This is a genomic window from Micrococcus sp. CS26, from assembly GCF_055522295.1.
This window is the reverse complement of record NZ_JBVFVY010000011.1, coordinates 1-55,136: the sequence shown is the minus strand read 5'-3', so window position 1 is coordinate 55,136 and position 55,136 is coordinate 1. Positions and strand designations below refer to the sequence as shown.

Below are 55,136 nucleotides of genomic sequence, written 5' to 3'. Positions count from 1 at the left end.
CGGCAGCGCCTATCTGGCCTGGATCAGCCGCCCCCGGCGTCGCCCCCGCTGAGGGCCGTGGGCGGGGTCAGTCGTCGGGATCATGCCCGCACCAGACCGGCCGCGGTGCAGGCCGTCTCGAAGTCGTCGAGGCCGAACGCCTGGATCGGGCTGACGACGCCGGCCTCGCGGGCCTGTCCTGCGGCGAGCTGCCGGGCGCCCCAGGCCATGAGGTCCCCGGTCAACGTGTAGGCGTTGGGGCCGCTCAGGTGGACGTCCGCCACGATGCGGCCGGCCGCGTCGCGCGCGATCGCCCCGACCCGGGAGCCCGTGCGGGCCCGGTCTGCGGCGTCGGGGCCACCCGGGTCGCCGGCCAGGGGCCGCAGCAGGGCCTGCACGCCGCGGGCGACGCCGGGGAGCCACCCCACCGCACCGAGGGCGGCGGCGCCGATCTGCGTGGGCCGGGCCGGGAACCAGCCGTTGAAGACCTCGACCTCGTCCAGGCCGGGCTGCATCCGCGGCAGGAACAGGGACTCCGTGCCGCCGAACAGCACGCCGCGGCGGTCCTGCCCGTCGACCCGGAAGACGGCCGACCGGCTGGCCGGGCCCGTGGTCGCCAGCCGCCCGCCGCGCCACGTGATCGTCCGCTCGGTGAGGGCGCCCACCATCGTCTGGCGCGTCCCGTGGCTGAGGTCGACGCGCGGGTCCAGCTCGCCGTCGGCGAAGTAGCCGATCTGCAGAGACCGTGCGCGTCCACCGGCCTCCGCCAGCGCGAGCCCGCCCGCGAGCATGCCCGGCGCGTAGTCGAAGCCGAGGGCGGGCAGCAGGGTGGCGCCCGTGCGTCGGGCGGTGGCGTCCAGGTCCGCCTTGAGGTCCTTCACGAAGCCGACCTCACCGGTGGAGTCCACGTAGTGCGCGCCCCGCTCCGCGGCGGCGCGGGCGACCGGTCGGCCGTAGCGTTCGAAGGGGCCGACCGTGGAGACCAGCACATCGCCCTCCGTGACCAGGGCCCTCAGCGAGGCGGGGTCCCCGGCGTCGGCGACGGCGACCTCCAGCCCGTCGTGCCGCCTCGCCGCGTGCTGGAGCGAGTCCCCGTTCCGGCCCGCCAGCACGGGCCGTGCGCCCTGGGCCACGAGGGCGTCCACGACGAGGGATCCGGCGTAGCCCGTCGCGCCGAGCACGATGATGCGGGGGGCGTCGGGGCGGTCGAGGTGCAGGGGAGAATCCGTCATGGCCCCACGCTAGGCCGCGCACGCGGAGACCTCACGGGCTCGGCGACGCCGATCCGCGTGGACCCCGTCTCGCGCTCCTGGACCGGCGGACCCGGACATGGCGAGCCTGGTCCGGCATGCGCCTGCAGGGGCAGACTCGGAGGATGACCCGCACCCCGCCCGCCGTCGCCTCGCCCGCTCACTCCGCCTCGCCCGCCGCCGAGACCGGCGGCGAGAGCCTGCTGACCGTCCTGATCGCCCTCGGCGTGAACGCGGTGATCGCCGTCGTCAAGTCGATCGTGGGCGCGGTCACCGGCTCAGCCGCGATGGTGGCGGAGGCCGCGCACTCCTGGGCCGACGCCGGCAATGAGGTCTTCCTGCTGCTGGCGGAGCGTCGGGCCGGCCGAGCCCCCGACGCGCGGCACCCGCTGGGCTACGGGCGCGCGGCCTACGTGTGGTCGATGGTCGCGGCCTTCGGCCTGTTCGCGGTGGGCTCGGCGGTCTCGGTCTGGCACGGGATCACGGCCTGGTCCGCCCCCGAGGAGGAGGCGGAGTACACGATCGCGTACATCGTGCTCGCCGTCGCGTTCGTGCTCGAGGGCATCTCGTTCCTGAACGCGCACCGGCGCGTCCGCCGCGACGCGGAGCGGCGGCACATCAGCGATGCCACGTTCCTGCGCCAGACCTCGGACCCCACCCTGCGCGCCGTGTGGGTGGAGGACGCCTCGGCCCTGATCGGCCTGGCCATCGCGGCCGCCGCCCTCGCCCTGCACCAGCTCACCGGGGACCCCCGGTGGGACGCCGCCGGCTCGATCCTCGTGGGCGTGCTGCTCGGGGTCGTCGCGATCTTCCTGCTCTCGCGGAACATGGCGTTCCTCGTCGGCGAGGTCGCCGACCCGGTGATCCGGACCCGGGTGCTGCGCTGGCTGCTGGAGCGGCCCGAGGTGCTCTCCGTGAGCTACCTGCACCTCGAGTACGTCGGCCCGGAGAAGCTCTTCGTCGTCGGGGCCGTGGACCTGGCCGGGGACGAGCGGGAGAGCGAGGCCGCGGTCCTGCTCCAGCGCGTGGAGGACGCCCTCCTCGAGCACCCGCGCGTGGCCGCCGTCGTGCTCTCCCTGTCCAACCCCGCCCACGCGCCCCTGGACCCGGAATCGCAGAACGCGCGCGCCTGAGCCCGCGCGGCCGGCATCGTACAGTGGCCTCTCGTGACCCAGACCACCCCCGCCCCGCCGCCCGCTCCGTCCCTCGACCGCCTCCGCGAGGCGGCCCCGTACCTGTCCCGGTGGCTGGCCACCCAGGTGGAGACGCGGCACGTGCCCGGCGCCCAGGTGGCCGTGCGGCTCGGCGACGAGCTGGTGCTCTCCGCCGCGTTCGGGGTGGCCGACGAGGCCACCGGGGCGGAGCTGACCACCGGCCACCTGTTCCGCGTGGCCAGCCATTCCAAGACCTTCACGGCCGTCGCCGTGCTGCGCCTGGTCGCCACCGGTCGTCTGCGCCTGGACGACACCGTGGCCGAACGACTGCCCGACTGTGCCGACACCCCGCTGGCCCGGGTCACCGTCCGCGAGCTGCTCTCGCACACCTCCGGCGCCATCCGCGACGGGGTGGACGCGGACCACTGGCAGCTCGACGGCCCCTTCCCGGACGCCGACGCCCTGCGCGCGATCGTCCGGGACCACGGCGCCACCTACGCCCCGCAGGAGCGCTTCAAGTATTCGAACATCGGGTACGGCCTGCTCGGGGCGATCATCGAGGCAGTCACGGGCCGCGGCTACGCCGAGCACGTCACGGAGGACATCCTCGTCCCGCTCGGCCTCACCGACACCCGCCCCGAGATCGACGACGACGCGGCGGGCCGGGCCGTCGTCGGCCACACCCGGGCCCACGGCCGTGGGCGTCGGGTGAGCGTGGCACCGACCGCCACCGGCGCGCTGGCCGCGGCCACCGGCTTCGTCTCCACGGCGGAGGAGCTCAGCCGCTTCTTCTCCGCTCTCGCACTGGATCGGCGTGAGCTGCTGGACGAGCACGCGCTGCGCCTGATGCACCGGGCCGAGGCCTCCTTCCCGCGGGGGGGCCGGGACGGGCACCTACGGGCTCGGCCTGATCGGGATCAGCGTGGGCGGACGACGGCTCGTGGGCCACTCCGGCGGCTTCCCCGGGCAGATCACCCGGACCCTGGTGGACCCGGTGACCGGTCTGACCGTCAGCGTGCTCACCAACGCCGTGGACGGTCCGGCGGACGCGCTCGCGGTGGGCCTCGTCGAGCTCATCGACCTGCTCGCCCAGGACGCCGCCGACGGGCAGGCGCTGCCCACCGGTGTCACGACCGACGACCTCGACCGGCTGACCGGCCGCTACGTCTCCCTGTGGGGCGAGACGGACGTGGTTCGCGCCGGCGAGCGCCTCGTGCTGATCGACCCCGGCACGCCCGGCCCCCGGGACAGGATGCACGAGCTGCGAGCGCTGGACGCCACCACGTTCCTGCCCGAGGACGAGGATGGCTTCGGCGCGTCGGGGGAGCGCATCCCGTTCGACCTCGGCGACGACGGCCGGGTGGTGAGGATGCGCGTGTCCGGGGTGAGCAGCTGGCCCGAAGAGGACTACCTCGCCCGGCGTGGCGACGCGTGGGGTCACCGCTCGGCCGCCGGCCGTGGGGTGACCGGGCGGGACTGAGCCGCCGCCTGCGGGCGGGCGGCCTCAGTCGAGGCCGGGGCGGCGGCGCGTGCGCTTCACCTCGGAGCGACGGTGTTTGGCCTCCAGGCGGCGCCGCCGAGAGCCGCGCGTCGGCTTGGTAGCCCGCCGCGGCGTCGGCGGGGCCAGGGCCTCGCGCAGCAGCGCCGCGAGCCGCTCGCGGGCGGCCACCCGGTTGCGCCGCTGGGCCCGGTGCTCCGCCACGCTGACGGTGAGCACCGTGCCGGCCAGCCGGGGCGCCAGCCGTGCGAGGACGCGGGCGCGCTGGACGTCGTCGAGGGCGGAGGTGGCCGCCAGGTCCAGACTGAGCTGGACCCGCGAGTCCGCCGTGTTCACGCCTTGACCGCCCGGGCCGGAGGCGTGGGAGAAGCGCTCGACGAGTTCGCCCGCGGGGATGACCAGCCCGCGGGGTGCGCCGGGGCCGGGGGTGACGCGCACGTCGCCGGGGCGGGGCTCAGCCACGGGGCGCCGCCGTCCGTGGTCCGCGCAGGTCCGCGAGTGCGACGAGGAGCGCGAGCGCCATGCACCCCGCCACCAGGGTGAAGGCGGCCATGAACGCCCCGTCCCAGTCGGCACCGGAGGCGACGCCCAGGAACACCCCCACGATCACGGCGGTGCCGACGGCCGTGCCGACGCGCTGGCCGGTCTGCAGGACGCCGCCGGCCGTGCCGGAGTGCCGCGGCGGGACCTCGGCCAGGCTGAGGGTCTGGTTGGGGGAGACCACCAGCCCCTGCCCGGCACCCAAGATGGCGAGGGTGAGCAGCAGCCACCACGGACTCAGGCCGAACTCCCGGTTGGCCCACGCCACCCCGATGGAGCCCACGACGGCGAGCAGCGCCAGCGCGATGCCGAGGACGACGATCTTCCGGCCCGTGCGCAGCACCACGCGCCCGGCCACGGTGGACATCACGCTCGACATGACCGCCGAAGGCAGGCCGATGAGCGCGGCGTGCAGCGCCGGGTAGCCCAGCCCGTTCTGCATGAACATGGCGATCACGACGAACATGCTGGTCGAGCCGGTGAAGTAGATGGCGATCAGCAGGGCGCCGCACGCGAAGCTGCGGGTCTGGAACAGGCGCAGGTCCACCATCGGGGCGCGGCCCCGTCGGGCGTAGCGGGCCTCCCAGCGTGTCCAGAGGGCGGTCAGGCCGATGCCGACGGGCACGAGCACGAACCGCCACGGCCCGAGCTCACGGTCCAGGAACGGGAGCATGACGGCCACGAGGGCGCCCGCCAGCAGGACGACGCCGACCGGGTCCAGGTCCGGACGCCCCGTCCGCACGGGGGCGGTGCGCGGCAGCCACTGGCGGGCCACGACCAGGGCGCCGAGGGCGATGGGCACGTTCACCAGGAAGGTCGCGCGCCAGCCGAGGTCGCCGCCGAGCCACGCGATGAGCCCGCCGCTGAGCAGCGGCCCCACCGCCACGGACACCCCGACGACGGCGCCGAGCGCCCCGAACGCCCGGGCGCGGGAGGCGCCGGAGAATTCGCCCTGGATGAAGCCGGTGACCTGCGGGTTGAGCAGGCCCGCGCCCACGCCCATGACCAGGCGCGCGAGCACGAGCAGGACGCCCGTGGGCGCCAGGCCGGACAGGAGCGCACCGAGCGCGAACACGCCGAGGCCCACCATGAACAGCCGGCGGCGGCCGAAGAGGTCACCCGCCCGGCCCGCCGGCACGAGCACCATGCCGAACACGAGGGTGTAGCCGGAGATGGCCCACTGCAGCTCCGCGTCGCTGGCGTCCAGGCCCCGCTGCAGGGCGGGCAGGGCCACGTTGATGCTGGACACGGCCAGCAGGGACATGAAGATCGGGATGAGGAGCACCGCGAGGATGCGCTGCTGGTGCGGGGTGAAGACCGAGGACGCGGCGCCGTCGGACGGACGCGGGGCGACGGGCAATGCGGTCTCCTTCTCGGGGGTGTCTCGGGCGCTCTCCAGGATCGGCCCTCGTCCCGCATCGTGCCAGGTCCCAGGGTCCTCGGCCCGGTGCGGCGCACGGGGGCCATGACCGCGGCCGACGCGCTGCCGCCCCTCACTTCGCGTCCGCGTATGACCCCACGCTGGAGACGGTGAGCGGGAAGTCCACGGGGGCGGGACCGAACAGCAGGCGGCCGGCGGCGCTCGCGGACTCCGCCACGACTGTCCGCACGGCCTCGGCCTCCGCGGCCGGGCCGTGCAAGACGACCTCGTCGTGGACGAAGAACACGAGTTCCGTGTGCATGCCGGCCGAGCGCAGTCGACGGCGGATCTCGCCCATCCAGCACAGCGCCCACTCGGCTGCGGTGCCCTGCACCACGAAGTTCCGGGTGAAGCGGCCCTGGGAGCGTCGCCGTCGCCGGGCCGCGGACTCGGCGGCCTGGGTGCCGACGTCGGACACGGACTCCTGCCACTTCCGCCCCGGTGCGGGGGACCAGCGGCCCAGCCACGTGGACACCTGGCCGCCTCCCTCGCCGACGGAGGCCGCCCGCTCGAGCAGGCCGATCGCCCGCGGGTAGAGCCGGCGCAGGTGCGGCATGAGCGCCGCGGAGTCGCCCGTCGTCGAGCCGTACATCGCACCCAGCAGGGCGACCTTCGCGCGACCGCGGTCGGCCAGCGCGGTGCCGGCCGCCCGGCCCTGCTCCGCCACCTCCCGGTACAGGTCGGGCGTGGTCCCGGCACGGGCCAGCGCCTCGTCGGCGGCCATCGCGGCGAGGATGCGCGGCTCCACCTGGGAGGCGTCGGCCACGGTCAGCGTCCACCCGGGGTCCGCGCGGACGGCGTCGCGCACCCCGGCCGGGATCTGCATGGCCCCACCGCCGTGGGCGGCCCACCGCCCGGTCACCACGCCGCCGACCAGGTAGGCGGCGTGGAACCGGCCGTCGTCGCCGATCCACTGGTCCAGCCAGTGCCAGCCGTTGGCCGTCCACAGCCGGGCCAGGGCCTTGTACTCCAGCAGCGGCGCGAGCAGCGCGGCCCGCGCCTCGCGTTCCGCGCCGCCGGCGTCGATCCAGTGCTTCAGGTCCCACTGCCGCGTGGACTCCACGGCCACGCCTGCCGTCTGCAGCGCCCGCAGCAGGCTGGGCTGCGAGTCGGGGCTCAGCCCGGGGGAGCCCAGGACGTCGGCGATGCGTTCGGCCAGGGCCTGCAGGCGGGCGGGACGCTCGCCCTGTGCAGGCCGGGGGCCGAGCTGCTCGGTGAGGAGCGCCTCGTGCACGCCCCTGTCCCACGGCAGACCCGCCGCCCGGATCTCCGCGGCCACGAGTGCGCCCTGCGACTCCGCCGCCGCGAGCAGCCGCAGCCGGTGCGGGTGGGCCGAGCCCTCGACGGCGGCCCGCTGCGCGGCCAGCTCGGCCGCGAGCACGGTGACGTCCGGAGCAGGGCCGGTCTCGTCCGGCAGGTCGAAGAAGGACTCCTGACCGGCGGGCACCCGCGCGGGGCGCTCGGGCTCCGTGGGGTCGGCGACCTCGAGCTGCGCCACGGGCGTGTAACGCACCCCGCTGCCCGGCGCCGTCGCCGCGTGCCGCAGGATCCGCTGGACGAGGGCCAAATCCCAGCACCGATCCACCCGCACTCCCGCCGCCAGCCAGGCGGCGTACTCCGTCCCGACGTCGGCGAGCACCCAGCGGACCGTGCTCGGGTCCACGCCAAGGCGGGCGGGCAGACCGGCCACGAGCCCGGCCACGGACCCGGCGGGGCAGGATCCCAGGGGAGTGGCGTCGTCCCCGTCCACGGCCCACCAGGCGCCGGGGCTGCCGACGGAGGCGGGGGCGGGGCCCAGGACGACGAACATGGTCCTCATTCTGCCCCGCCGCCTCACCGTGGGCGGGGCGAGGGGCTGTGCGACTTGCACGCTCGCCGAGCGAAGAACACACTGTGCGGACGCACCGGCGCGCAGCGGGCCGTCGGGCGCCACCCAGAGAGGACCCACCATGACAGCGACCCGGTCCGGCGGCGCCGCGACGTCTCGCCTCAACGCCAAGGTGGTCGGCATCTCGGTCGCCGCCGCGCTCGGCGGTTTCCTGTTCGGCTTCGACACCTCTGTCATCAACGGCGCCGTGGACGCCCTCGCCGGGGAGTTCGGCCTCGGCGCCGGTCTCACGGGTTTCGCCGTCTCCTCGGCGCTGATCGGCTGCGCACTCGGCGCCTGGTTCGCCGGGCCGATCGCCAACCGCCGCGGCCGCGTGCCCGTGATGGTGATCGCCGCGATGCTGTTCCTGGTCTCTGCCATCGGCTCGGGTCTGGCGTTCGGCGTGGTCGACCTGATCGTCTGGCGCATGGTCGGCGGCCTGGGCGTGGGCGCCGCGTCCGTGATCGCTCCGGCGTACATCGCGGAGGTCAGCCCGGCCCATGTGCGCGGTCGCCTCGGCTCGCTCCAGCAGCTGGCGATCGTCCTGGGCATCTTCGCCGCGCTCCTCACGGGCGCGCTCTTCGCGACGATGGCCGGGGGAGCGGCGCAGCCGTTCTGGCTCGGCGTCGACGCCTGGCGCTGGATGTTCCTGGCCGAGGCCGTCCCGGCGGTGCTGTACGGCCTGTTCGCCCTGAAGCTGCCGGAGTCCCCGCGCTACCTGGTCGCCCGCGGCCGCACGGACGAGGCGGCCGAGGTCCTGCACGAGTTCACCGGTGTGGACCGGGTGAACCTGATGATCGAGGACATCCGGCGCTCGCTGGACTCGGAGCGCCGCGAGTCGCTGGCGGACCTGCGTGGACCGGCGGCGGGCCTGCAGCCGATCGTGTGGATCGGCATCCTGCTCTCCGTCTTCCAGCAGGCCGTGGGCATCAACGTGATCTTCTACTACTCCACCACCCTGTGGCGTTCGGTGGGCTTCGGGGAGTCGGACGCCCTCACGGTCACCGTGATCACCTCGGTCACGAACATCGCCGTCACCCTCATCGCGATCGCCCTGGTGGACCGCGTCGGCCGTCGCCCCATGCTGATCGCCGGCTCCGCCGGCATGACGGTCAGCCTCGGCCTGATGGCACTGGCCTTCTCCTTCGCGCAGACCGGCGGCGCCGAGTCCGTCTCCCTGCCGCAGCCGTGGTCCACGGTGGCGCTGGTGGCCGCGAACGCCTTCGTGGTGTTCTTCGGCGCCACCTGGGGTCCGCTGGTCTGGGTGCTGCTGGGCGAGATGTTCCCGAACCGCATCCGCGCCGGCGCGCTCGCCGTGGCCGCCGCCGCGCAGTGGGCGGCGAACTTCACCGTCTCCACCACGTTCCCGTGGCTGGCGGACATCGGCCTGACCCTCGCCTACGGCCTGTACGCGGTCATGGCGGCGCTGTCCCTGGCCTTCGTGGCGGCCTTCGTCCCCGAGACCAAGGGCAAGACGCTCGAGGAGATGAGCGACGTCGTCGTGCGCTCCCCGGGGCAGCGGCGCGCGGTGCGCGCCGAGGCCGAGCGGGGCCTGCGCGGCTGACACCGCCCGTCCCGACGACGGCCCCCTCCCAGAGCTTCTGACAGGGAGGGGGCCGTGGTGTGTGCGGGGCGGGTCAGCCGGCGTCGGCGCCGGTGGCGACCTCCTCGTCGTCGCGGTGATCCAGGCCCTCGTCCTCGGAGTCCTCGATGAGACGGTCCCCGGCGATCTTGTCGACGATCAGCGCGATGGCGGCGTCACCGGTCACGTTGGTGGCGGTGCCGAAGGAGTCGATGGCGATGTACGTGGCGACCATGAGCGCGACCTGCGGCTCGGTGAAGCCGAGCATCGAGGACAGCAGGCCCGAGGCCGCCACGATCGCGCCGCCGGGCACGCCGGGCGCCGCGACCATGGTGACGCCCAGCATGAAGATGAAGCCCACGAACACCGGGATGTCGATCGACTGGCCCGAGAGGAACAGCACCGCGATGGAGAACGAGACGATCTTCACCGTGGAGCCGGCCAGGTGGATCGTCGCGCACAGCGGCACGACGAACGAGGCGATCGGCCGGCGCACGCCGAGCAGCAGGGTCTGGCGCAGGGTCACCGGGATGGACGCCGCCGAGGACGAGGTGCCCAAGGCCGTCGCGTAGGCCGGCAGCATCGTCTTCAGGGCCGTGAACGGGTTGCGGCTCGCGATCGCGCCCGCGACGACGTACTGGACGAGCAGCAGCACCACGGTGAGGCCGAAGACCAGCAGGATCACGCCGAGGAACGTGGTGATGACCTTGAAGACCTCGCCGGCGGCGGTCATGTTCAGGAACACGCCGAAGATGTAGACGGGCAGCAGCGGCACGATCAGGCCCATGACGACCCGCTCGATGATGGATCGCAGCTGGTCGAAGCCCTCGTGCAGGGCGCCGCGCGGCAGCGTCGTCAGGCCGATGCCGAGCACGAACGCGAGCAGCAGGGCCGTCATCACGCCGAAGGGCGGGTCCATCTGCACCTCGAACAGCGGGCCGAGCAGCGCGTCCTCGGGGTTGGCCATCGCCTCGAAGGACCCGGGCGTGAGGATCAGCGGGAAGACGAGCAGGCAGACCAGCAGGGCGCCGAAGCCGCCGACCAGGGTGGAGCCGTAGGCGATGCCGCCGGTCAGGGCCAGCAGCTTCCCCGCGCCCCGGCCGATGTCGCCGATCGCGGGGGCGACGAGCGCCAGGATCAGCACCGGGACGATGAAACCCAGGAAGTTCGAGAACAGCCCGTTGAAGGTGGCGAAGGCCTGCACGAGCCAGGTCGGCGCGACCAGGCCGACGAGGACGCCGGCCACGATCGCGACGAGGATGCGGGGCAGCAGGCCGACGCGGCGGCGGGGCACGGCGACGGCGCCCCCGGAGTCGGGGCCGGACGCGTCGAGGGCATCGGAGTGGGAGCGAGACATGGCCGACACGCTAGCGCAGGCCGTCCTGCCCGTCGCCCGGTCGGTAGGCCATCCTTGGCGGTGCCGGTGACCCCCTTCGTGGCGCAGAACACAGGGAGCGCCACCATCTCGGGGAGCGTGCAAGAGCACGCCCGACCCACCCGGACCGAAGGAGACGACGATGACGGTCCTGCCCCGCCCCGCAGACGCCCGGGCCGCCCAGGGGTGCGCTGCCGGCGTGGAGGCCGCATGAGCGAGTTCCTCGCCTCACGCTGGCCCGACATCCTCTTCCGGGCGTGGCAGCACGGGTGGCTCGTGCTGCAGGCGCTGGCCATCGCCACCGTGCTCGCCATCGCGCTGGCCGTGATCGCCACGCGGATCAAGGCCCTGACCCCGATCGCGAACGCCTTCACGGCCGTCGGGCTGACCCTGCCCTCCTTCGCGCTCATCGGCGTCCTGATCCCCCTGGTGGGCATCGGGACCGTCCCCGCCGTCGTGGTGGTGGTCTTCTATGCCCTGCTGCCCATCCTCCGCAACGCGCTCGTGGGTCTGCGCGGCGTGGACCCGGAGGTGCTGGAGGCCGCCCGGGGGATGGGCATGGGGCCGGTGGCGCTGTTCACCCGGGTGCGTCTCCCGCTGGCCTGGCCCGTGATCCTCACCGGCATCCGGGTCGCGGGCCAGCTCGGCATGGGCGTGGCCGCGGTCGCGGCCTACGTCCTGGGGCCCGGACTGGGCTCGTACATCTTCACGGGGCTGGTCTCCCTGGGCGGCGCCAACGCGTTGAACTACGCCCTCGTGGGCACCCTCGGCATCGTCGTCGTCGCCCTCGTCCTGGACGGGCTGCTCGTGCTGCTCGGCCGGCTCACCATCTCGAAGGGACTGCGCGCATGAGCACCGCCCGTGACACCGGGGCCGAGATCCGTCTCGAGTCCCTGACGAAGCTCTATCCGGGGCAGGACCGCCCCGCCGTGGACGCCCTGGACCTCATCATCCCCGCGGGGGAGACGGTGGTGTTCGTCGGCCCGTCCGGCTGTGGCAAGACCACCTCGCTGAAGATGATCAACCGCCTCATCGAGCCCACCTCCGGGCGGATCCTGATCGGTGGGGAGGACATCACACGCCGTGACCCCACCCGGCTGCGCCGTCAGATCGGCTACGTCGTGCAGGGCGGCGGCATGATGCCCCACCTGTCCGTCGCCGAGAACGTCGGCCTGGTGCCGCGCCTGCTCAAGTGGGACCGCCGGCGCATCGCCGACCGTGTGGACGAGCTGCTCGACCTCGTCGGCCTGGACCCGGCGATCTACCGAGACCGTTTCCCGCGCGAGCTGTCCGGCGGGCAGCAGCAGCGCGTCGGCGTGGCCCGGGGCCTCGCGGCGGATCCTCCCGTGCTGCTCATGGACGAGCCCTTCGGCGCCGTGGACCCCCTCACCCGCGAGCGCCTGCAGCAGGAGATGCTCGACATCCAGGCCAGGGTGGGCAAGACCATCGTGATGGTCACCCACGACGTGGATGAGGCCGTGCTCCTGGGCGACCGGATCCTGGTGCTCGAACCCGGCGCGCACGTGGCCCAGTACGCCACCCCCGAAGAGGTCCTGGCTCGGCCGGCCACCGAGTTCGTGGCCGATTTCGTGGGGTCGGGAGCGGGGCTCAAGCGGCTGGGGCTGCGGTCGGTCGACTCGCTGCCGCTGCGCCCGATCGCACCGCACCCGACGGGCACGCGGCCGGGCGGGCCCGTGCTCGACGCGGCCACCCCGATCAGCGAGGCCCTCGCCGCGCTGGTCATGGCCCCGGGGGAGGAGATCGCCGTGGTCCGTGGTGGCACGGTCATCGGTCTGCTCGACTATCCGACACTGCGCGCGCACGCCCGCGCCGGCGACGAGCAGGCTCGGCCATGATCGCCCGGCTGCGTGCGGCCTCCGCCGAGGACCGCCTGCTCCTGATCGGCCTGCCGCTGCTGGTGGCCGCCCTGCTGATCGGGTGGACCGTCTGGGTGCGCGGAGCCGCCCTCGACGACGTCGAGGCCCGGCTGCTGACCTGGCCCACCGTCCTGCGCCTCACCGCCGAGCACCTGGCCCTCGTCGGCGTGTCCACTATTCTGGTCGTGGCGACGGCCGTCCCGCTCGGCGTGCTGCTGAGCCGCCCCGCCGCCCGGCGGTTCACCCCCGTCGCCATGGGGCTGGCCAACGCCGGCCAGGCCGCTCCCGTGATCGGCGTGATCGTCCTGCTCGCCATGGTGTGGGGGTTCGGCTTCCGGGTCGCCGTCCTGGCCCTGTCCCTCTACGCGTTCCTGCCCGTGCTGGCCAACACCCTGGCCGGGCTACGGGGCGTCGACCCCACCGTCGTCGAGGCGGCCCGCGGCATGGGCATGTCGCCGCTGCAGACCCTGCTCCGGGTGGAGCTGCCCTTGGCCCTGCCCGTGATCATGGCGGGTCTGCGGACCGCCCTGGTGCTGCTGGTGGGCACCGGGGCGTTCGCGACGTTCATCGACGCCGGCGGCCTCGGCCTGCTCATCCAGACCGGGATCGTCCTGTTCCGCTTCCCGCTGCTCGTCTCGGGGGCGATCCTCGTGGCCGCCCTCGCCCTGATGATCGAGTGGATCGGCCGCCTCGTCGAGACGCTGGCCACGCCGAGGGGGCTCGCATGACCACCCCGCGCGCGACCCTCCCGTCCCGCCGCCGCGGCCGGACCCCCGCTCGTGCCGCGCTCGCCGCGCTCGGCCTGGCGGCCTCCCTGGTCCTGTCCGGGTGCGGGCTGAGCACCGCCGGCGGCTACCTGCCCTCGGGCACGCCCGCCGGCGACGTCGCCGGGATCGACCTCGAGGGCGCCCACGTGGCGGTGGGCTCCAAGAACTTCAACGAGGGCGTCGTGCTCGGCAAGATCACCGCGATCCTGCTGCGCTCCGCGGGGGCCGACGTCGAGGATCTGACCAACATGCCGGGTTCGCTCAGTGCGCGCCAGGCCCAGGTCGCAGGCGTCGTGGACGTCGAGTGGGACTACACGGGGACGGCCTGGATCACGTACCTGGGCCACACCGATCCGATCCCGGACGCCCAGGCGCAGTGGGCCGCGGTCCGGGACGAGGACGCGCAGCAGGGCCTGGTGTGGCTGCCGCCGGCCGAACTCGACAACACCTACACCTTCTCCGTGCGCCAGGACCGGGCGGAGGAGCTCGGCCTGGAGACCCTCGCGGACATCAAGGACCTCCCCACGGAGGACCAGTCCTTCTGCGTGAGCGCCGAATTCGCCGCCCGCAACGACGGGTTCCTGCCCATGCTCGAGGCCTACGGGATCGAACGGCCCACCGGATCCCGGCTGCGCCAGATGGACATCGGGGCGGTGTTCGCCGCGGTGGCGGACGGGTCGTGCACCTTCGGGGAGGCGTACGCCACGGACGGGCGGATCGCCGCGCTGGACCTGACGACCCTGCAGGACCCGCTGAGCTTCTTCCCGAAGTACAACGCGGCCCCCATCGTGCGCGAGGAGGTCCTGGCCGAGCACCCCGAGATCGCCGACCTGCTGGCGCCCGTGACCGCGCGCCTGGACAACGCGACGGCCGCGCGCCTGAACGCCCGGGTGGACGTCGACGGCGAGGAGCCCACCCAGGTCGCGTGGGACTGGCTCCGCGAGGAGGGCCTGATCACCGACTGACGGTCCGCCGACGCCGCCGGCACGGCGGATCAGGCAGCCGTCAGCGTGCGCGAGTAGACCGTCCGGCCGACGGCGTTGATCAGACGCACCCGGAACTCGCGGCCGTCCTCGGGGATCTCGACGTGGCCGAAGTACTGGTGCTCGCCGGAGCGCGGCGAGCCCATGACCGGCCCGTGCGCCTCGAAGTCCAGGCGCGGGCCGAAGGTGCCGTCCAGCGTGTTCGGGCCGGACGATCCGGCGTTGATGGGGCCGGCCACGAACTCCCAGAACGGCTCGAAGTCGGTGAACGCCGCGCGCAGCCCGCGGATGAGCCACTGCAGCTGTTCCTCGCCCAGGATCGGGGTCTCGTGGGTCTCGAGACGCTGGGTGTTCTCGCCCTTGTGGGTGCGCATGTCCAGGGCGAACACGTCGAGCGTCGCGCCGCGGGGGATCCTGCGGTGGATGCGGGTGGGCGCGAGGCCGGAGCCGCGGTGCAGGGCCGTGGAGTCGGCGATCGGCATGTACTCCTGCCACGCTCGCCGGGCGCCGTCGTGAAGCGGGCCACGGCCGACTCGCCCAGGCGGCCGGCCTCGTCCTCGAACGCGTACGTCACCTCGAAGCGGGCGCCGGAGGGCAGCGTGTCCGCGAGGATCTTCGCGGTGTGGTCGGCGGCCCCGTCGACCCAGCCGGAGCGCAGGGTCAGCCCGCGAGCGAAGCGGCCGCGCAGCACCAGCCCGTCCTCGTCGACCGCGCGCAGCGTGGCGTGCAGGCGCGAACGGCCGGACTCGGCCAGGCCCCCGGGTGTGTGGCCTCGGGCTGACCCCCGGGTGAACGTCCGACGCCGGCCCCCGGCGGCATCGGGGTCGACCGGCCCGGGGCCGCTCAGCGCAGGGCGGTGACCGTCCGGACGGCGTCGACGATCGCGTCCGCCGCGGCGTCGAGCAGCGGGGCGTCGGCGTCCGGGCCGAACGTGCAGCGCAGGGCCGTGCGGGCCTCGTCCTCGCTGAGGCCCAGCGCGAGCAGGGCCGGGGACGGCTCGGCGTCGTGGGCCGAGCACGCGGACCCCGCCGAGGCCAGCACGCCCCGGCGGGCCGCCTCCTCCAGCACCGACTCGCCGTTCACGCCGGGCAGCACGAACGAGGCGTGACGCGGCAGCCGCCGCGCGGGATGGCCGGTCAGCCGCGCGTCGGGCACGAGCGCCCGGACGCCGTCGAGCACGCGCGCCGCGAACCGGTCCCGCAGCCCGGACCACGCGTCCGCGGCCGCGGTGCGCTCCGCCTCGGCCTCCTCGAAGGCCGCCGCGAACCCGGCGGCACCGGCCACGTTCTGCGTCCCGGACCGCCGGCCCCGCTCCTGGCCGCCGCCGGGCACGAGCGGTTCCAGGGCGTGACCCGGGCGCACCCACAGCGCGCCGACCCCCTTGGGCCCGCCGACCTTGTGCCCGGACAGCGCCACCAGATCCGCCCCGAGGGCGCGCACGTCCACCGGGATCTGCCCCGCGGCCTGCACCGCGTCCACGTGCAGCGGCACGCCCGCCTCCCGGGCGACGGCGGCCAGCTCGGCCACCGGCTGCACCGTGCCCACCTCGTTGTGGGCCAGGTGCACGCTGACCAGCGCGGTGTCCGGGCGCAGGCGGGCGGCGAGGTCGTCCGCCGAGGTCAGGCCGTCACGGTCCAGCGCGAGGTGCTCGACCTCGACGCCGTGCAGCCGGGCCAGCTGGTCACAGGACTGCCGCACCGCGCTGTGCTCGATCCCCGTGGTCAGCACGTGGCCCGCCGGGCGTCCGGCGAGGATCCGGGCGCGCACCGTGCCGAGCACGGCGAGCGCGTCGGCCTCCGTGCCGCCCGAGGTGAACACGACCTGCCCGGCCCGGGCGCCGATCGCGCGGGCCACCCGCGCGCGGGCGTCCTCGAGCAGGGCCGCCGCCGCCCGGCCGGCCTCGTGCGCCGAGGACGGGTTGCCGTAGACGCCGGTGAGGGCGGGCCACATCGCCTCCAGCGCGCTGCGCCGGACGGGCGCGGTGGCCGCGTGGTCCAGGTCGAGGGTGGTGCTCATCGGCGCGGCGAGCCCTCCTCGACCACGGCGTCCAGGCCCAGGTCCAGGGACTGGACGGTATGGGTCAGTGCTCCCACCGAGATCACGTCCACGCCCGTGGCCGCGATCGCCCCGATCGTCTCGAGGCTCACCCCGCCGGAGGCCTCGACGACGGCGCGGCCCGCCACGAGCTCGACGCCGGCCCGCAGCTCGGCCGGCGAGAAGTTGTCCAGCATGATCGTGTCGACCCCGGCGGCGAGCACCGCCGGGATCTGCTCGAGCCGGTCGACCTCCACCTCCACGTGGGTGGTGTGCGGCAGGCGGGCCATCCCGGCGCGCAGGGCCGCGGTGAGGGCCTCGCCCGGGTCGCCGGCACCGCCGAACCCCAGCGCGGCCAGGTGGTTGTCCTTGAGCATCACGGCATCCGAGAGGCTGAAGCGGTGGTTGTGCCCGCCTCCGTCCCGCACCGCCTGCCGTTCGAGCACGCGCAGACCCGGGGTGGTCTTGCGGGTGTCCACCACCCGCGCGTGCCCGCCGCCGGCGCGCACGGCGGCCACGTGGGCGGCCGTCGTCGTGGCGATCCCGGACAGGCGCTGGACGAGGTTCAGCGCCACGCGCTCGGCGCGCAGCACCGAGCGGGCGGGGCCCGCGACCTCGGCGACGACGGCGCCGGGGGACAGGTCGGCGCCGTCGGCCAGGTGCAGGGTGACGGACACGGCCGGGTCGACGAGCCGGAAGGCGGCCTCGAGGGCGTTCGTGCCGGAGAGCACCCCGGCCTCGCGGGCCACCACGCGCGCGGTGATCCGGGCCTGCTCCGGGACGAAGGCCTCCGAGGAGACGTCACCCCAGGGCGCGTCCTCGGCGAGCGCTGCGGCCACGATCCGCTCCACGTCCGGCCGCGGGGCCGGTGTCGTCGGGGCGCGGTCGGCCGGGGTCACGTCCCAGCCCCGGCGGACTGCGCGGCCGACTGCTTCGGCGCGACGGCCAGCATCCGCTCGAGCGCGGTGCGGGCCGGGTCGGCCACGGACGCGGGCACGGTGATCCGGTTGACCACGCGGCCGGCCACGAGCTCCTCGAGCACCCACGCGAGGTAACCGGGGTGGATGCGGTACATCGTGGAGCACGGGCAGATCACGGGATCGAGGCAGAAGATCGTGTGTTCGGGGTGCTGGGCCGCCAGGCGCTGCACGAGGTTGATCTCAGTGCCGATCGCGAAGGTCGAGCCGGCCGGCGCCGCCTGGATGGCCTTGACGATGAAGTCGGTGGACCCGGAGGAGTCCGCGGCCTCCACCACGGGCAGGGGGCACTCGGGGTGCACGATCACCTGGACGTCCGGGTGCTCGGCGCGGGCCTGCTCGATCTGCGCCACGGTGAAGCGGCGGTGCACCGAGCAGAAGCCGTGCCACAGCAGGACCTTCGCGTCCCGCAGGGCGTCCTCGGAGTTCCCGCCCAGCGGCAGGCGGGGGTTCCACGTCGGCATCTGCTCGAGTGGGATCCCCCTGGCGCGGCCCGTGTTCCGGCCCAGGTGCTGGTCCGGGAAGAACAGGACGCGTTGGGCACGCTCGAACGCCCAGTCCAGCACGGCCGAGGCGTTGGAGGACGTGCACACGATGCCGCCGCGCTCGCCGACGAAGCCCTTGAGGGCCGCGGAGGAGTTCATGTAGGTCACGGGCAGCAGGGGCACGCGCCCGTCGTCGTCCGGCTCGGTGCCGTAGACCGCCTCGAGCTGCTCCCACGCATCCTCGACCGAGTCCAGGTCGGCCATGTCCGCCATGGAGCAGCCGGCGGCGAGGTTGGGCAGGATGACGGCCTGGTCCGGGGTGGAGAGCAGGTCCGCGGTCTCCGCCATGAAGTGCACGCCGCAGAACACGATCGCCTCCGCCTCGGGCCGGCCCTGGGAGGCCCGCGCGAGCTGGAAGGAGTCGCCCACGAAGTCGGCGTGCTGGACGACCTCGTCGCGCTGGTAGAAGTGGCCCAGCACGACGACGCGTTCGCCGAGCGTCTGCCGCGCCGCGCTGATCCGGGCGTGGAGCTCCTCGTCCGAGGCCCGCTGGTACTCCTCGGGGATGCGGCCCTGCACGGGGGCGTCGGCCGGGACGGCGTCGTCCTGCGATGCGCCGGGGCCGTAGGCGGGCAGGCCGGCGTCGAACGCCCAGGGGCCGCGGGTCAGGTCGGGGGAGCACGAGGAGCCGCGCGCGGCGTCCTTGTCGATCAGGGTCAGGGTGCGGGCCACCGAGGCGGTGGTCCCGGTCGGGGTGGTCATGGGTGACTCCTGGGTCGGGGCTGGTGGGTCAGCGGCGGGCGTCCGGCCCGGCGGGATCGGGGTCGGTCCCGGGCCCGGCGGGCCGGTACCGGTAGAGCTTGGGCGGGCGGTGCGGGGTGCCGCCGCGGACCTCGCCGGTCTCCTCGAGGGTCCCGGCGGCGAGGGTGGCGCGGCGGAAGTTGGCGGCGTCGAGGCCGCGGCCGAGGACGGCCTCGTGCACGGCGCGCAGCTCGGCGAGGGTGAAGGAGGGCCCCAGCAGCGCGTGCCCGACGCCGGCTCGCGGCAGGTCCGCGCGCAGGCGCGCCACGGCCGCCGCCAGGATCTGCGCGTGGTCGAACGCCAGCGCGGGCGGCGCGTCGGCCCGGTGCCAGCGCACATGGACCCCGATGGGCAGCCCGGCCACGTCCGGGTCCGGGCTGGACGCCGGGGCGGCGCCGTCGTCGTCCAGGGCGGGGCTGAGCGCCCAGTGGGCCACCGTGAGGACGCGTCCGGTGGGGGAACGGTCCACGGCGCCGAACGCCGCCAGCTGCTCGAGGCGACGGACGGGACCGGGCACGCACTCGGCGGCCACGCGTGCGGCGACGTCGGCCAGCTCCTCGTCCGCGCCGAGCCACGCGCCCGGCAGCGCCCACCGGTCCAGGAACGGCTCGCGCATCCGCGGGACGAGGGCGACACAGAGGCGGGGCACGCCGTGCGGGTCCGGGCGCACGCCGAAGACGGCCGTGGACACGGCCACGCTGACGCGGGCCTCAGCGACCGGCATGGGACCTCCCGGGGCGGACTGGCGGGGCTGTTCTGGTCAGTATGACACTGTTCGCGCCCATCTCAGAGGGTCGAGATGACTGTAAGGCGGGGGAGGCGCCGGCGCGGTCCCGCGCTAGCCTGAGTCGGGTGAACACGACCGCCGCCGCCTCCGACCCGTCCGACGCCCCCCTGGCCTCCACCCGCATCGGGGAGGGCCCGCGCCGCGTCGCGTTCCTGCACGGCCTCATGGGCCGGGGCCGGAACTTCACCGGCCCGGCCAAGGAGCTGGGCGACGACTTCACGGTGGAGCTGATCGATCTGCCGGACCACGGCGCCTCGCCCTGGACGGACCGGGTGGACTACCGCGAGATCGCGGACCGGGTGGCCGCCCACCTGCGCGCCGGCCTCGCCGCCGACGGGCCGGTCCACCTGCTGGGCCACTCGATGGGCGGCAAGGTCGCGATGGTGCTCGCCCTGCGGCACCCGGAGCTCGTGGACCGGCTGATCGTGGAGGACATCTCCCCGCGGCTCTCACCGCAGGCCACGGACGAGTTCGTGCACCTGCTGGGCACCATGCTGCGCATGGACCTGGACGCGTACGACTCGCGGGCCGAGGCCGACGCGGCCATGGCCGAGCACGTCCACGACGCGCGGGTGCGCGGCTTCCTGCTGCAGAACCTGCGGCGCACGGCCGGCCACTTCGCATGGCAGCCCAACGTGGCCATGCTCTTCGAGCACCTGCGGGAGATCGGCTCGTTCCCGGACCCGGTGGTCCCCGAGGATCCGGAGCGCGTGTTCGACCATCCGGTCCTGTGGCTGGCCGGCGCCGAGTCGGACTACGTCCAGGACGAGGACGTGCCGCGGATGAAGGAGCTGTTCCCGCGCGTCGTGCGCGTGACCGTCCGTGACGCCGGCCACTGGCTGCACGCCGACCAGCCCGAGGCCTTCGTCTCCGCGGTGCGCACCTTCCTCACCGCCGACTGACGGGGCCCGTCGGAAGACGGAGCCAGCGTTGAGGCCCGCAGACGCGCCGCCACGTTCCGTGCGTAGCGGCGCGTCTGCGGGCCTCAGCGTGGGGCGCGGGTGGGGGCGGACCCGTCGGCCGCCGCATCAGTGGGCGGGCGCGGCCTTCTTTCCGCGCAGGCGTCCGACGAGCAGGACCACCCCGAGCGCGACCGAGCCCCAGAGCAGGCCCCACACAGCCGATGTCGCGGTGTCCGTGAGCCAGCCGAGGAACGCGCCGGCGGCGTGCGTGACGGGCTCGACGATCCCGTGCTGCACGGCGTAGGGCCACGGAACGCCCAGCGCGTCCAGCTCCACGAGGGCGATGTGGCCGCCCACCCAGAGCATCGCCACGGTGCCGATGACGGTCACCACGCGCAGCACGTGCGGCATGGCCTTGACCAGCCCGGCGCCGAATGAGCGGCCGCCGGAGGTCGAGGCGTTCTGGTGCAGGTGCAGGCCGACGTCGTCCATCTTCACGATCAGCCCCACGGCCCCATACACGCCCACGGTGATGAGGACGGCCACCACCGCCAGGACCGCCGCCTGCATCCAGAAGCCCAGGTCGGCCACCTCGTTCATGGAGATGACCATGATCTCCAGGGACAGGATGAAGTCCGTGGTGATGGCCCCGCGCACCACGGTGTCCTCGGCCTCCGGACCCCGCTCGACGGCGGGCTCCTCGTCGTCGGCATGCCCGTGGCCGGTGAGCTTGCCCCACACCTTGTGCGCGCCCTCGTAGGACAGGTAGGTGCCGCCGGCCAGCAGCAGCCACGGCAGGATCCAGGGGGCGAGCCAGTCGAGCAGCAGCAGGGCGGGCAGGATGAACACGAGCTTGTTGCGCAGGGAGCCCTTGGTGATCCGCCAGATCATCGGCAGCTCGCGGGCCGCGGCCGCGCCGGCCATGTACTGCGGGGTCACCGCGGCGTCGTCGACCACCACGCCCGCCGCCTTGGCCGCGGCGCGTCCCGCTCCGGCGGCCACGTCGTCCACGCTCGCGGCGGCGAGGCGGGCGAGGGCGGCGACGTCGTCGAGCAGGGCTACGAGTCCGACCATGGTTCCTCCTGGGGTGGGTCCGACGGGCGCGCCGGTGCGCGGGCAGGGCGCAGGTTGAGCATAGCGGCGAGGACGGACACGCACCGGCCCGGCCCCGTGGGGGACCGGGCCGGTGCGCGCGCGGCCGACGAGGCCGCCGGTGGGCTCAGGCGTCGTTCTCGGTGGTCTCCACAGGACGGGAGCCCAGGCGGCCGTCGATGCGGAGCAGGCCCGAGCCGTCGTCGCCGACGAGCTCGAGCTGGCCCACGATCTCGGAGACGGTGGCCTCCTCCTCGATCTGCTCGTCCAGGAACCAGTTCAGCAGCGGGCGCGAGTTGAGGTCGCCCGCGGACTCGGTGGCCCGGTACAGCTCGCGGATCGCCTCGGAGACCTTCTGCTCGTGCGCGAGCGCGGCCCGGAAGATCTCCAGGGCCGACAGGCCGGCCTGCACGGGCGGGGCCGGGATGGCGCCGATCGTCGGGAAGCTGTCCCGGTCGGCGACGTGGTCGATGAACTTGTTCGCGTGGACGATCTCCTCGTCCGCCTGGTGCCGCAGCCACGAGGCCATCCCGGACAGGTCCAGGTCGTCGGCGGCGATCGCGAGCTGGCGGTAGACCATGGACGCCTCGAACTCGAGGGTGATCTGGTCGTTGAACTTCTGCAGCAGGTCATCGGTGAGCTTCATGCCTCGAACTCTAGGCAGGCGGCCGGGGCGCGGTGAAGGCGCGCCCGCCCCGTGGCCGAGGCACGACGACGGCGGGCGGCCGGTTCCGCCGGATTCGGCGCCCCGCGGCCCCGGCCCTAGGCTGGGCGCCGTGTCCGAGACCCGCCGCGCCCGCCCGGGCGTCGACCCCGCGTCGACGCCGCCCTTCGACGTGCCGCGGGGCCCGGGGGGCCGGGACGCCCTCGTGCGCCGCCGCGTGTTCCGGACGCCCCTGCTGCGCCGCGTGGTCTACGCGGTGGTCTTCGAGCTGCTCGCCATCCTCTTCACCACCGTGATCCTGGCGGCGCTCGGCAACGGCGGTGGGCCCTCGCTCGCCGTGGCGGTCGTGTCCTCGACCGTGGCCCTGCTGTGGAACATCGTGTTCAACTCGGTGTTCGAGACCCTCGAACGCCGCCTCGGGATCACGGGCCGGCCCTGGTGGGTGCGCGTGGCCCACGCCGTCGGCTTCGAGGGCGGGCTGATCGTGTTCCTCGTGCCCGCGGTGGCGCTGATCCTCGGCGTCGGGCTGGGGGAGGCGTTCCTCATCGAGGCCGGCCTGCTCGTGTTCTTCCTCGTCTACGCCGCGGTGTACGCCTACGCGTTCGACTCGGTGTTCGGCCTGCCGGACTCGGCCGCCCGCGCCGAGGCCTGACCCGCCGATCGGATCAGGCGCGGCTCAACGGGACGCCGGCAGCCCCAGGAACGCGCGGATCGCCGGCATCTCGCGGCGCACCTGGTCCAGGCCGAGCTCGTGGGCGGCGGCCAGCTTGGCCACGGACCGCTCGCCGTTGGCGATGGGCATGGTCTCGGGCGCGAACAGATAGGCCCGTCCCTGCCGCTCCATCTCGAACAGGCGCTCGCGGGTCGCGTTGTACCGGCGCCAGCGCGTGAGCAGGGCGTCCGCGACGGCGGGGTAGCGCCGGAAGGTGCGCTGGTAGAACGAGGGGAACCGTTCGGGCCGTTTCACGTACCCGCGCTCCCGGGTCAGGACCACGAGGACCTTCTTGAACCCCGCGTCCTCCGCCGCGGTCAGGGGGATCCCGCCGTCCACGCCGAGGGCGCCGTCCACGAACACGGTGCCCTCGGCATGCACCGGGGGCATGAGGACCGGCATCGTGGACGACGCGCGGACGCGGACCATCAGGTCGGTCAGGGTGGTCATGTCGGAGCGGTCCCACCAGCGCGTCTCGCCGCTCGCGGCGTCGAACCCGCCCAGCACGAGCCGGGCGGGGTTCGCGCGGAACGTGGCGAAGTCGTAGGGCAGGTCCGCCTCGGGCAGGCCGGCGTGCTCGTAGATGTACTCGGCGTTGAACAGGCCCTTGCCGCGCAGGAAGCTCAGCCAGTTGCCGAACCGAGGATCGTCGGCGAAGTCCACGAACGAGCGCCGCGCACGGGCCGGGTCGCGGGACAGGTAGTTCACGGCGTTGGACGAGCCCGCCGAGATGCCGGCCACGAAGTCCACGTGGATCCGCTCGCGCAGCAGCTCCGCCACCACGGCCGAGGTGAGCGCGGCGCGCATCCCCCCGCCCTCGAACAGCAGCGCCGTGTCGGTGACGTTGGACGTCATGGGCTCGGTCATGGTCGGTCCCTCCGTGTTCGCCGTCCGCCGAGCAGGGCGCGGGGCGCTCCCGTCCGGCCGCGCCCATCCTAGGCTGTCCCCATGGCGACGACCCACATGAAGAGCACCCCCGTCCACACCGTCGGTGGGCTGCCCCAGGTGGGTGCCCCCGCCCCCGACTTCACCCTCACCGGGGCGGACCTGTCCCCGGTGACCCTGCGGGAGCTGCGCGGCCGTCGCGTGATCCTGAACATCTTCCCGTCCCTGGACACCGGCGTGTGCGCCGCCTCCGTCCGCGAGTTCGACTCCCGCGTCGCGGACCTCGGGGACACCACCGTCGTGGCCGTGTCCGCGGACCTGCCGTTCGCCGCCGCGCGCTTCTGCTCGGTCGAGGGCATCGACCACGTCCGCAGCGGCTCTGTGTTCCGCTCGTCGTTCGGCGACGACTACGGCGTGCGCATGACCGACGGTCCGCTCGAGGGCCTGCTGGCCCGCGCCGTCGTCGTGGTCGATGCCGACGGCGTGGTCCGTCATGCCCAGCTCGTCCCCGAGATCTCCGAGGAGCCGGACTACGAGGCCGCCCTGGCGGCCGCCCGGGGCTGAGCGTGACGCCGCCGGGCTGGCCGCCGCGCGCACGACGCTCGCCCCTGGCGTTCGTCATCGCGCTGTTCGGCGTGCTCGGCGCGCTGGTCCTGGCCGGGGGCCTCACCGCGCTCCTCGCCGGCCGGATGGTCGACGTCGCCGCGGACTCCGCCCCGACCGTGCCCGCCGCCGAGGCCCCCGCCCGGGAGGCGGGCGAGCTCGCGGCGGGCCTGACGCACGTCCACGACGGCGTGGCGGTGGACTGGTCCGCGTCGGCCCACGACGGATCGTCCCTGGACCCGGGCCAGCCGGTCGCGGACGCCCCGGGCATCCTCCTCGTGGAGACCGCCCTCGGCGCCCGCACCGGCACGGGGACGGGCATGGTGCTCTCCCCGGACGGGCTGGCGGTGACCAACTACCACGTGGTCGAGGACTCCTCGGAGGTGCACGTGGTGGTCGCGGACACCGGCGCGCGGCACACGGCCACGGTGCTCGGGCGCGATGCCGAGCACGACATCGCGGTGCTCGACGTCGAGGGCGTCTCGGACCTGCCGGTGGCCAGCGTCTCGCTGGACCCGGTGCGGCGCGGGGACCAGGTGGCCGCCGTCGGCAACGGCGGAGGCCAGGGTTATCTGACGGCCGTGCGCGGCACCGTGCTCGGCACGGACCGCTCGATCATGGCCGCGGCCGAGGGCACCGATCAGTACGCGCGCCTGTCCGGCCTGATCCAGACGGACGCGGACGTCGTGCCCGGCTACTCCGGCGGCCCGGTGGTGGACGACGCCGGCCAGGTGATCGGCGTGACCGTGGCAGCCAGCGACGGGACCACCGCAGACGAGGTGGACGGCTTCGCGATCCCGCTGGAGGTGGCCTTCGACGTGGCGGACCAGGTCCTCTCGGGCGAGGAGACGGACACCGTGAGCATCGGTGCGGACGGCGCCCTGGGCATCATGGTCGGCGCGGATCCCGACGTCGGCGTCGTGGTCATGCAGGTGGACGCGGGCTCCGCCGCCGAGCAGATCGGCCTGGTCGAGGGCGATGTCATCCTCGAGATCGAGGGGCGGACCGTCGGCGACGACGCCTCCCGGATGTCCCGCCTGGTCAACGACCACAACGTGGGGGACCGGATCACCGTCCAGTGGCGCACCGCCGACGGCGAGGTGCGCGAGGCCGAGGCGGTCCTGCAGCCGGCCCTCGTGAACTGACCGGCCCCCCGGCGCTCAGGAGAGCAGGTCCAGTGAGAGGGCCATCGCGGCCACGCCCAGCAGCACGCCGCCCAGCGCCGCGGCGCGGCCCCCGGCCGCCCGGGCGGCGGGCAGCAGCGCGTCGAGGCTCACGGTCACCATCACGCCCGCCACGGCCGCGAAGACGGCGGCCAGGAGCGCGGGTGTGAGGAACGGGGCCAGCAGCAGCCAGCCGATCAGCGCGCCCAGCGGCTCCGCGATCCCCGTGAACGCGGCCCACGCGAAGGCCTTGCGCCGCGATCCGGTGGCCTGCCGCACGGGCACGGCCACGGCCACGCCCTCGGGAACGTTGTGCACGGCCATCGCGACGGCCAGCGCGAGGCCCACCGACGGATCCTGCAGGGTGCCGGCGAAGGTGACGAAGCCCTCCGGCAGATTGTGCAGGCCGATCGCCAGGGCCGTCACCGTGCCCAGGCGCAGCATCCGCCGCCGGTCCAGGCCGGCCGGGTCGTCGACGTCGCCCGGCATCTCCGAGACGGGGTCGGGGACGGCGCGCTCGAGCAGCACGTAGGAGCCTGCGCCGAGGATCAGGGCGGCCACCGCGACGGCGGTCGCCGCGGGGCCGACCGCCCCGCCCAGTCCCTCGACGGCGGCCGGCAGCATCTCCAGGAAGGAGACCGCGAGCATGACGCCCGCGGCGAGGCCGAGGGCGGCCCCCAGCCCGCGGCCCGAGGGCGCGCGTCCGACGATCGCCAGGACGCCGCCCAGCACCGTGGCCAGTCCGGCGAACGTCGTGAGAGCGAGCGCGGTCCAGAACGGGTCCACGGGAGAGGGCCTCCTGACGGGCGGCGGGCGGGGTGCGACCATCCTAGGGACCACAGGAGGAGACCATGACCGAAATCGCCGCCGGCCCCGGATTCGCCCTGCCCCGGGGCGTCGAGCCGGGCCGCGCCGTCGTCGTGGGCGCCGGACCCAACGGCCTGACCGCCGCCGCCCTGCTGGCCCGCGAGGGCTGGGAGGTGGACGTGTTCGAGCGGGCCCCGGTGCCCGGCGGTGCGTGCGCGTCCGCGCCGGTGCTGGGGGAGGGGACCGTGGTGGACCTCGGGGCGGCGGGCCATCCGTTCGGTGTCGCCAGCCCCGTGTTCCGGGAGCTGGGGCTGACGGACCACGGTCTCGCCTGGCTGCACCCGGCCGTGCCGATGGGACATCCGCTGCCGGACGGGCCGGCCGCCCTCCTGCACCGGGACCTCGAGGCCACCGCCGCGGGTCTCGGCGTCGACGCGCGGGCCTGGCGGGCCGTGCACGGGGCCCTGGTCGAACACGTCGACGAGATCCTGGCGGGCGCGCTCGGCCCGGTGTTGCGACCCCCGCCCCATCCGGTGGCGATGGCCCGCTTCGGCCTGCGCGCCCCGTGGCCGGCCGATCTGCTGGGCCGGGCGATGTTCCGCACGGCGGCCGCCCGCGCCCTGTTCACGGGCTCAGCGGCCCACGCGATCCTGCCCTCGAGCCGGCCCCTGACGGCGGCGTTCGGTGCGCTCTTCGGCGCGCTCGGGATGAGCTCGGGCTGGCCGGTGGCGCGCGGCGGGTCGGGGGCGATCGTCGAGTCGCTCGTGGCGGTGCTGCGGGCGCACGGCGGGCGGCTGCACCTGGGCCACGAGGTCACGGACCTGCGCGCGCTGCCCGCCGCGGACGCCGTCGTGCTGGACCTGACCCCGCGCCAGGTGCTGCGCGTCGCCGGCACGGGCCTGCCGCCGCGCTACGCCGCGGCCCTGCGCCGGTGGCGCCCCGGGCCGTCCGTGTCCAAGGTCGACTTCCTGCTCGACGGGCCGATCCCGTGGCGCGACGCCCGGCTCGCGGGCGCGGGGACGGTGCATCTGGGCGGGACCGCCGCCGAGATCCGGCGGGCCGAGGACGACGTCGCGGCCGGCCGGATGCCGGCGCGGCCCTTCGTCATGCTCTGTCAGCAGCAGGCGGCAGACCCCACACGGGCCACCGGGCCCGCCCGGGGGCACACGGTCGTCTGGTCCTACGCCCATGTGCCCCACGGCCACCCCGGCGACGTCCGTCCGCTGATCGAGGCGGAGGTGGAGCGGCACGCACCCGGCTTCCGGGACCGGATCCAGGCCGCGGTCGCGATGCGCCCGGCCGACCTGGAGGTGTGGAACCCGAACCTCGTGGGCGGCGACATCGCGGGGGGATCGCTCGCGGGAGCGCGCGCGCTCCTGCGCCCCACTGCGTCGCCCCGGCCGCACCGGGCGGGTCGGACCGGGCTGTATCTGGCCTCCGCCTCCACCCCGCCGGGCGCCGGCGTCCATGGCATGGGCGGGGCGTGGGCCGTGCGGACTCTGCTGGCGGACCGTCGTCGCTGACCGCGCCGCCGCCCGGGCGGAGCGGCGCCGTGCCGGGGTCTGCCGGGGTGTCGGCGACCGCTGTGCGACACGGCTGAGACGGATCCGGATCCGGACTTTCGCGAATCGGAATGTGCCCGCTACAGTGTGGTCCATCTCACGGAACGTCCCGTCTCGGCGGAACGGCCCGGGGGTCGTCTCGCACCATCGGATCCCCACAGGGATGCGGGCGCGCGACGTCCTTGCACCTCTCATGAACGGAAGCACCTTCCATGAAGTACACGAAGCTCTCCGCTGCCGCGGCCCTGGCCGCCGGCTCGGCCCTCATCCTCTCCGCGTGCGCCCCGGGCGGCGGCAACGCAGGCGAATCCAGCAACGGCTCCGGCGCCAGCCAGGGCGGCGACTCGGGCGCCGGCAACGTCATCGAAGGGGACAAGGGCCAGAAGCTCACCGCCGAGGCCTCCGGGCCGGAGATGGCCGACCTGGGCGACGTCAAGACCCAGGACGGCTCCATCGCCTACTCGGTGGGCGCCGACGACTTCCTGTCCTACAACGGCCTGCAGTCGAACACGTACACCACGTACAACTCGGCCGTCGCGGACCGCATGTTCTCGTCCTTCTGGTACTTCGGCACCGACGGCTCGATCATCCCGAACGAGGACTTCGGCACGTACGAGAAGACCTCGGACGACCCGCTGACCGTGAAGTACACCATCAGCGACGACGCCAAGTGGTCCGACGGCACCCCCGTCACCGCCGGCGACTTCATCGTGCACTGGGCCGCGAACAACGACACGGTCAAGGCCGAGGGTTCCGAGACCCCGCTGTTCGACTCGATCTCCTTCGAGCAGGGCAAGTACATCCCGGAGGCGCCCGAGGGCGAGGCCGACGGCAAGGAGTTCACCGTCACCTACCCGGAGCCCTACGCGGACTGGGAGACCCTCATCAGCACCGCGCTGCCGGCGCACATCGTCGCCAAGGAGGCGGGCATGAGCTTCGAGGAGCTCGTCACCGCTGCGAAGGAGAAGGACGTCGAGGCGCTCACCCCGGCGGCCGAGTTCTGGAACGACGGCTGGGACTTCAGCCCCGGCGAGCTGCCGGACGCCTCGCTGGTGCCCTCCATGGGCCCCTACAAGTTCAAGGACGGCGGCTGGCAGGCCGGCCAGTCCATCACCCTCGAGGCCAACCCCGAGTACTGGGGCACCCCGCCGGCCACCAAGGAGCTCGTCCTCCGCTTCGCCGACCCGAAGACCCACGTGCAGGCCCTGCAGAACGGCGACCTCGACGTCATCGAGCCGCAGGCCACCGTGGACACCCTCCAGCAGCTCGAGGGCCTCGGCGACGACGTCAACGTCCAGACCGGTGACCAGCTGACCTGGGAGCACGTGGACTACAACCGCGGCGAGGGCTCGGTCTTCGCCGACTCCCCGGAGCTGCGCGAGGCCTTCGCCCTCTGCCTGCCCCGCCAGCAGATCGTGGACAACCTGATCAAGCCGATCTATGCGGACGCCCAGGTCATGAACCTGCGCGAGGTCTTCCCCTTCCAGGACAAGTACCAGGAGGTCGTGGACGAGGCCTACCCGAAGGAGATGGACGAGCCGAACATCGAGAAGGCGAAGGAGCTCGTCGAGAAGTCGGGCGTCTCCAAGCCCACGGTCCGCCTCGGCTACCAGGCCGGCAACCAGCGTCGTACCGAGACCGTCGCGCTCATCAAGAGCTCCTGCGACCAGGCCGGCTTCGACGTGCAGGACGCCAACTCGCCGGTGTTCTTCAAGGAGGTCATGCCGGCCGGTGACTACGACGCCGCCCTCTACGCCTGGGCCGGCTCGGGCCAGAAGGCCTCCGGCGCGAACATCTACCAGTCGGACGGTGCCCAGAACCAGCAGAGCTACAACAACCCCGAGGTGGACGCGGCCTGGGACAAGCTCGCCACCTCGCTGGACGAGAACGAGCAGCTGGAGCAGGTCAAGACCATCGAGAAGCTGCTCTGGGAGGACTTCCAGGCCATCCCGCTGTACGCGCACCCGGGTCTGGTCGGCCACAAGGCCGACGTCGCCAACGTGCGCGACACCGCCGCCCAGTCGGGTGCGCTGTGGAACGTGGAGCAGTGGGTCCGCGTCCAGGAGTGACACCCCGCTGACCTCTGACCCGGCGGTCCGCCTCCCGCGGACCGCCGGCGTCGGGATCGAGGACAGAGCCCGGCCGGGCACCAGCCGGGCTCTGGCCGTGAACCGCGGCGAACCCGCACCCCTCCCTTTCCCTTGCACTCGCACGGAAGGTCACCCCCTGTTGTGCTGAAATTCATCCTCAAGCGCCTCGGCAGCTCCCTCCTGGTGCTGTTCGGCGCGTCGATCCTGCTCTTCTTCCTCGTGGCCCACTCGGGTGACCCCCTCCAGGACCTGCGAGAGTCACAGAACCCCAACCGCGAGACACTCATCGCCGCCCGCACCGAATTCATGGGGCTGGACCAGCCCTGGTACGCCCGGTACTGGGACTGGCTCCAGGGCATCGGCGGCTGCGTCACCGGTCAGTGCGACCTCGGCCTCAGCCGGAACGGTCAGTCCGTCGCCGACCTGCTGAGCAACGCCGCGGCCTCCACGCTGCGCCTCGTGGTGCTCGCGACCGTCCTGGCGATCATCATCGGCATCGCGATCGGCATCGTCACCGCGATCCGCCAGTACTCCGGCCTCGACTACGTGGTCACGTTCCTGATCTTCCTCTTCTTCTCGCTGCCCGTGTTCTGGGCGGCCGTCCTCCTGAAGGAGTACATGGGGATCCGGTTCAACGACTGGATCCGCAGCCCCGAGCTGAACTGGCCCCTCCTCATCGGGGTCGCCGTCCTCGCGGGCCTGGTCCTGCAGGCCGTCATGGCGGGCGACCTCAGGCGGCGCGCCTTCACGTTCGGCGCCACCGCCGCGTTCATCCTGCTCGCCGGCTGGGTGCTGTTCGCCGTCGACTTCTGGCGGCATCCGCAGATGGGCCCGGTCGTGCAGCTGGTCATCGGCCTGGCCGCCGCCGTCGGCGCCACCGCGGTGATCTCCGGTCTGCGCAACCGATCGGTCCTCAAGGCCGCCCTGGTCACGGCCGCGATCGGCCTCGTCGCCTACTACGCCACCTACGGCCTGCTGTGGCGGACCCCGTCCGCGCTGCTGCTGGCCGGCCTCGGCGTCATCCTCGTGCTGGTGGCCATCCTGGTGGGCCGCCTGCTCGGCGGCTTCTCCAAGGGCTCGGCCGTGTCCGCGTCGCTGGTGACCGCCCTGATCATGGGCGTGGCGATCGTGGCGGAGCACCTGATGAACTACTGGCCGACCTTCCTGAAGGTCAAGCCGCGCCCGATCTCCACGATCGGCTCGGGCACCCCGAACCTGGACGCCCACTTCTGGGTGGTGTTCCTGGACCGCGGTGCGCAGCTGCTGCTGCCCACCATCCTGCTGACCATCATCTCGGTGGCGACGTACTCGCGGTACACGCGCTCCTCCATGCTCGAGGTCTCGCGTCAGGACTACATCCGCACCGCGCGCGCCAAGGGCCTGCCGGAGCGCCAGGTGATCCTGAAGCACGCGTTCCGCAACTCCCTGATCCCCATCACCACGATCATGGCCTTCGACTTCGCCGGCCTGATCGGCGGCGCCGTCATCACGGAGCAGGTGTTCGGCTGGAAGGGGATGGGCGAGCTGTTCGCCACCGGCCTGCGCGACGTGGACCCCATGCCCGTGATGGCGTTCTTCCTCGTGACGGGCACCGCCGCCGTGCTGATGAACCTCGTGGCGGACGTGCTCTACGCCGTCCTCGACCCCCGGATTCGAGTGTGAGCCAGATGACCACCAACAACTCCTCGACGACGGGCGCGCAGCTCGACGAGAAGCAGATCTTCGACCTCGCGGAGGCGGAGGACGCCAAGCTCCGCGCCAAGGCAGGGAAGTCCTACTCCCAGGGTGCCCTGGTCCGCAAGCGGTTCTTCCGCCACAAGGCGGCGATGATCTCCCTGATCGTGCTGGTCTTCATCACGCTGATGGCGTTCTCCTCCATCGGCTTCGCCGGCATCCCCGGCTGGTGGGACAAGTCCTACACGGCCGCGGCCTCCGTGGTGAACGGCGGTCGCCCGACGCTGTCGGTCGTGCCGCAGGCCTTCGGGGGCGAGGGCATCCGCTGGGGCGAGCATCCCTTCGGCCAGGACACCACGGGCAAGGACTACTTCGCCCTCGTGATGCGCGGGACCCAGCAGTCCATGATCATCGCGGCCATCGTGGGCCTGCTCTCCACCGTGATCGGCGCGGTCGTCGGCGCCGTGTCCGGCTACTTCGGCGGCTGGGTCGACTCCGTGCTGATGCGCCTGACCGACCTGATCATCGTCATCCCGCTGCTCGTGCTCGCCGCGGTGCTCGGTCAGATGGCCAGCGGCATGAAGATGGGCATCCTCCCGCTCGCGGTGGTGCTCGGCCTCGTGTCCTGGACGTCCCTGGCCCGTCTCGTGCGCGGCGAGGTCCTGTCCCTGCGCGAGAAGGAGTTCGTGGCGGCCGCCGTCGCCATGGGCGCCAAGCCGGGCCGCCTGATCTTCAAGCACCTGCTGCCCAACACGATCGGCGTGATCGTCGTGAACGCGACGTTCGCCATCGCGGGCGCGGTGCTGCTGGAGACCTCGCTGTCCTTCCTCGGCTTCGGCGTGAAGGCGCCGGACTCGTCTCTGGGCCTGCTCATCTCCGACTACCAGAACGCGTTCACCACCCGTCCGTGGCTGTTCTGGTGGCCCGGCATGATCATCCTCGCGATCGCCCTGTCCGTGAACTTCCTCGGCGACGGCCTGCGCGACGCCTTCGACCCGCGCCAGGGTGCGGGCGCCCACCGCAGGCCCCGCTTCTTCGGCCGCCGCGCGGCCGCCACCGAGGCCGGTGCGACGACGGCGGGCGGTCTGGCCGCGGCCCCGACGGCCGGTCGGATCGAGGCCCCCGTGGAGGAGGCCGGCGGATCCGCACGGATCTCCGACGCGGACGAGGACGGTCAGCGATGAGCGCGAACGACAAGAAAGGCCGATCCATGTTCGGCAAGAAGAACCAGAACGACGTGACCGCCGGCGGGCAGGGCTCGCACGCGGCGTCGTCGGCCGACCTCGAGGCGCGCGGCGCCGCCGTGCCCGGCTCCTCCGGCGCCGGTGGCGTGCCCCCGGGCCCCGCGACGAGCGCGATGGGCGTCGTGGCCCGCCACGACGACCTGGGCGGCGAGCCGGTGCTGGCCTTCCGCGACGTGGACGTGAAGTTCGCGACCGAGTTCGGCGAGGTGCACGCGGTCAAGGGCGTGACGTTCGACGTCAAGCCCGGCGAGGTCGTCGCCCTCGTGGGCGAGTCCGGCTCCGGCAAGTCCGTCACGAGCGCCACCGCCATGGGCCTGCTCCCGGGCAATGCGGACATCACCGGCTCCGTGCAGCTGGCCGGCCGCGAGGTGCTCACCATGACCCCGGGGCAGCTGCGCGACATCCGCGGCGACGAGGTGGCGATGGTGTTCCAGGAGCCCATGACGGCTCTGAACCCCGTCCTCACCGTGGGCGACCAGCTCACGGAGGCCCTCGAGCTGCACGGCATCGCCTACGGCACCGAGGCGGACAAGCGCGCCGTCGAGCTGCTCACCATGGTGGGCATCCCCGACGCCGCCACCCGGCTCAAGCAGTACCCCCACCAGTTCTCGGGCGGCCAGCGCCAGCGCATCGTCATCGCGATGGCGATCAGCTGCTCGCCGAAGGTGATCATCGCGGACGAGCCCACCACGGCGCTCGACGTGACGGTCCAGGCCGAGATCCTGGAGCTGCTGCGCTCCCTGAAGAACAAGATGAACACCGGCATCCTGCTCATCACGCACAACATGGGCGTGGTGGCGGACATGGCGGACCGGGTGTGCGTGATGCTCCACGGCGAGCTCGTGGAGCAGGGCTCGGTGCACCAGGTGCTCCAGCACGCCCGGCACCCGTACACCCAGAAGCTGCTCTCGGCGGTGCCGCGCCTCGGCGAGCCCCTCGAGGTGGCAGAGCCGGAGCCGGTCACGGCCACGCAGACGCAGGCCCGGTACGCGATCGAGGCGGAGAACCTCCACCTCGAGTACGACCACCGCGGCAAGAAGAACCGCGTGGTCCACGACGTCAGCTTCCAGGTGGCCCCGGGCGAGATCCTGGGCCTGGTGGGCGAGTCCGGCTCGGGCAAGTCCACCATCGCCAAGTCGGTCCTCGGCCTGCTCACCATCGCGGAGGGCTCGCTGCGCATCCAGGGCCACGACCTGGCGACGATGCCCAAGGCCGAGCAGCGCGCCCTGCGCAAGAACATCGGCGTGGTCTTCCAGGACCCGGCGGCCTCGCTGGACCCGCGGTTCCCGATCGGCGACATCATCACCGAGCCGATGGTCGTGCACAAGGTGGGGGACCGGCGCTCGCGCCTCGCCCGCGCCGAGGAGCTGCTGGACGCGGTGCGTCTGCCGCGCTCCGTGGTGAACCGGTACCCGCACGAGCTCTCCGGCGGTCAGCGCCAGCGCATCTCGATCGCCCGCGCCCTGACCCTGGACCCCCAGGTGCTCATCGCGGACGAGCCGACCTCGGCCCTCGACGTGTCCGTCCAGGCCGCCGTGCTGGACATGTTCGCGGAGCTGCAGCAGCGCTACGAGTTCGCGTGCCTGTTCGTGTCCCACGACCTCGCGGTGGTGGACATGCTGGCCCACAAGGTGCTCGTCCTCAAGGACGGCCGCCAGGTGGAGCAGGGCCCCACGGAGGAGGTGCTCCACCGTCCGAAGGAGGAGTACACCCGTCGCCTCCTGGCGGCGGCGCCCGTGCCGGACCCGGACCAGCAGGCGGAGCGTCGCCAGGAGCGCCGCGAGTTCCTCGCCTCCCTCGGCGAGGGCGTCTACTGACCGCGCGGGTCGGCGGCGGGCGCGTCCCGCCGCCGGCCCCGGGCCCACCGGCCCGCCTGTCCACGGCGGCCCCTGCGCGTACAATCGCACGGGGGCCGCCGTCGTCGTGCGCCTCCACCCCTTTGATGTCGAACCGGACAGGACGCCCATGACCTCGACCGAAACCCGCCGCTCCGATCTGCGCAACGTGGCCATCGTGGCCCACGTGGACCATGGCAAGACCACGATGGTGGACGCCATGCTGCGCCAGACCGGTGCCTTCAACACGCACGGCGACGTCGCCGAGCGGGTCATGGACTCCGGGGACCTGGAGAAGGAGAAGGGGATCACGATCCTCGCCAAGAACACCACGGTGTTCTACTCCGGCCCGTCCGCCCCCGAGGGCGAGACCGTCACCATCAACGTGATCGACACCCCCGGCCACGCCGACTTCGGCGGCGAGGTGGAGCGCGGCCTGTCCATGGTGGACGGCGTCGTGCTGCTCGTGGACTCCTCCGAGGGCCCGCTGCCCCAGACCCGCTTCGTGCTCCGCAAGGCCCTCGCGGCCAAGCTGCCCGTGATCCTCGTGGTCAACAAGACGGACCGCCCGGACGCGCGCATCGACGGGGTCGTCTCCGACTCCATGGACCTGCTGCTCGGCCTGGCCTCGGACCTGGCCGAGGAGGACCCGGACCTGGACCTCGACTCGGTGTTGGACGTCCCCGTCGTCTACGCCTCGGGCAAGGCCGGCCGCGCCTCCCTGACCCAGCCCGCCGACGGCGCCCTGCCGGAGGCCGAGGACCTCGAGGCCCTCTTCAACGTGATCATGGAGCACATCCCGGCCCCGTCCTACACCGAGGGCGAGGTCCTCCAGGCGCACGTCACCAACCTGGACGCCTCCCCGTTCCTCGGCCGCCTCGCGCTGCTGCGCATCTTCAACGGCACCCTCCGCAAGGGCCAGCAGGTCGCGTGGGCCCGCCAGGACGGCGCCCTGAAGACCGTGAAGATCACCGAGCTGCTGGCCACCAAGGGCCTCGAGCGCGTGCCCGCGGAGGAGGCCGGCCCGGGCGAGATCGTCGCCGTCGCCGGCATCGAGGACATCATGATCGGCGAGACCCTCACCGACGCGGAGAACCCGAAGCCGCTGCCGCTGATCACGGTGGACGACCCGGCCATCTCCATGACCGTGGGCATCAACACCTCCCCGCTGGCCGGCCGCGTCAAGGGCGCCAAGGTCACGGCCCGCCAGGTGAAGGACCGCCTGGACAAGGAGCTGATCGGCAACGTCTCGCTCAAGGTGCTCCCCACCGAACGCCCGGATGCGTGGGAGGTGCAGGGCCGCGGCGAGCTCGCCCTGGCCATCCTCGTGGAGCAGATGCGCCGCGAGGGCTTCGAGCTCACCGTGGGCAAGCCGCAGGTGGTCACCCGGACCGTGGACGGCAAGGTCCACGAGCCGATGGAGCGCATGACCATCGACATCCCCGAGGAGTTCATGGGCGCGGTCACGCAGCTCATGGCCGCCCGCAAGGGCCGCATGCAGGAGATGTCCAACCACGGCACGGGCTGGATCCGCATGGAGTTCCTGGTCCCGGCCCGCGGTCTGATCGGGTTCCGCACCCGCTTCCTCACCGAGACCCGCGGCGCAGGCATCGCCTCCTCCTACGCGGCCGGCTACGAGCCGTGGACCGGCGAGATCGAGTACCGCACCAACGGCTCCCTCGTGGCCGACCGGGCGGGCACCGCCACGCCGTTCGCCATGATCAACCTGCAGGAGCGCGGCACCTTCTTCGTGCAGCCCGGCGCCGAGGTGTACGAGGGCATGATCGTGGGCGAGAACTCGCGCGCCGACGACATGGACGTGAACATCACCAAGGAGAAGAAGCTCACCAACATGCGTGCGGCCTCCTCCGAGTCGTTCGAGGGCCTGACGCCCCCGCGCCGGCTCACCCTCGAGGAGTCCCTCGAGTTCGCCCGCGAGGACGAGTGCGTGGAGATCACCCCCGAGGACATCCGCATCCGCAAGGTCGTCCTGGACGCCAACGAGCGCCTGAAGGCCGCGCGCGCCCGCGCCCGTGCCTGATCGCCCCCGCCGCCGCGCCCGGCCCGCCGACGTGGTGGGCGGGACGCTGCTCGGCGTCGTCGCCGGCGCGCTCGGCACCGCCGTCCATCTGAACCTGGCCTCCCTGCCGGGCGGCTGGACCCTGCCCTGGGGTGCGGTGCTGGCGCTCGTGCTCGTCGGCTCGACACAGCGCTGGTGGATGGTCCGACGCGCGGGCCGCGGCGGGCGCGCCCTGCCGGCGGGGGCCGCGGTCGTCGCCGGCGCGTTCACCGCCGTCCTGGCCCTGCAGCGCCTGCCGGTGGACGACGCCCTGGGGTTGTCCTGGACGGCCGGCCTGTGGGCGGCGGCGCCGGGCGCCGTCGTCGCCTCCGTGGCCTGGAACGTCGGCCAGCCGGTGCTCGGTATGGTCCTGTTGGCCGCGGGCCGGCGGCTGGACCGCCGACCCGCGGAGGCCGCCGAGGCCGCCACGCGCCCCCGCCGGGCCACTGTGACCGCCCGCGAAACGCGTCCGGGGGAGCGAGTACCCTGGACCGCAGCCCCGCAACCCCGTGCCCAGAGAGAGGTGGACGGTCAGCCATGACCTACGTGATCGCGTTGCCGTGTGTGGACGTCAAGGACAAGGCGTGCATCGACGAATGCCCCGTGGACTGCATCTACGAGGGTGAGCGCATGCTCTACATCCACCCGGACGAGTGCGTCGACTGCGGTGCGTGCGAGCCGGTGTGCCCCGTCGAGGCCATCTACTATGAGGACGACACCCCCGACGAGTGGGCCGAGTACTACAAGGCCAACGTCGAGTTCTTCGACGACCTGGGCTCCCCGGGCGGCGCCGCCAAGCTGGGCATGATCGCCAAGGACCACCCGATCATCTCCGCCCTGCCCCTGCAGAACGCCGACGCCTGAGCCCCATGCTGACGCTGCCGGACTACCCGTGGGACACGCTCACCCCCTACCGTGAGCGTGCCGCCGCCCACCCGGACGGCGTCGCGGACCTGTCCATCGGAACGCCGGTGGATCCGACGCCGGCGCTGATCCGCCGGGCCCTGACCGAGGCCGCCGACGCGCACGGCTACCCGACGACGCACGGCACGGACGCCCTGCGCCGCGCGGTCGTCGACTGGTACGCCCGGCGCCGCGGGGTGTCCGGGCTGGACCCGGCGGCCGTGGTGCCCACGGTCGGGTCCAAGGAGTTCATCGCGTGGCTGCCCACGCTGCTCGGGCTCGGCGCAGGCGACGTCGTCGTCCACCCCGAGGCCGCCTACCCCACCTATGCGGTGGGCGCGCTGCTGGCCGGGGCGGAGGCCGTGGCCGCGGACGACCTCGACGCGCTGGCGCCCGAGGTGCGTGAGCGGGTGCGCCTCGTGTGGACCAACTCGCCGGCCAACCCCACCGGTGCCGTGCTGGACGCCGCGGCGCTGCGCCGCACGGTCGACGCCGCCCGTGGCGTGGGCGCCGTGGTGTGCGGGGACGAGTGCTACGCCGAGCTCGGCTGGGACGCGTGGGACGGGGCCGTCGTGCCCTGCATCCTGTCCGACGAGGTCTCCGGCGGCGACCTGACGGGCCTGCTGAGCGTCTACTCGCTGTCCAAGCAGTCCAATCTCGCCGGCTACCGCGCCGCGTTCGCCGCGGGGGATCCGGAGCTCGTGGCGACCCTGGTCAACACCCGCAAGCACGCGGGCATGATCGTGCCCGCCCCGGTGCAGCACGCGATGGCCGTGGCCCTGGCCGACGACGCGCACGTCGCGGAGCAGAAGGACCGCTACCGCCGCCGTCGGGACGCGCTGCGCACCGCGCTGGAGGTCTCCGGCCACACGGTGGACCACTCCGAGGCGGGGCTGTACCTGTGGACCCGGCGGGCGGACCTGGACCCGGCCGACGCCACGGCGCAGGACTCGTGGGACCTGCTGGGCGACCTGGCGGGCCTGGGCATCATCGCCGGGCCCGGCGTGTTCTACGGTGCCGGCGGCGACGGCTACGTCCGCGTCGCGATCACCGCCACGGACGAGGCGGTCGCCCGGGCCGCGGCGAGACTCACCGCCCGCGGGCCGCGGACCGGCTGAGCCGGGGCCGAGGGCCGTCGTCGGGGGAAGCGATCGCGCGCCCCGGGCCGGTCCTTGGTAGTTTGGAGCAGAGTCGTCCCCGTGTGGGCGCGCCCACACGGACGCGCGAACCCGGGCCATCGAGAAGAGAAGACGAGGGAGCACACCCGTGACCCATCACGAGTCCGTCCGGCTGACCGTCGGCGAGCAGAGCCTGGACCTGGGCGTCGAGCACGCCACAGAGGGCAACAACGGCATCAACATCGCCCCGCTCCTGAAGGAGACCGGCGACGTCACCTACGACCCGGGCTTCATGAACACGGCGAACGCCAAGTCGGCCGTCACGTTCATCGACGGCGACCAGGGCATCCTGCGCTACCGCGGCTACGCCATCGAGGACCTCGCCGAGCACTCCTCCTTCATGGAGGTGGCCTACCTGCTGATCTACGGCGAGCTGCCCGAGTCCAAGGAGACCCTGGAGGCCTGGGAGACCAACATCCTGCGCCACAACATGGTGCACGAGGACCTCAAGCTGTTCTTCAACGGCTTCCCGCGGGACGCGCACCCCATGCCGGTGCTGTCCTCCTCCGTGTCCGGGCTGTCCACGTTCTACCCGGACTCCCTGGACCCGCACGATCCGGAGCAGGTCCACATCTCCACCGTGCGTCTGCTGGGCAAGCTGCCGGTGCTGGCCTCCTACGCGTTCAAGAAGTCGCTGGGCCAGCCGTTCATGTACCCGCACAACTCGCTGAACTACGTGGAGAACTTCCTCCGCCTGTGCTTCGGCGTGCCGGCCGAGGAATACGACATCGACCCGGACGTGGTCAAGGCACTCGACCTGCTGCTCATGCTGCATGCCGACCACGAGCAGAACGCCTCCACCTCCACGGTGCGCCTGGTCGGCTCCACCCAGGCCAACCTGTTCGCCTCGGTGTCCGCCGGCATCAACGCCCTCTACGGCCCGCTGCACGGCGGCGCCAACGAGGCCGTGCTGAACATGCTCCGGAGGATCAAGTCGGAGGGCATCACGCCCGAGGACTTCATGGAGAAGGTGAAGAACAAGGAGGACGGCGTCCGCCTGATGGGCTTCGGCCACCGCGTGTACAAGAACTACGACCCGCGGGCCAAGATCATCAAGAAGACCGCCGAGGACATCCTGGGCAAGATGGGCGGCAACGACGAGCTGCTCGAGATCGCCCAGCGCCTCGAGGAGAAGGCCCTCGCCGACGACTACTTCGTGGAGCGCAAGCTCTACCCGAACGTCGACTTCTACACCGGCGTGATCTACAAGGCCATGGGCTTCCCGGAGAAGATGTTCACCGTCCTCTTCGCCCTGGGCCGCCTGCCCGGCTGGATCGCCCAGTGGCGCGAGCTCATGGAGGACCCGGCCACCAAGATCGGCCGCCCGCGCCAGATCTACGTGGGCGAGACGTTGCGCCAGTACCCGCAGCGCTGACCCGGGGGCGCCGACCCTGCGTTCGGGGGCGGTTTCGGGTGGTATTCGGACGGAATACCACCCGAAACCGCCCCCAATGCGTTCGCCGGAGCGTGCTCACGTCGAGGCGGAGGGGCTGAGGCGGCGTCGGACCACCGCGACGACGCCACGGAAGTCCTCGCGCCCATCCGCCCAGGTGACGCGGAGCGTCGTCCAGCCGCGCGCCTGGCCGTAGCGGTCCCGGCGGGCGTCGCGCGCCTGCTGCTCCCGCGTGCGGTGCCCCGCACCGTCGTACTGCAGGGCCAGGCGCACGTGGCGGTAGGCCAGGTCGGCCACGGGGGAGAAGGGGTCCCCGGGTTCGAGCGCGGCCTGCAGCTCCGGCTCCGGCAGCCCGCCGGCCACGAGGGCGAGGCGCAGGCGGGTCTCGGGCGGCGAGTCCGCCCCGACGCGAACGGAGTCCAGCGCCTCCCGGGCGGCCGGGCGGCCATGGAAGCGTCCGGACGCGCGCAGCGCGGACCGCAGCGCGGCGATCGTGGTGGCCGGATCCGTCCGGCCCGCGGGCGTCCACGGGTGCCGGACGGCGTGGTCGCCGGCGGCCACGAGGTCCTCGAACGTCCACGGGGGCGTCAGGGAGCACAGGTCCAGCCAGGTGCGATCGACCGTGGTGACGCGCAGGCCGTGCACGTGCGTGACGAACTCGGGCGCCAGCGGCCGCCGGTGGTCCATCAGACCAGCCCGCCGGACGCGTCGTGTCCCCCGGGCCACGGTGAGGTGAACCGGCGGGTCGACGTCGAGCTCGCCGGTCGCCGGGTCGCGCCGCCGCCAGGCACGCGCGGGCATCGGCAGACCGTGCAGGTGGGCCGCGGTCTCGTGGGAGAGGACGGCATCCGGGCGTCGGCGCAGAAGCGCGGCAAGGTGATCGGGGGAGAAGCCGTGCCCGGGCTCGGGCAGGCCCAGGTCGGCCCATCCCGTGCCAGGGTGCGCCCGCTGCCGGTGGAAGCCCTGTCCGACCCGCTCCAGGTCCGACCGGCGGGCGCGGTCGGGCGGCAGCCCCAGTCGGGCCAGGTCCGTGGCCAACAGGACGGCGGGCTGGTCGGGCGGCAGAGGAGTCACGACGCGCGGCATGCACCCATCGGACGACGCCGGCGGGGCGCCCGGGGCGCGCTGGCCGCGGCACGGGGATGACGCGCGGGGCGGGCGCTGCTGTGCAGGAGCCGACGGCCCGCGCCGCGTGCCGCCGTCGTCGCCCCGCCCCCGGACCGCCGTGGAGCTCCGGGGGCGATAGCCGGCGTTATCCCGGCGGGATACCACCGGAAATCGCCCCCCAACGCGGCGGGGAACGGGGAGGGGAGGGAAGAGCCGCGGGCCGGGCGCAACGGGTCAGTTCGCGTGCAGCGCAGCGTTCAGTTCGACGGTCCGGCCGGCGCGGGGGAGGGCCTCGACCCGGCCCGTGGTGGAGTTGCGGCGGAACAGCAGGTTCGGCACGCCGGAGAGGTCCACGGCCTTCACGGTCCGCGCCGCCTCGCCGTCCTGGAGCACGCTCACGCGCGTGCCCGCGGTGACGTACAGACCGGCCTCGACCACGCAGTCGTCGCCGACGGAGATGCCCACGCCGGAGTTCGCGCCGAGCAGCACGTGCTCGCCGATCACGATCCGCTGGGTGCCGCCGCCGGAGAGCGTGCCCATGATGGACGCGCCGCCTCCGACGTCCGACCCGTCGCCCACCACGACGCCGGCCGAGATCCGGCCCTCCACCATCGAGTGCCCCAGGGTGCCCGCGTTGAAGTTCACGAAGCCCTCGTGCATCACGGTCGTCCCCTCGGCAAGGTGGGCGCCCAGGCGCACCCGGTCCGCGTCGCCGATGCGCACCCCGGAGGGCACGACGTAGTCCGTCATGCGCGGGAACTTGTCCACGCCGTACACCTGCACGGCGCCGCGGGCACGCAGCCTCGCCCGCGTCAGCTCGAAGTCGGCGACCGCGCAGGGTCCGTGGTTCGTCCACACCACGTTGGTGAGCAGCCCGAAGACGCCGTCGAGGTTGAGCTCGTTCGGCCGCGTCAGGCGGTGCGAGAGGGCGTGCAGGCGCAGCCACGCGTCCGCGGTGGAGGCCGGGGCGGCGTCCAGGTCGACCTCCAGCTCGACGACGGCCTGCGTGGTCCCGCGGTCCGCGTCGTCCGCGGCGAGGGCGCGCAGGGTGTCGCGCAGCGAGGCGTCCGCAGCGGAGAGCGGGCCGGCCACGGGGGCGGGGAACCACACGTCCAGGACGGCGCCGTCGGCGGCCGTGGTGGCCAGGCCGTGGCCGGAGACGAGACGGGAGGAGGGCTGCTGTGCGGCGGTCTGGGTCATGCGCCTCAGCCTACTGAGTGGCGGTGGCACGCTGCGGGGCGACGGGAGGCGCGTCCGTAGACTGGACACATGAGTCTCACCCCCGTGTCCCTGCCCGACCTCGCCGATCCGGACCTCGACGTCGCGGCGCTCACCGCCACCCTGCTGGACGTGCGCTCCGTCTCGGGGGAGGAGGGGCCGCTGGCCGACGCCGTCGAGCAGGCCCTGCGCGCCCTCGGCGGCCTCGAGGTGCGGAGGTTCGGGGACGCCGTCGTCGCCCGCACCGCTCTGGGGCGGTCGACCCGCGTGATCCTGGCCGGGCACCTGGACACGGTGCCCCTGCCCACCGTGCCGGGCTCGCGCGGGACCGTGCCCTCGGCGTGGGACGGGGACGTGCTGTACGGCCGCGGGGCCGTGGACATGAAGTCCGGCGTCGCCGTGCAGCTGGCCCTGGCCGGCCGCTTCGGCCGCGCGGACGGCCCGACCCCCGTGCACGACGTCACGTGGGTGTTCTACGACCACGAGGAGGTCTCCTCGGACCTCTCGGGCCTCGCCCGCGTGGCCCGCCAGGCCCCCGAGCTGCTGGAGGGCGACTTCGCGGTGCTGCTCGAGCCGACCGACGGCGTCGTGGAGGGCGGCTGCAACGGCACGTGCCGGTACCGCGTCACCTTCTCCGGTGTCGCGGCGCACTCGGGCCGCGCCTGGCGCGGCGACAACGCGATCCACAAGCTGGCCCCCGTGCTCACCGCCCTGGCGGCGTACGAGCCGGCCACGGTCACGGTGGAGGGCCTGGAGTACCGCGAGGGGCTGCACGCGATCCGCGTGGCCGGCGGCGTCGCGGGCAACGTCATCCCGGACGAGGCGTCCGTGGACCTGAACTACCGGTTCGCTCCGGACAAGACCCTCGAGCAGGCCCACGCGCACGTCCGCACGGTGCTGGAGGGGGCCGGCGTGGACTGGGACGCCCAGGTGCGGATCGACGACGCCTCGCCCGCCGCCCGCCCCGGTCTGGACCGGCCGGCCGCCGCCGCGTTCGTCGCCGCCGTCGGGGGAGAGCCCCAGCCCAAGTACGGGTGGACGGACGTGGCCCGGTTCTCCCAGCTGGGCGTGCCCGCGGTCAACTTCGGCCCCGGCGACGCCCTCCTGGCCCACACGGACGACGAGCACGTGCACCGCGAGGCGGTCCACGCGTGCCTCGCGGCGCTCGCGGCCTGGCTGGCCGGCTGACCCGACGACGTCGGCCGGTGCCAGCCGCCCGACCCGCGGGCCCGCCTCGCCCGCCGCCCGGTCAGCCCGCCGTGTCCGTGGGCGCCCCGACGCGCGGGGTCGTGGGGGCGCTGGCGTCGCCGGCCGTCCGCGACGACAGCCGCCTCGAGAGCCGGGTGGCCGCCCAGGTGAGGAGGAAGTTGATCACGATGAAGATCATCGCGGCCACCACGAGGGACTGCAGGATGTTGCCGTTGCCGGAGCCGAGCTGGCGGGCGTACTGCAGGAGTTCGAAGAAGCCGATGAGGTAGCCCAGCGCCGAGTCCTTGAGGATCACCACGAACTGGCTCAGCAGCGACGGCAGCATGGCGATGAGGGCCTGGGGCACCTCCACGAGCCGCAGGGACTGGGTGCTCGTCATGCCCACCGCCGCGGCCGCCTCGCGCTGGCCGCGCGGCAGCGAGCGCACCCCGGAGCGCACCAGCTCCGCGATCACGGACCCGTTGTACAGGGTCAGCGCCGCGATCACCGCGTAGTACGGGCCGTCCTGGGGCTGGATCGCCCCGGAGCGCGCGACCTGTGCGAACAGCTGGTAGAAGAACACCATCATCACGAGCACCGGCACGGCCCGGAAGAACTCCACGACGACGGCGGCCAGCCAGCGCACCGGGCCGACCGGGGCCAGCCGCAGGAAGCCGAACACCAGGCCGAACACCACGGAGGAGACCACGGCGATGCCCGCGGACTGCAGGGTGAACTGCAGGCCCGGCAGGTAATAGTTCCGCCACGCGTTGCCGTCGACGGCGGCCAGCCAGCGGCGGCCGGAGAGCTGGCCGGTGGCGTTCATCTGGATCAGCACGAGCACCGCCACGACCAACACCGCGGCGAGGGAGACGAGGTTGGCGAGGAGGATCCGCCGGCGGGCGATCGGACCCGGGGCGTCGAAGAGGACGGAGGCCTGGGCACTCATCGGGCCACCGCCCACTTCTCCGAGGCCCACGTGGTCAGCAGGCCGATGGGGATGACGATCAGGCAGAAGCCGATCGCGAAGGTCAGGAAGATCGCCACCATCAAGTCCGGGCTGAACTCGATCATGCGCTTCATCAGGCCCGAGGCCTCCGCCACCGACGCCGCGGCGGCGACGGTGGTGTTCTTGGTCAGCGCGATCACGGTGTTGCCCAGCGGGGTGATGGCCCCGCGCAGCGCCTGGGGCAGGATCACGTGGCGGGCCGCGGGCAGGAAGCCCAGGCCGATGGAGCGGGCGGCCTCGGCCTGCCCGAGCGGGACGGTGTTGACGCCGGAGCGGATCGCCTCGCACATGAACGCCGCGTGGTAGAGCGAGAGGGCGATCACGGCGTAGATGAAGAAGTTCAGCGTGAAGTCGGACGAGAAGCTGATCTTCAGCTGTCCCCAGACGGCGAGCACGCCGAGCAGCATGATGATCGTGAGCGGGGTGTTGCGGACCACGTTGACGTAGCCGGCGCCGAGGGCGCGCAGCGAGGGGACGGGCGAGATGCGGAACAGGGCGAGCACCACGCCGAGGACGAACGAGCCGAGGGTCGCGAGGAACGCGAGCCTGATGTTCGTCCAGAACGCGAGCGGGATGTCCGCGCCGTAGTCCGCGAGGAGCGAGGAGATCGATTCCATGTCTTCTCCGAGGGTCGGGACAGGGCTGACGGGCAGGGGAGCCGCCGGGCGGGCCGAGGGTGACGGTTCAGGTCACGCCCTCGGCCCACCCGGCGCAGGAGGCCGTCAGGCGCAGGGCTCGAACTCAGCGTCCTCGCCGGAGTTCAGCGTCTCGTCGTAGGTGTAGCCCGTGCCCTCGGTGTTGGACTCGAGGGCCTTCTTCCACTCGCCGGAGTCCTTCATCTCCTTGATCGCCTCGTTGATGTCCTCGCAGCGCTCCGAGTCCTTCGGCAGGCCGACGCCGTAGCGCTCCGTGGTGAAGGTGTTGCCGACGACCTTGAACTTGCCCTTGTTGGCGTCGGCGGCGGCCAGGCCCGCGAGGATGATGTCGTCCGTGGTCACGGCGTCCACCTGGCCGGACTCGAGGTAGGTCACGCATTCGGCGTAGCCGCCCTGCTCCACCAGGTTCACGCCGGAGGCGAACTGGTCCTTGATCTTCTGGGCCGAGGTGGAGCCGGTGACGGAGCAGAGGTTCTTCCCGTCGAGGGACTCGGGGCCGGTGATCGCGGTGTCGTCCGCGCGGACCAGCAGGTCCTGGCCGGCCACGAAGTACGGGCCCGCGAAGGCGACGCGCTCCTTGCGGGCGTCCGTGATGGAGTACGTCGCGAAGATCATGTCGACCTCGCCGTTCTCCAGGGCGTTCTCCCGGTTCGCAGACGGGGTCTGGACCCACTCGATGTCCTGCTCGGCCACGCCGAGCTTGTCCGCCACGTAGCGGGCCACGTCCGTGTCGAAGCCGGTGGGCTGGGCCGAGCCCTCGCGGTAGCCCAGGCCCGGCTGGTCGAACTTGATGCCGATGCGCAGGCTCTCGCCGGAGCCGGACGACGTCGACTCGCCGGCCGAGGACGAGCCGGCGGCGTCGCCACCGCCGCCCTGCGAGGACGACGGCGCGCAGGCGGTGAGGGACAGCGCGGCCGCGGCGGTGACGGCGGACAGGGTCAGGAGCTTCGTGCGGAGCATGGTGCTCTCCTCTGGTTCGGTGCGGTGGGGTGCGACGGGGGACGGGGTCAGTGCGCGAGGATCTTGCCCAGGAAGTCCTGGGCGCGCTCGTGTCGGGGGTTCGTGAAGAAGGTGTCGGGGTCGGTGTCCTCGAGGATGGCGCCGTCGGCCATGAAGACCACGCGGTCCCCGGCCTTGCGGGCGAAGCCCATCTCATGGGTGACCACGACCATGGTCATGCCGCCCTCGGCGAGCTGGACCATGACGTCGAGGACCTCCTGCACCATCTCGGGGTCGAGGGCGGAGGTCGGCTCGTCGAAGAGCAGGGCCTTCGGCTCCATCGCCAGGGCACGGGCGATGGCCACGCGCTGCTGCTGCCCGCCGGAGAGCTGGGCCGGCATCTTCCTCGCCTGCTGGGCCACGCCCACGCGCTCGAGCAGCTCCATGGCGTGCCGCTCGGCGTCCGCCCGGCGCTTGCCCTTCACCTTGATGGGCCCGAGGGTCACGTTCTCCAGGATCGACTTGTGCGCGAAGAGGTTGAAGGACTGGAAGACCATGCCGATCTCGGCGCGCAGCTGGGCGAGCTGTCTGCCCTCGGTGGGGAGCGGCCGCCCGTCGACCAGGATGCGGCCGCCGTCGTCGTCGATGGTCTCGAGCCGGTTGATCGTGCGGCACAGCGTCGACTTGCCGGAGCCGGACGGGCCGAGGACGATCGCCACCTGGCCGCGCGGGATCCGCAGGTCGATCTGGCGGAGGGCGTGGAAGTCGCCGAAGTGCTTGTTGACGCCCTCGAGGACGATCAGGTCATCGCCCGCGGCACCGCGACGGCGCCGCACACCGGCCTCGTCGGGGAGGTGGGCGCCGTGGGGCTGCTCAGGCGTGATCTGCGTCATGCCAGTGGAATATAGCGCACGCCACACCCGGCGCGGTGCGCCGTGCGACGCCGGCCCCGGCGGCCCGCCGGCTCGTTAGGCTGGCGCCATGGCCCCACATGAGCACCCCTCGGGCGGCGACGTCGCCGCCAAGCCCCAGCGCGTCCGCCGCGGCGGGCAGGTCCTGCGCGGGGAGGCGGCGCGCACCCCCACGTTCGACCAGCTCCTCCTCGACGGCCGGCGGCCCGGCGACGCGACCCAGCCCGCCGCCGACATCGCCTCGACGACGTCCGAGGCCTGGCGTGTCCTGCGCATCCAGGCCGAGTTCGTCGAGGGCTTCGGCACCCTCGCGGGGCTGGGTCCCGCGGTCTCCGTGTTCGGCTCGGCGCGCACGCCCGAGGGCAGCGCCGAGTACGCCCTGGCCCACGAGGTCGGGACCCGCCTGGCCCGGGCCGGGTACACGGTCATCACCGGTGGGGGGCCCGGCACCATGGCGGCCGCCAACCGTGGCGCCCACGAGGCCGGTGGAGAGTCCGTGGGCCTGGGCATCGAGCTGCCGTTCGAGACCGGTCTGAACCCCTGGGTGCACGTGGGGGTGGACTTCCGCTACTTCTTCGTCCGCAAGGTCATGTTCCTCAAGTACGCGCAGGGGTTCATCGTGCTGCCCGGCGGCCTCGGCACCCTGGACGAGCTCTTCGAGGCCCTCACCCTCGTGCAGACCGGCACCGTCACCCGCTTCCCCGTGGTCCTCGTGGACCGCGGCTTCTGGGGCCCGCTCGTGGACTGGATCCGCGGCACGCTCGTGGAACGCGGCATGATCTCGCCCGAGGACCCGGACCTCGTCCAGCTCGTGGACACGGCCGAGGAGGCCGTCGCGTGCGTGCTCCGCTCGGCGGGGAGGGCCGACGCGTGAGCGGGCCGCAGGGGATCGTTCTCGTGGCCGTGCTCGTCGTCGTGCTGGGCGCCCTGGCCGCCTCCCTCGCGGGCCGGCTCACGCTCCGGGCCGACGACCCGGCCGGACGGACGCCCGGGCACCCCGTCCTGCTGCCGGAGCGGCCGCGCGCGGCGGATGTCGACCTGCTGCGGCTGGCCGTCGCGGTGCCCGGCTACCAGCGGGACCAGGTGGACGCCGTCCTGCTGCGGCTGCGGGACGCCCTCGCGCAGCGCGAGGACGAGGCGGCCGCACTGCGGGCCCGGCTGGCCGAGCTCGAGGCCGCCGACCCGTCCCGGAGCGATCCGGCGGCGCGCGCCTGAGTCGCGGGCCGGGCTCGGTGCAGGCCATCGTTTGGCGCGAGCACGCGGAATCCGCGATAATGGTGATGTGACCGGCCTCGCGCACGCCCGCGTGCGGGGGCGCCGGAGGCGTCCGGACAGTGCCCGCTCCCGCGGTCACCGGACGCCGTGACGGGAACATCATCCAGAAGGGAAGTCGCAATGGCCGCCATGAAGCCCCGCACCGGGGACGGTCCCATGGAAGTGACCAAGGAGGGGCGCAGCCTGATCATGCGCGTGCCGATCGACGGCGGCGGCCGTCTCGTGCTGGAGATCAACGCGGACGAGGCCCGCGAGCTCAAGGAGTGCCTCGAGGGCGTCATCCAGGCCTGAGCCCGGACCCCTTCGACGCGGACGCCCCGCGCACCGTCACGGTGCGCGGGGCGTCCGCGTCCCCGGCGACGCCGCGGATCAGCGGCGCACCGCGATCAGCACGCCCGTGCCGGAGGGGACGACGGCGGACAGCCAGTGCTCGTCCTCCCGGATGAGGCGGTCCACCGCCCGGGCGGACACGGTGGACTCGTCGCGCACGGCGGGCCGGGGAACGCGGTCCCCGTCGAGGGCGTCCACCACGACGAGCACGCCGCCGGGGGCGAGCATGCGCGCGGCCTGCTCGACGTCGAACTGACGCGCGGCCGGGTCCCCGTCCACCAGGACCATCTCATAGGCGCCGCTCGTGAGCCGGGGGAGGACGAGCCGGGAGCGCCCCGTGATCATGCGGGTGCGGCTCGTGGGCAGGCGGGCCTCCGAGAACGCCTCGCGGGCCGCACGCTGGGCCTCCGCGTCCGGGTCCACGGTGGTGAGGACCGTGCGCTCGGGCAGACCGCGCATCAGGGCGAGCCCCGAGACGCCGGCGCCCGTGCCCACCTCCACGACCGCCGCGGGGGCCCGTGTGGCCGCCAGCACCGTCAACAGGGCCGCCGTCCCCTCGCTCACCGGCGGCACGTCCAGCTCGGCGGCGCGCTCGCGGGCGCGCAGGACGACGTCGTCCTCGGTGGCCCGGCTCTCCGACCAGGCCCAGGACGCGTGCTTGTCGGTGGGCTGGGGCTGCAGGGCGCTCATGGGTGACTCCGGGACGACGACGGCGGGACCTCGCCCGCGGCACGGGCGACGCGGGCCAGTGTACGGGTCGGCACGCGGCCGCGACCCAGAGTTCTCCCAGGAGGCGGGCCGATGATGGGAGATGGCACGAACCGGCTCCCGCCGTGCGGGAGGCCGTTCGCCGGACCGAGGACGCGAGGACCGAGGAGGTGGCCGCATGGGACGTCGACACACCCAGCGCCACATGGACGCCTACCTCGAGGGCTCCCTCCCCGCCGCGTCCCGGGCGCGCATCGCCCGCCACCTGGACCGCTGCCCCGAGTGCCGCGCCACCGTCCAGGCCCGGGCCCGCGTGCTCGACGCCGCCCGCACGGTGCACCAGCGTCCGGCCGGCGCCGTCGTCGCCCCGGTGCTGCGCGCCCGCGGGGTCTCCGGCCGCCTCGTGGTGGGGCTGCTGACCTTCGTCGTCCTGCTCGGCGGGCTGTTCACCGCGGTCTGGGTGGCCGGCGCGCCCCGCACCGCGGCCCTGCGCACGGCCCCGACCCCGACGGACACCGTCGCCCTGCCGGCGGCCGGGACCGCGTCGACGGACCGGCGCGGCACCGTCGCGGAGCTGCGGGGTCAGGGCTGGACGGTGCCCTCCCTCGTGGGGGCCGGCCTGGAGCCGCTCACCGTCGACACCGCCCAGACGGCCGAGGACGTGGAGGTCGTCGTCGGCTGGGGCCGGGACGAGCCGACCGTGACCGTCCGTGAGTGCCGACCCCGGATCGTGGGAGCCGCCCCGGAGGGCTGTGCCTCGACCGCGCCCCTGAGCACGGGGGCACAGGAGCGTCGGCTGGCCGGCGGCGGCGTCTACCGGATCGTCCCGGCGGGGGAGCAGGACGGCTGGACGGCCGAGCTGACCACGCCCCAGGCCGCCTACCGCGTGGAGGCCAGCCTGCCGGACGAGCGCGCCGACGCGGTCCTCACCCACCTGCTGGTCTCCGAGCGGGCACGGGTGCTCGAGCTGGGCGGCGGCGACGCCGTCGAGGAACGCCTCGAGCGAGGCCTCGAACGCATCGCGGACGCCGTGCCGCGCCCCCGCGGCTGAGCCGCCCCGCCCCCGCGGCTCCGGGCTGGGCGGCGGTGCCCCTCTAGTAGAGTTCGGAGGGTGTTTGGTATCAACGGCAGCGAGTTCATCATCTTGGCGGTGCTCGCGATCGTCATCCTCGGGCCGGAGAAGCTCCCCGAGTACACGCGCGCCTTCACCGACTGGCTGCGCGTCATGCGCGACAAGGCCGAGGGTGCCAAGGCGCAGTTCAAGGAGGAGACCGGCACGGACTTCGACGAGGTGGACTGGCGCAAGTACGACCCCCGCCAGTACGACCCGCGTCGCATCATCCGCGACGCGCTCCGCGAGCCCGCCGGCGGCTCGTCCACGCCCGCGTCCCGGGCGGCGCAGGCGACGGGCATCAGCGCCGAGGACGTGCACGGCGGCCTCACCCGCCAGGACCTGGCGGACATGGATCCGCGCACGCTCTTCCGCCGCCCCGCCGGGGCCGGCAGCACCGCCTCCGCGGAGTCCGGCACCGCCGCCGCACAGACCCGGTCGACCACGCCCGGCGCGGGGGCGGCCGCCGTGGGCGGCGCCGCCGCAGCCCTGATGGCCTCCGGCCGGGCCGATGCCCTCGTCGAGGAGCGTCCTGCCGCCGTCGAGACCGAACCGGACCCGCTCGAGCTGCTCGGGCTGGCGCCCGCCCCCTTCGACGTCGACGCGACCTGACGCCGCCGCGCGCGTCGGGTGCCCCGGCCGGGGCGCCGGCACCCGAGGTCAGCGAGGGGTGAACGGCAGAGGCCGCCCGGCCAGCCCGCGCGGCCGCACGGCCACCCGCTGCGCGATCTGCGTCAGCGCCCGGCCCGCGGGGCTCTCCGGCGCGGACACCACCACGGGTTCGCCGGCGTCGCCGCCCGCGCGCAGCGCCGGGTCCAGGGGGACGGTGCCCAGCAGCGGCACCTGAGTGCCCAGCACCCCGGACAGCCGCTCCGCCACCTCGGCGCCGCCGCCGGTTCCGAACACATCCAGGACGGTGCCGTCCGGCAGGGTCATCGGCCCCATGTTCTCCACGACGCCGGCCACGGTCTGGCCCGTCTGCTCCGCCAGCTGACCGGCGCGCGCGGCCACCTGCGCGGCGGCGTGCTGCGGCGTGGTCACCACGAGCAGCTCCGAGGCGGGCAGCAGCTGCGCCGTCGAGATCGCGATGTCACCGGTGCCCGGGGGCAGGTCCACGAGCAGGACGTCCAGGTCGCCCCAGTGCACGTCCGTGACGAACTGTTCGAGCGCGCGATGCAGCATCGGCCCGCGCCAGGCCACCGGCCGGTCCGCGTCGAGGAACATGCCGATCGAGATGACCTTCACGTCCCGCACCACGGGGGGCAGGATCATCCGGTCCAGCTTCGTCGGGGTGGCGCTCACGCCCAGGAGCCCGGGGATGGAGTAGCCGTGCACGTCCGCGTCGATCAGGCCGACGGCGAGCCCGCGCGCGGCGAGCGCGACCGCGAGGTTGGCCGTGACCGAGGACTTGCCCACGCCGCCCTTGCCCGAGGCCACCGCGAGGACGCGCGTGAGCGTGTCCTTCCCGAACGGGTTCGTCGGCCGAGTCGCGCGCAGGGCGTCCTGCAGCGCCAGGCGGCGCTCGGGCTCCATGACCCCGACGCGGACGTCCACGGACCCGCAGCCGGGCACGTCGGCGACGGCGGCGGCCACGTCCGTCTGGATCGTCCCGCGCAGGGGGCACGCGGCGATCGTGAGCAGCACCGCGACCTCGACGACGCCCGGGGCGGTCTCCACGACCGACTCCACCATGCCGAGGTCGGTGATCGGGCGGCGGATCTCGGGGTCCTGGACCGTGGCGAGCCGTTCCAGCACCCGGCGCTCGAGGTCGGTGCGGACCTCGGGCACGGGCAGGCCCAGGGCGCTCATCGGCCGCCCCCGTCCACCGGGCCCGCACCGTCGGCGGGACCGGCCGCCGGGCCGGACCCCCCGGCCTCGCGGGCCTCGCGGGCCTCCTGGGCCTCCCGGGCCTCCTGCGCCGCGAGGGTGGCGAGCGTGGTGGTCGTGGGCTCGGCGCCGGCGTCGCCGCGCCGCGCATCCCGGCCGCGGCCCTTGGTCTTCTTGTTCTTGCGGGGCTGGGCCTCGGCGCCCGGGAGGCCGGCGCGCAGCTCCTCCCGGATCTCCTCCCGGATCTCCTCCCGCAGCTCGGCGCGCAGCGCCTCGCGGAGGTCGTCCCTGAGGTCGTCCTGGACGCCGCGCAGCTCGCCGCGCACGAAGTCGCGCGTGGCGACCTCCTGGACGGCCAGCCGCAGACCGGCGATCTCGCGGGTGAGGAACTCGGTGTCGGCGAGGTTGCGCTCGGCGCGGTCACGGTCCTCGCGCAGCGCGACCTTGTCCCGGTCGTCCTGGCGGTTCTGCGCCAGCAGGAGCAGGGGTGCGGCGTAGGACGCCTGGAGGGAGAGCATGAGCGTGAGCGCGGTGAAGCCGAGCTCGGCGGAGTCGAACCGCCACGCCATCGGGCCGAACGTGTTCCAGCCCAGCCAGGCGGCGCAGAACAGCGTCATCCAGACGAGGAACTGCGGGGTGCCCATGAAGCGGGCGATGCCCTCGGTGGCCTCGCCGAAGGCGTCCGGGTTCGGGGCCAGCCGGGGCACGCGGCGCCCGCTGGCGCTCAGCGGGGTGTCCAGGCCGGTGCCGCGGCCCGGGCGCAGGTATCGCGCGGTCTGGGTCATGCTCACACCTCCGGTGTCGTGCGGCGGCGGGCCGCGGGGTCAGGTTGCGGGGCGGGTCTCGGCGTCGTCGAGGTCCATGGCCCGCCAGTCGTCGGGCAGGATGTGGTCGAGCAGGTCGTCCACGCTCACGGCCCCGACGACGCGGTCCTGCTCGTTCACCACGGGGATGCACGTGAGGTTGTAGGTCGCGAGCTCGCGGGTCACGTGGGCGATGGGGGCGAGGTCCGAGACGGCCTCGAGATCCTTGTCCATGATGTTGCCGATCGCCTCCGGCGGCGGGTACCGCAGCAGGCGCTGGAAGTGGACGACGCCGAGGAACCGGCCCGTCGGCGTCTCCAACGGCGGCCGGGCCACGATCACGAGCGAGGCCAACGCGGGGGAGATCTCCTGCTGTCGGATGGTCGCCATGGCCTCGGCCACGGTGGCCTCCGGGGGGAGGATGACCGGCACGGGGGTCATGAGCGAGCCCGCCGTGCCCTCCTCGTACTCGAGCAGGCGCCGGACGTCCTCGGCGTCCTCCGGCTCCATGCGTTCGAGCAGCAGCTCCTGCTGGGAGTCGGGCAGCTCGTGGAGCAGGTCCGCCGCGTCGTCCGGGTCCATCTCCTCCAGGACGTCGGCGGCGCGGTCGATGTCCAGCTGGGAGAGGATCTGCACCTGGTCGTCGTCGGGCAGCTCCTGGAGCACGTCCGCGAGGCGTTCGTTCTGCAGCTCCCTGGCGACCTCGACGCGGCGCTTCTCCGACATGTCGTGGAGCATGTCCGCCAGGTCGGCGGGCTTGAGGTCCTCGTGCGCGGCGAGGAAGCTCGTGGCCCCCTGCGGGTCGGCCTGCGCCGTCCAGCGGGCCTCGTCCCAGTTCAGCAGGAGGTGCTCGCCCCGCTGGGCGCGGCCGAAGGGGCCGCGGCCGACGATGCGGCGCACGTACAGGTCCGAGACCAGCCAGTCGCCGTTGCGCTGCTGCTCCAGCCCGATGTCCTCCAGGAAGGCCTCGCCCGACCCGTCGGAGAGGCGCACCTTCCGGTCGAAGAGGTCGGCGGCCACCATCTGCTCGGCGCCACGGCGGGAGAACCGGCGCAGGTTGATCAGCCCGGTCGTGATGATCCGGCCCGAGTCCATGGACGTCACCCGCGTCATCGGGACGAAGACGCGCTTCTTGCCGGGGACCTCGATCACGAGGCCGGTGGCGAACGGGGCCGCGGCGGGGCCGCGGTCCAGCACGACGACGTCGCGCAGCCGGCCCAGGCGGTCGCCGAGGGGGTCGAAGACGTCCAGGCCCAGCAGGCGGGCCACGAAGATCTTGGGGGAGCTCACCGACCCAGCCTACGGCGTACCGGGCCGCGGCTCCGTGTCCGCGGACGGCGGACCCCCGCCCGCCCGGGTACCGGGCCGGGCACAATGGGTCCATGTCGATCATGATGCCCAACCCTCAGCCCGGAGCCGAGCAGGGCCTGCCCCGCGGCGAGCTGCTGGCCACCTACGCCACCTACGCGCAGGCGCGCGATCAGGTGGACCGCCTCGCCGCCACGGACTTCCCCGTGAGCGCCGTGTCGATCGTGGGCAAGGACCTGCGGGTCGTGGAGCGGGTGCGCGGCCGGCTGAACTACGCCCAGGTGGCGTTGTCCGCGGGTGTGCGCGGCGTGTTCTTCGGCGGACTGATCGGCGTGTTCCTCTACCTGCTGGCCCCCGAGGCCGGCCCGGGGCAGATCCTCACCTCCATGCTGCTGGGCCTGGCGGTGTGGCTGATCTTCGGCGTGATCGGCTTCGCGATGCGTCGGGGGCAGCACGGCTTCGCGTCCTCGCAGGCCGTCGTGCCCACGGCCTTCGACCTCGTGGTCGCGTTCGACCACGCCGCCCGCGCCCGCCAGGAGCTGGGCCTGGGCGGTGCCGCGGCCCCGACGCCGCCCGCGGCGTCGCAACCGGCGCCCGCCCCCGC

Annotated in this window: 53 protein-coding genes and 1 pseudogene (1 of these 54 running past the window's edge); 30 read left to right on the top strand and 24 right to left on the bottom strand. The window is 73.6% G+C overall.

The genetic code is table 11. The features are described from left to right. A protein-coding gene (locus ACZ1IK_RS06745) for an ABC1 kinase family protein (protein WP_354403226.1) crosses the window boundary here: on the top strand, positions 1-52 show its final stretch. 1,601 nt of this gene lie to the left of the window's left edge; the window shows 52 of its 1,653 coding nt (coding positions 1,602-1,653); the start codon falls outside the window, past its left edge; it ends in the stop codon at positions 50-52. A gap of 28 nt (positions 53-80) precedes the next feature. Here ACZ1IK_RS06745 and ACZ1IK_RS06740 read toward each other — a convergent pair whose 3' ends face one another. Then, a complete protein-coding gene (locus ACZ1IK_RS06740; RefSeq protein WP_126860549.1) occupies positions 81-1,211 on the bottom strand; it encodes a saccharopine dehydrogenase family protein in 1,131 nt (376 codons plus the stop codon). A gap of 143 nt (positions 1,212-1,354) precedes the next feature. Between ACZ1IK_RS06740 and ACZ1IK_RS06735 the strand changes: the two genes are divergently transcribed. From ACZ1IK_RS06735 to ACZ1IK_RS06725, 3 genes and pseudogenes are all read left to right on the top strand, one after another. Then, positions 1,355-2,362, top strand: coding sequence for a cation diffusion facilitator family transporter (locus ACZ1IK_RS06735; protein ID WP_465098413.1), 1,008 nt, complete (start codon positions 1,355-1,357; stop codon positions 2,360-2,362). Between the two features lie 33 nt (positions 2,363-2,395). Next, positions 2,396-3,199 (top strand): annotated as a pseudogene (locus tag ACZ1IK_RS06730) (serine hydrolase domain-containing protein); the annotation flags it as partial. Between the two features lie 124 nt (positions 3,200-3,323). Further along, on the top strand, positions 3,324-3,863 hold the full coding sequence (locus ACZ1IK_RS06725; RefSeq protein WP_465098415.1) for a hypothetical protein: 540 nt from the start codon (positions 3,324-3,326) through the stop codon (positions 3,861-3,863). A 24-nt stretch (positions 3,864-3,887) separates the two neighbouring features. Here the strand turns inward: ACZ1IK_RS06725 and arfB are convergent, their stop codons facing one another. The 3 genes from arfB to ACZ1IK_RS06710 all read right to left on the bottom strand — a co-directional run bounded on the left by arfB (position 3,888) and on the right by ACZ1IK_RS06710 (position 7,651). Next, positions 3,888-4,343: an alternative ribosome rescue aminoacyl-tRNA hydrolase ArfB gene (gene arfB / locus ACZ1IK_RS06720; protein WP_036338705.1), complete on the bottom strand. Its 456-nt coding sequence runs from the start codon at positions 4,341-4,343 to the stop codon at positions 3,888-3,890. Next, positions 4,336-5,781, bottom strand: a complete 1,446-nt coding sequence (locus ACZ1IK_RS06715; RefSeq protein WP_206482134.1) for an MFS transporter — start codon at positions 5,779-5,781, stop codon at positions 4,336-4,338. Before ACZ1IK_RS06715 ends, arfB begins: the two co-directional genes overlap by 8 nt. 133 nt (positions 5,782-5,914) lie before the next feature. Then, positions 5,915-7,651 (bottom strand): bifunctional 3'-5' exonuclease/DNA polymerase, encoded by a 1,737-nt coding sequence (locus tag ACZ1IK_RS06710; RefSeq protein ID WP_166437528.1) that lies wholly within the window; start codon positions 7,649-7,651, stop codon positions 5,915-5,917. 139 nt (positions 7,652-7,790) lie between these two features. Between ACZ1IK_RS06710 and ACZ1IK_RS06705 the strand changes: the two genes are divergently transcribed. Continuing rightward, entirely contained in the window at positions 7,791-9,272 is a 1,482-nt protein-coding gene (locus ACZ1IK_RS06705) for a sugar porter family MFS transporter (protein ID WP_163721262.1), read from the top strand. 73 nt (positions 9,273-9,345) lie between these two features. On the opposite strand, the gene ACZ1IK_RS06700 is transcribed toward ACZ1IK_RS06705, so the two are convergent. After that, entirely contained in the window at positions 9,346-10,647 is a 1,302-nt protein-coding gene (locus tag ACZ1IK_RS06700) for a dicarboxylate/amino acid:cation symporter (RefSeq protein WP_465098412.1), read from the bottom strand. A gap of 228 nt (positions 10,648-10,875) precedes the next feature. Between ACZ1IK_RS06700 and ACZ1IK_RS06695 the strand changes: the two genes are divergently transcribed. The 4 genes from ACZ1IK_RS06695 to ACZ1IK_RS06680 are packed head-to-tail and all read left to right on the top strand — an operon-like array spanning position 10,876 to position 14,274. After that, complete coding sequence (locus tag ACZ1IK_RS06695; RefSeq protein ID WP_002855197.1) at positions 10,876-11,517, top strand: ABC transporter permease; 642 nt, start codon at positions 10,876-10,878, stop codon at positions 11,515-11,517. Further along, complete coding sequence (locus ACZ1IK_RS06690) at positions 11,514-12,521, top strand: ABC transporter ATP-binding protein (protein WP_465098411.1); 1,008 nt, start codon at positions 11,514-11,516, stop codon at positions 12,519-12,521. The genes ACZ1IK_RS06695 and ACZ1IK_RS06690 overlap by 4 nt, the downstream gene beginning before the upstream one ends. Then, complete coding sequence (locus tag ACZ1IK_RS06685) at positions 12,518-13,270, top strand: ABC transporter permease (RefSeq protein WP_465098410.1); 753 nt, start codon at positions 12,518-12,520, stop codon at positions 13,268-13,270. The genes ACZ1IK_RS06690 and ACZ1IK_RS06685 overlap by 4 nt, the downstream gene beginning before the upstream one ends. After that, positions 13,267-14,274, top strand: coding sequence for a glycine betaine ABC transporter substrate-binding protein (locus ACZ1IK_RS06680; protein WP_465098409.1), 1,008 nt, complete (start codon positions 13,267-13,269; stop codon positions 14,272-14,274). The genes ACZ1IK_RS06685 and ACZ1IK_RS06680 overlap by 4 nt, the downstream gene beginning before the upstream one ends. 29 nt (positions 14,275-14,303) lie before the next feature. Here ACZ1IK_RS06680 and ACZ1IK_RS06675 read toward each other — a convergent pair whose 3' ends face one another. The 5 genes from ACZ1IK_RS06675 to ACZ1IK_RS06655 all read right to left on the bottom strand — a co-directional run bounded on the left by ACZ1IK_RS06675 (position 14,304) and on the right by ACZ1IK_RS06655 (position 19,313). Then, positions 14,304-14,774 (bottom strand): alkaline phosphatase D family protein, encoded by a 471-nt coding sequence (locus ACZ1IK_RS06675; protein WP_060973549.1) that lies wholly within the window; start codon positions 14,772-14,774, stop codon positions 14,304-14,306. A gap of 361 nt (positions 14,775-15,135) precedes the next feature. Next, entirely contained in the window at positions 15,136-16,308 is a 1,173-nt protein-coding gene (locus tag ACZ1IK_RS06670) for a cysteine desulfurase family protein (RefSeq protein ID WP_041104960.1), read from the bottom strand. After that, complete coding sequence (gene nadC, locus ACZ1IK_RS06665) at positions 16,305-17,225, bottom strand: carboxylating nicotinate-nucleotide diphosphorylase (RefSeq protein WP_036316441.1); 921 nt, start codon at positions 17,223-17,225, stop codon at positions 16,305-16,307. The genes ACZ1IK_RS06670 and nadC overlap by 4 nt, the downstream gene beginning before the upstream one ends. Further along, positions 17,222-18,550 carry a quinolinate synthase NadA gene (gene nadA, locus ACZ1IK_RS06660; RefSeq protein WP_036316443.1) on the bottom strand — a complete coding sequence of 443 codons (1,329 nt, stop codon included), beginning with the start codon at positions 18,548-18,550 and terminating at the stop codon, positions 17,222-17,224. Before nadA ends, nadC begins: the two co-directional genes overlap by 4 nt. A gap of 28 nt (positions 18,551-18,578) precedes the next feature. After that, entirely contained in the window at positions 18,579-19,313 is a 735-nt protein-coding gene (locus ACZ1IK_RS06655) for an NUDIX hydrolase (protein WP_073117454.1), read from the bottom strand. Between the two features lie 128 nt (positions 19,314-19,441). Here ACZ1IK_RS06655 and ACZ1IK_RS06650 point away from each other — a divergent pair, with 128 nt between their 5' ends. Continuing rightward, positions 19,442-20,278, top strand: coding sequence for an alpha/beta fold hydrolase (locus ACZ1IK_RS06650; RefSeq protein ID WP_049145941.1), 837 nt, complete (start codon positions 19,442-19,444; stop codon positions 20,276-20,278). 126 nt (positions 20,279-20,404) lie between these two features. On the opposite strand, the gene ACZ1IK_RS06645 is transcribed toward ACZ1IK_RS06650, so the two are convergent. Both ACZ1IK_RS06645 and ACZ1IK_RS06640 read right to left on the bottom strand, forming a co-directional pair. Continuing rightward, positions 20,405-21,352, bottom strand: coding sequence for a DUF808 domain-containing protein (locus tag ACZ1IK_RS06645; RefSeq protein WP_101965971.1), 948 nt, complete (start codon positions 21,350-21,352; stop codon positions 20,405-20,407). 145 nt (positions 21,353-21,497) lie between these two features. Then, a complete protein-coding gene (locus tag ACZ1IK_RS06640; protein ID WP_134416718.1) occupies positions 21,498-22,016 on the bottom strand; it encodes a ferritin in 519 nt (172 codons plus the stop codon). Positions 22,017-22,146: 130 nt separating this feature from the next. Between ACZ1IK_RS06640 and ACZ1IK_RS06635 the strand changes: the two genes are divergently transcribed. Beyond that, entirely contained in the window at positions 22,147-22,686 is a 540-nt protein-coding gene (locus ACZ1IK_RS06635; protein WP_236601267.1) for a PACE efflux transporter, read from the top strand. Between the two features lie 24 nt (positions 22,687-22,710). Here the strand turns inward: ACZ1IK_RS06635 and ACZ1IK_RS06630 are convergent, their stop codons facing one another. Further along, positions 22,711-23,613 carry a patatin-like phospholipase family protein gene (locus ACZ1IK_RS06630; protein ID WP_159228137.1) on the bottom strand — a complete coding sequence of 301 codons (903 nt, stop codon included), beginning with the start codon at positions 23,611-23,613 and terminating at the stop codon, positions 22,711-22,713. Positions 23,614-23,694: 81 nt separating this feature from the next. On the opposite strand from ACZ1IK_RS06630, the gene tpx reads away from it, so the two are divergent. Then, complete coding sequence (tpx, locus tag ACZ1IK_RS06625) at positions 23,695-24,195, top strand: thiol peroxidase (protein ID WP_049147477.1); 501 nt, start codon at positions 23,695-23,697, stop codon at positions 24,193-24,195. Between the two features lie 2 nt (positions 24,196-24,197). Continuing rightward, positions 24,198-25,379, top strand: a complete 1,182-nt coding sequence (locus ACZ1IK_RS06620) for a S1C family serine protease (protein WP_465098408.1) — start codon at positions 24,198-24,200, stop codon at positions 25,377-25,379. Positions 25,380-25,394: 15 nt separating this feature from the next. On the opposite strand, the gene zupT is transcribed toward ACZ1IK_RS06620, so the two are convergent. Further along, entirely contained in the window at positions 25,395-26,183 is a 789-nt protein-coding gene (zupT, locus tag ACZ1IK_RS06615; protein ID WP_044659390.1) for a zinc transporter ZupT, read from the bottom strand. A 65-nt stretch (positions 26,184-26,248) separates the two neighbouring features. Here zupT and ACZ1IK_RS06610 point away from each other — a divergent pair, with 65 nt between their 5' ends. From ACZ1IK_RS06610 to ACZ1IK_RS06565, 10 genes are all read left to right on the top strand, one after another. Continuing rightward, complete coding sequence (locus tag ACZ1IK_RS06610; protein WP_465098407.1) at positions 26,249-27,727, top strand: phytoene desaturase family protein; 1,479 nt, start codon at positions 26,249-26,251, stop codon at positions 27,725-27,727. 251 nt (positions 27,728-27,978) lie between these two features. Continuing rightward, positions 27,979-29,835 (top strand): ABC transporter family substrate-binding protein, encoded by a 1,857-nt coding sequence (locus tag ACZ1IK_RS06605; RefSeq protein ID WP_465098406.1) that lies wholly within the window; start codon positions 27,979-27,981, stop codon positions 29,833-29,835. 162 nt (positions 29,836-29,997) lie between these two features. Then, positions 29,998-31,518, top strand: coding sequence for an ABC transporter permease (locus tag ACZ1IK_RS06600; RefSeq protein ID WP_069941609.1), 1,521 nt, complete (start codon positions 29,998-30,000; stop codon positions 31,516-31,518). 5 nt (positions 31,519-31,523) lie between these two features. Continuing rightward, the gene (locus ACZ1IK_RS06595; protein ID WP_123244009.1) at positions 31,524-32,714 is read left to right on the top strand and encodes an ABC transporter permease; all 1,191 of its coding nucleotides are present in this window, start codon (positions 31,524-31,526) and stop codon (positions 32,712-32,714) included. Continuing rightward, positions 32,711-34,591 (top strand): ABC transporter ATP-binding protein, encoded by a 1,881-nt coding sequence (locus ACZ1IK_RS06590; protein ID WP_119217185.1) that lies wholly within the window; start codon positions 32,711-32,713, stop codon positions 34,589-34,591. Before ACZ1IK_RS06595 ends, ACZ1IK_RS06590 begins: the two co-directional genes overlap by 4 nt. Positions 34,592-34,739: 148 nt before the next feature. Further along, positions 34,740-36,650, top strand: coding sequence for a translational GTPase TypA (gene typA / locus ACZ1IK_RS06585; RefSeq protein WP_036316461.1), 1,911 nt, complete (start codon positions 34,740-34,742; stop codon positions 36,648-36,650). Continuing rightward, a complete protein-coding gene (locus ACZ1IK_RS06580; RefSeq protein WP_060973537.1) occupies positions 36,643-37,209 on the top strand; it encodes a hypothetical protein in 567 nt (188 codons plus the stop codon). Before typA ends, ACZ1IK_RS06580 begins: the two co-directional genes overlap by 8 nt. Further along, positions 37,206-37,532: a ferredoxin gene (gene fdxA / locus ACZ1IK_RS06575; protein WP_002855160.1), complete on the top strand. Its 327-nt coding sequence runs from the start codon at positions 37,206-37,208 to the stop codon at positions 37,530-37,532. The genes ACZ1IK_RS06580 and fdxA overlap by 4 nt, the downstream gene beginning before the upstream one ends. Positions 37,533-37,537: 5 nt before the next feature. Further along, positions 37,538-38,689: a succinyldiaminopimelate transaminase gene (gene dapC / locus ACZ1IK_RS06570; RefSeq protein WP_465098405.1), complete on the top strand. Its 1,152-nt coding sequence runs from the start codon at positions 37,538-37,540 to the stop codon at positions 38,687-38,689. Between the two features lie 148 nt (positions 38,690-38,837). After that, entirely contained in the window at positions 38,838-40,124 is a 1,287-nt protein-coding gene (locus ACZ1IK_RS06565; RefSeq protein WP_002855158.1) for a citrate synthase, read from the top strand. 96 nt (positions 40,125-40,220) lie between these two features. Here ACZ1IK_RS06565 and ACZ1IK_RS06560 read toward each other — a convergent pair whose 3' ends face one another. Together ACZ1IK_RS06560 and dapD are read right to left on the bottom strand one after the other, a co-directional pair. Continuing rightward, the gene (locus ACZ1IK_RS06560) at positions 40,221-41,228 is read right to left on the bottom strand and encodes a DUF559 domain-containing protein (protein WP_063190247.1); all 1,008 of its coding nucleotides are present in this window, start codon (positions 41,226-41,228) and stop codon (positions 40,221-40,223) included. 255 nt (positions 41,229-41,483) lie between these two features. Continuing rightward, positions 41,484-42,449, bottom strand: coding sequence for a 2,3,4,5-tetrahydropyridine-2,6-dicarboxylate N-succinyltransferase (dapD, locus tag ACZ1IK_RS06555; RefSeq protein WP_145950525.1), 966 nt, complete (start codon positions 42,447-42,449; stop codon positions 41,484-41,486). Between the two features lie 69 nt (positions 42,450-42,518). Between dapD and dapE the strand changes: the two genes are divergently transcribed. Beyond that, complete coding sequence (dapE, locus tag ACZ1IK_RS06550; protein ID WP_041105303.1) at positions 42,519-43,655, top strand: succinyl-diaminopimelate desuccinylase; 1,137 nt, start codon at positions 42,519-42,521, stop codon at positions 43,653-43,655. 61 nt (positions 43,656-43,716) lie between these two features. On the opposite strand, the gene ACZ1IK_RS06545 is transcribed toward dapE, so the two are convergent. The 4 genes from ACZ1IK_RS06545 to ACZ1IK_RS06530 all read right to left on the bottom strand — a co-directional run bounded on the left by ACZ1IK_RS06545 (position 43,717) and on the right by ACZ1IK_RS06530 (position 47,062). After that, positions 43,717-44,604, bottom strand: a complete 888-nt coding sequence (locus tag ACZ1IK_RS06545) for an amino acid ABC transporter permease (RefSeq protein ID WP_041105305.1) — start codon at positions 44,602-44,604, stop codon at positions 43,717-43,719. Continuing rightward, complete coding sequence (locus ACZ1IK_RS06540) at positions 44,601-45,281, bottom strand: amino acid ABC transporter permease (RefSeq protein WP_041105308.1); 681 nt, start codon at positions 45,279-45,281, stop codon at positions 44,601-44,603. The genes ACZ1IK_RS06545 and ACZ1IK_RS06540 overlap by 4 nt, the downstream gene beginning before the upstream one ends. A 105-nt stretch (positions 45,282-45,386) precedes the next feature. After that, positions 45,387-46,280, bottom strand: a complete 894-nt coding sequence (locus ACZ1IK_RS06535) for a glutamate ABC transporter substrate-binding protein (protein WP_041105310.1) — start codon at positions 46,278-46,280, stop codon at positions 45,387-45,389. Positions 46,281-46,327: 47 nt separating this feature from the next. Then, entirely contained in the window at positions 46,328-47,062 is a 735-nt protein-coding gene (locus tag ACZ1IK_RS06530) for an amino acid ABC transporter ATP-binding protein (RefSeq protein WP_186313175.1), read from the bottom strand. A gap of 178 nt (positions 47,063-47,240) precedes the next feature. Between ACZ1IK_RS06530 and ACZ1IK_RS06525 the strand changes: the two genes are divergently transcribed. From ACZ1IK_RS06525 to ACZ1IK_RS06515, 3 genes are all read left to right on the top strand, one after another. Then, positions 47,241-48,044 (top strand): LOG family protein, encoded by an 804-nt coding sequence (locus ACZ1IK_RS06525; RefSeq protein ID WP_041105315.1) that lies wholly within the window; start codon positions 47,241-47,243, stop codon positions 48,042-48,044. After that, entirely contained in the window at positions 48,041-48,385 is a 345-nt protein-coding gene (locus ACZ1IK_RS06520) for a hypothetical protein (RefSeq protein ID WP_041105318.1), read from the top strand. The genes ACZ1IK_RS06525 and ACZ1IK_RS06520 overlap by 4 nt, the downstream gene beginning before the upstream one ends. Before the next feature lie 180 nt (positions 48,386-48,565). Next, the gene (locus ACZ1IK_RS06515; protein WP_002855133.1) at positions 48,566-48,736 is read left to right on the top strand and encodes a DUF3117 domain-containing protein; all 171 of its coding nucleotides are present in this window, start codon (positions 48,566-48,568) and stop codon (positions 48,734-48,736) included. A gap of 78 nt (positions 48,737-48,814) precedes the next feature. Here the strand turns inward: ACZ1IK_RS06515 and ACZ1IK_RS06510 are convergent, their stop codons facing one another. Continuing rightward, the gene (locus ACZ1IK_RS06510; RefSeq protein ID WP_036316483.1) at positions 48,815-49,465 is read right to left on the bottom strand and encodes an O-methyltransferase; all 651 of its coding nucleotides are present in this window, start codon (positions 49,463-49,465) and stop codon (positions 48,815-48,817) included. Positions 49,466-49,661: 196 nt separating this feature from the next. Between ACZ1IK_RS06510 and ACZ1IK_RS06505 the strand changes: the two genes are divergently transcribed. Both ACZ1IK_RS06505 and ACZ1IK_RS06500 read left to right on the top strand, forming a co-directional pair. Beyond that, entirely contained in the window at positions 49,662-50,534 is an 873-nt protein-coding gene (locus tag ACZ1IK_RS06505; protein ID WP_036382685.1) for an anti-sigma factor, read from the top strand. A 60-nt stretch (positions 50,535-50,594) separates the two neighbouring features. Next, positions 50,595-51,206, top strand: a complete 612-nt coding sequence (locus tag ACZ1IK_RS06500) for a twin-arginine translocase TatA/TatE family subunit (RefSeq protein WP_041103371.1) — start codon at positions 50,595-50,597, stop codon at positions 51,204-51,206. Between the two features lie 48 nt (positions 51,207-51,254). Here ACZ1IK_RS06500 and ACZ1IK_RS06495 read toward each other — a convergent pair whose 3' ends face one another. From ACZ1IK_RS06495 to ACZ1IK_RS06485, 3 genes are read right to left on the bottom strand one after another with little or no spacing between them, the layout of a single operon-like run. After that, positions 51,255-52,403 (bottom strand): Mrp/NBP35 family ATP-binding protein, encoded by a 1,149-nt coding sequence (locus ACZ1IK_RS06495; protein ID WP_041103369.1) that lies wholly within the window; start codon positions 52,401-52,403, stop codon positions 51,255-51,257. Continuing rightward, positions 52,400-53,206 (bottom strand): DUF1003 domain-containing protein, encoded by an 807-nt coding sequence (locus tag ACZ1IK_RS06490; RefSeq protein WP_041103367.1) that lies wholly within the window; start codon positions 53,204-53,206, stop codon positions 52,400-52,402. The genes ACZ1IK_RS06495 and ACZ1IK_RS06490 overlap by 4 nt, the downstream gene beginning before the upstream one ends. Before the next feature lie 39 nt (positions 53,207-53,245). Then, positions 53,246-54,514 (bottom strand): magnesium transporter MgtE N-terminal domain-containing protein, encoded by a 1,269-nt coding sequence (locus tag ACZ1IK_RS06485; protein WP_010080556.1) that lies wholly within the window; start codon positions 54,512-54,514, stop codon positions 53,246-53,248. A gap of 92 nt (positions 54,515-54,606) precedes the next feature. On the opposite strand from ACZ1IK_RS06485, the gene ACZ1IK_RS06480 reads away from it, so the two are divergent. Beyond that, the coding region (locus ACZ1IK_RS06480; protein ID WP_465098404.1) for a YflT domain-containing protein at positions 54,607-55,136 on the top strand (530 nt) is incomplete at its 3' end.

What these genes read in the sequence shown, in the direction of transcription:
- ACZ1IK_RS06740 (WP_126860549.1), bottom strand. Translation starts at nt 1,211, where the DNA reads ATGACGGATTCTCCCCTGCACCTCGACCGCCCCGACGCCCCCCGCATC.
- ACZ1IK_RS06735 (WP_465098413.1), top strand. Translation starts at nt 1,355, where the DNA reads ATGACCCGCACCCCGCCCGCCGTCGCCTCGCCCGCTCACTCCGCCTCG.
- ACZ1IK_RS06710 (WP_166437528.1), bottom strand. Translation starts at nt 7,651, where the DNA reads ATGTTCGTCGTCCTGGGCCCCGCCCCCGCCTCCGTCGGCAGCCCCGGC.
- ACZ1IK_RS06705 (WP_163721262.1), top strand. Translation starts at nt 7,791, where the DNA reads ATGACAGCGACCCGGTCCGGCGGCGCCGCGACGTCTCGCCTCAACGCC.
- ACZ1IK_RS06700 (WP_465098412.1), bottom strand. Translation starts at nt 10,647, where the DNA reads ATGTCTCGCTCCCACTCCGATGCCCTCGACGCGTCCGGCCCCGACTCC.
- ACZ1IK_RS06695 (WP_002855197.1), top strand. Translation starts at nt 10,876, where the DNA reads ATGAGCGAGTTCCTCGCCTCACGCTGGCCCGACATCCTCTTCCGGGCG.
- ACZ1IK_RS06690 (WP_465098411.1), top strand. Translation starts at nt 11,514, where the DNA reads ATGAGCACCGCCCGTGACACCGGGGCCGAGATCCGTCTCGAGTCCCTG.
- ACZ1IK_RS06685 (WP_465098410.1), top strand. Translation starts at nt 12,518, where the DNA reads ATGATCGCCCGGCTGCGTGCGGCCTCCGCCGAGGACCGCCTGCTCCTG.
- ACZ1IK_RS06680 (WP_465098409.1), top strand. Translation starts at nt 13,267, where the DNA reads ATGACCACCCCGCGCGCGACCCTCCCGTCCCGCCGCCGCGGCCGGACC.
- ACZ1IK_RS06675 (WP_060973549.1), bottom strand. Translation starts at nt 14,774, where the DNA reads ATGCCGATCGCCGACTCCACGGCCCTGCACCGCGGCTCCGGCCTCGCG.
- ACZ1IK_RS06670 (WP_041104960.1), bottom strand. Translation starts at nt 16,308, where the DNA reads ATGAGCACCACCCTCGACCTGGACCACGCGGCCACCGCGCCCGTCCGG.
- nadA (WP_036316443.1), bottom strand. Translation starts at nt 18,550, where the DNA reads ATGACCACCCCGACCGGGACCACCGCCTCGGTGGCCCGCACCCTGACC.
- ACZ1IK_RS06655 (WP_073117454.1), bottom strand. Translation starts at nt 19,313, where the DNA reads ATGCCGGTCGCTGAGGCCCGCGTCAGCGTGGCCGTGTCCACGGCCGTC.
- ACZ1IK_RS06645 (WP_101965971.1), bottom strand. Translation starts at nt 21,352, where the DNA reads ATGGTCGGACTCGTAGCCCTGCTCGACGACGTCGCCGCCCTCGCCCGC.
- ACZ1IK_RS06640 (WP_134416718.1), bottom strand. Translation starts at nt 22,016, where the DNA reads ATGAAGCTCACCGATGACCTGCTGCAGAAGTTCAACGACCAGATCACC.
- ACZ1IK_RS06630 (WP_159228137.1), bottom strand. Translation starts at nt 23,613, where the DNA reads ATGACCGAGCCCATGACGTCCAACGTCACCGACACGGCGCTGCTGTTC.
- tpx (WP_049147477.1), top strand. Translation starts at nt 23,695, where the DNA reads ATGGCGACGACCCACATGAAGAGCACCCCCGTCCACACCGTCGGTGGG.
- ACZ1IK_RS06610 (WP_465098407.1), top strand. Translation starts at nt 26,249, where the DNA reads ATGACCGAAATCGCCGCCGGCCCCGGATTCGCCCTGCCCCGGGGCGTC.
- ACZ1IK_RS06605 (WP_465098406.1), top strand. Translation starts at nt 27,979, where the DNA reads ATGAAGTACACGAAGCTCTCCGCTGCCGCGGCCCTGGCCGCCGGCTCG.
- ACZ1IK_RS06595 (WP_123244009.1), top strand. Translation starts at nt 31,524, where the DNA reads ATGACCACCAACAACTCCTCGACGACGGGCGCGCAGCTCGACGAGAAG.
- ACZ1IK_RS06590 (WP_119217185.1), top strand. Translation starts at nt 32,711, where the DNA reads ATGAGCGCGAACGACAAGAAAGGCCGATCCATGTTCGGCAAGAAGAAC.
- typA (WP_036316461.1), top strand. Translation starts at nt 34,740, where the DNA reads ATGACCTCGACCGAAACCCGCCGCTCCGATCTGCGCAACGTGGCCATC.
- fdxA (WP_002855160.1), top strand. Translation starts at nt 37,206, where the DNA reads ATGACCTACGTGATCGCGTTGCCGTGTGTGGACGTCAAGGACAAGGCG.
- dapC (WP_465098405.1), top strand. Translation starts at nt 37,538, where the DNA reads ATGCTGACGCTGCCGGACTACCCGTGGGACACGCTCACCCCCTACCGT.
- ACZ1IK_RS06560 (WP_063190247.1), bottom strand. Translation starts at nt 41,228, where the DNA reads ATGCCGCGCGTCGTGACTCCTCTGCCGCCCGACCAGCCCGCCGTCCTG.
- dapD (WP_145950525.1), bottom strand. Translation starts at nt 42,449, where the DNA reads ATGACCCAGACCGCCGCACAGCAGCCCTCCTCCCGTCTCGTCTCCGGC.
- dapE (WP_041105303.1), top strand. Translation starts at nt 42,519, where the DNA reads ATGAGTCTCACCCCCGTGTCCCTGCCCGACCTCGCCGATCCGGACCTC.
- ACZ1IK_RS06545 (WP_041105305.1), bottom strand. Translation starts at nt 44,604, where the DNA reads ATGAGTGCCCAGGCCTCCGTCCTCTTCGACGCCCCGGGTCCGATCGCC.
- ACZ1IK_RS06540 (WP_041105308.1), bottom strand. Translation starts at nt 45,281, where the DNA reads ATGGAATCGATCTCCTCGCTCCTCGCGGACTACGGCGCGGACATCCCG.
- ACZ1IK_RS06535 (WP_041105310.1), bottom strand. Translation starts at nt 46,280, where the DNA reads ATGCTCCGCACGAAGCTCCTGACCCTGTCCGCCGTCACCGCCGCGGCC.
- ACZ1IK_RS06525 (WP_041105315.1), top strand. Translation starts at nt 47,241, where the DNA reads ATGGCCCCACATGAGCACCCCTCGGGCGGCGACGTCGCCGCCAAGCCC.
- ACZ1IK_RS06515 (WP_002855133.1), top strand. Translation starts at nt 48,566, where the DNA reads ATGGCCGCCATGAAGCCCCGCACCGGGGACGGTCCCATGGAAGTGACC.
- ACZ1IK_RS06510 (WP_036316483.1), bottom strand. Translation starts at nt 49,465, where the DNA reads ATGAGCGCCCTGCAGCCCCAGCCCACCGACAAGCACGCGTCCTGGGCC.
- ACZ1IK_RS06505 (WP_036382685.1), top strand. Translation starts at nt 49,662, where the DNA reads ATGGGACGTCGACACACCCAGCGCCACATGGACGCCTACCTCGAGGGC.
- ACZ1IK_RS06495 (WP_041103369.1), bottom strand. Translation starts at nt 52,403, where the DNA reads ATGAGCGCCCTGGGCCTGCCCGTGCCCGAGGTCCGCACCGACCTCGAG.
- ACZ1IK_RS06490 (WP_041103367.1), bottom strand. Translation starts at nt 53,206, where the DNA reads ATGACCCAGACCGCGCGATACCTGCGCCCGGGCCGCGGCACCGGCCTG.